We start from the raw sequence: 57,671 nt of genomic DNA, 5'->3' as shown, positions 1-57,671 counted from the left end.
CAACGGCGGCAACGGTAAGGATCCGGGCGGCAGCGGCAGCGGCAACGGGGGCGGCGGCGCGGTGTGCCGGATCGACGACCACGAGGTGCCCTGCCACCGCGACGACCTGGGCTGGTTCAACCCGTCCGACCGCTGCTACTGGAAGGCCTTCGCCCCGCAGCCGCCTGCCAGCGATCCCGGCTGGTCCATCGCGATCGGCGGCGGCGCCGGCGCCTCCCCGGACAAGGGCGCGCTGTACGACGTGGCGTGCCTGGCCAAGGGTGCGGAGTTGCAGGGCGGCACCTACTACCGGACCACTCCGCCGCCCGGCTACGGCGGCATGGTCGACCCCGCGGTCATCGCGCAGAACATGGTCAGTCGGATGGGCCTGACCGGCGCGGATATCGGCACCGCGCCCAAGCAGGGCGGGACCTCGCTGGTCGGCCTGCCCGTGTGGCTGTGGAACAACACCTCGGCCACGACCTGGGGCCCCAACAGCGCGAGCGCGTCCGCCGGCGGCGTCACCGTGACGGCAACCGCGCGCGTGGACCGGATCATCTGGTCGACCGGCGACGGCACCTCCGTCACGTGCAAGAGCCCCGGCAAGCCCTACCAGCCTTCCTACGGCACCAGCGCCCCCGACTGCGGCCACACCTACACCCGGCCCGGGCACTTCCAGATCACCGCCACGAGCAAGTGGGTCGTCGACTGGACGGCGACCACCGGGCAGGGCGGCCAGATCCTCGTCGACCGCACCTCGAACGCGGACGTGTCGATCGCCGAGGCCCAGGCCCTCAACAACCGCTGACGCTCCCTCACCGCACCGGGGCGCTCCGGCGTCCCCTTGTACCTCCTGCTGAAGGAAAGCCCTGATGGCACGCAGCATTTCCCAGCCGCGCCCGGCACCGGCCGCCGAGGGCGGCCGCCAGCAGCCCGCACCGCTGCCGGTCACCGACAGCGGTCCGCGCCGCTCGCGCCGCCCGATGGTCGTCGCGGTGGGCGTGGCCCTGGCCGCGCTCGGCGGCCTGAGCGCCGCCTACTTCGTCAACCAGGCCGGCGACCGGGTCAGCGTGATCGCGGTCGCGCACGACATTCCCGCAGGCAAGGTCATCACCTCCGACGACCTGATCGCCGCGTCCGTGGTCGCCGACCCCGCGCTGAAGCCGGTCCCGGTCACCCGCAGCCACGACATCCTCGGGAAGGCGGCCGCCGCGGACCTGCCCGCCGGCGCGCTGGTCACCGACCGGTCAGTGCGCAGCGGCAAGCCGGTCGCCGCGGGCAAGGACATCGTCGGTGTGCTGGCCAAGCAGGGCCAGCTTCCGGCCGGTGCACTGCAGGCCGGGGATGTGGTGACGGTGGTGCAGACGCCCGGGCAGGGCCAGGACGATGCCAAGTCGACCGGGCAGCCCTCAACGATCGGTGCGGTGGTGGTGCAGGTCTCCGCGCCGGACGCCAACGGCGTGCGGGTGGTGGACCTGGCCGTCTCCCCCGTCGAGGCGCCGACCGTGGCGTCGTGGGCGGCGACCGGGCGGGTCGCGGTCGTCCTGAAGGGGCGGTCCTGATGGCGATGGTGGCGCTGGCGAGCGCCAAGAGCAGCGGGGTGACGTGCTCGGCACTGGCCCTGGCGCTGGCCGCACCGAAGCGCACCCTGCTCGCCGAGTGCGACCCGGCCGGGGGCAGCATCCGTGCCGGCTACCTGCAGGGCTACGGCACGACGGCGCAGATCGGCCTGCACCGGCTGGCGACCGCGGATCGCGCCGGCACGCTGCCAGAGGTCTTCGAGCAGCACCTGGTGGCCTTCGATGCGGCGGGTGAGCGGTTGCTGCTGCCCGGGCTGACCGACCCGGCGCAGGCGGCCTCGCTGGCCGGCACGTGGGATGCGCTGCACCGGCTGCTGCGGGTGATGGAGGAGGACGGCTACGACATCGTCGTGGACGCCGGGCGGGTGTGTGTGGAGTCCTCGACCCGTCTGAGCGAGAGCGCCTCGCCGGCCGTGCTGCTGCGCCGGGCCGATGTGGTGCTGCTGGTGGTGCGCGGCACCGCGGCGTCGCTGACCGCGACCGCCCCGGTGGTGAAGGCGGTACGGGAGGACTTGGAACGGCACGGCACCGGCTCTGGGTCGCTGGGGCTGCTGCTCATCGAGGAGGGCCCACATCCTGCCGCAGAGATCGCCGCTCACCTGCGGGTGCCGGTGGTCGCCACGCTCGCGCACGACCCGGGAACGGCCGAGGTGCTGACGAACGGCGGGAAGGTCCGCGGCCGGTTCGCCATGGCGCCGCTGATGCGGGCTGCGCGCACCGCCCACGAGCCGATCACGCTGGCCGCGACGCGCCGCCGGATCCAGCTGGCCCCGCGCCGTGTGGAGGGAACCCATGTCTGACACGCTCCCGGCCTCCCCCGCAGATCAGGCGCCGGGCTCTGCCCGGGCTTCGCGTTTCCGTGACGCGCTGCTGCAGGGCCAGCGGGGCACCGGCTGGTCAATCCCCACCGCCCCGGTCCCGGTGCCGGCCGCGCCCGTGGCCGATCCTGTCGAGGCGCCGACGGCGCGACGGATCGTGCCGGGGCCGGTGAGGCCGACCGCAGCAGGGACGGACGCCGCCGGTGTGCTGCCTGTGCCGTTCGACGAGGTCATCCAGCTTCGGCAGCGGGTCGCCGAGCGCCTCGCGCAGGCCAGCGCCGACACCCCGGGCATGACGGGCGAGGACCGTCGGCAGCTCGGGCAGAGCCTGGTCAACCGCCTGGTCTCCGAGTGGGCGACCGCGTACGCCGCGACTGCACGGCCGCTGACGCAGACGGATGAGCAGGCCGTGAAGCGGGCCGTCTTCGACGAGCTTTTCCAGGCCGGCCGGCTCCAGCCCTACCTGGACGACAGTGAGACCGAGAACATCATCGTCAGCGGCTTCGACAACGTGCGTGTGGACTACCGCGACCGCCCCTCTAGGCAGGTCGGACGGGTTGCCGAGTCGGACGCGGGCCTGATCGAGCTGATCAACCAGCTGGTCCGCACCCAGGGCCAGGGCGAGCGCTCGCTCACCCCGGCCACCCCGACCCTCAACACCCGGCTGGCCGATGGCTCGCGTCTCGCGGCGACCGCGTGGGTCACCCCCAAGCCTGAGATCGTCATCCGCCGCCACCGCACCCGCGCCCAGGGCCTGAAGGCCCTTCAGGAGTGGGGCACCATCGACTCCACCCTCGCCGCCTTCCTGCAGAGCGCGGTGCTCGCGCGCAAGAACATCGTCGTCGCCGGCTCGCAGGGTGTCGGCAAGACGTCCCTGATGCGTGCGATGGCCAGGGAGATTCCCCGCTCCGAGCGGGTGGGCACCCTGGAGGGCGAGTACGAGCTGTGGCTCCACGAGGACCCCGAGGGCCCGACCGTGGTCGCCTTCGAGGCCCGCGAGGGCAACGGCGAACGCGGCCCGGACGGCCGCGCGGCTGGCGAGATCACCCTCACCGATTTGTTCCGCCAGGCCCTGCGCATGTCGCTGCGCCGCGTGATCGTTGGCGAGGTCCGCGGCAAGGAAGTCCTGCCGATGCTGCACGCCATGAACGAGGGCGAGGGCGGCTCGATGTGCACGCTGCACGCCCGCTCCGCGGAGATGGCGATCGAGCGGCTCGTCATGCTCGCCATGCAGGACGAGGACACGCAGATGACCGACTCCCTCGCCTACCGGCTGATCGCCAACGCCATCGACTTCATCGTCTACGTGCGCCTGGTCGACGAGACCGCGATCGGCGGTGTCCGGCACCGTTTCGTCTCCCAGGTCATGGAGATCACCGGCGTCGGCGAGGGCGGCCGGCCCTCGAGGCAGATGATCTTCGGGCCGCGTGAGGACGAGCGTCACCGCGAGGTGCGCGCCGTGCCGCTCATGGCCCCGCAGTGCCTGGAAGACCTGGAGCGCGCCGGCTTCGACCGCAACCTGCTGCGCCAGCCCTGGGGCTCCTGGGAGCACCCGCTGCAGGCGGTGAGCCGGCTGTGACCCTCACTCCCGAAGCGCTGATGGCGGCCCTGGGCGGCACCGCCGCCGTCGGCGGCCTCGTCCTCGCCGTGGTCGGCCTGGTCGGCACGCGCGGTCCCGCCCGGGCCCGGCCGCAGGGGCCGATCGAGCGACGCCTGCGCGCGGCCGCCAGCCAGAGCGACGGCACCGGCCCGCTGAGCGTGTGGGCCAACCAGCGTGCCCTCCTCCCGGCCGCCGCCGTGACCGGCCTGCTGGTGTGGCTGTTCAGCTCCTGGCCCATCGGCGGCCTGCTGTCCGCGGCGGCGGTCCTCGGCCTGCCGTGGATATGGCAGCCCGGCCGCGGCAGCAAGGCGCAGATCCAGCGCTTGGAGGCCTTGGAGGAGTGGGTGCGGCGCCTGTCCGACATCCACACCGCCGGCGTCTCGCTGGAGCAGGCCGTCACCAGCAGCCTGCGCACCGCGCCCAAGCCGCTCACCGGCCAGCTGACCCGCCTCGCCTCCCGGCTCGCCTCAGGCTGGCGGCCCCAGCTCGCCTACCGGTCCTTCGCCGACGAGCTCAACGACGCCTCCGCCGACTCGGTGGCCGCACTGCTGATCATGCATGCGCAGGACCGCGGTGCCGGCCTCAGCTCCGCACTCAAGGAGCTCGCCGCGCAGCTCGCCGAGGAGGTCCTGATGCGGCGCAAGGTCGAGGCCGACCGGGAGAAGCCGCGCACCAACATGCGCTGGGTGAGCATGTTCTGCCTGATCGTCTTCGCGCTCACGGTGCTGTCCGGCAGCTTCGTCGAGCCCTACAACACCCTCACCGGGCAGGTCCTCGCCGTTGCCCTCGCCGTCGCCTTCGTCGGCGTCATCGTGTGGATGCGCCGCATGTCGCTGGCCAAGCCCGCACCCCGCTTCCTCGCCCCTGCCAACACACAGCCCGACAGCCAGGAAGGAGCAGCCCGGTGATCGTGTCCGCTCCCGCGATCGTCTCCGGCGCCGCCTGCGGCATCGGAGCGGTCATCGCCGCCACCGGCCTGATGCGACCGCGCGCCGACCTCGGCGACCTGCTGCGCCGCATGGACGCCGGCCGGCTGGAGAACCTGGAGCCGCGCGCGGTGCGCGCACCCAACTCCGTCCTGGAACGGATCGGCGGCCGGCTGCTGGCCCAGGTCGGCGAGGGCCCCTTCCGCCTTCCGCAGCAGGAGCTCGACCTGCTCGGCCGCACCCCGGCGCAGCACATGGGCCGCAAGCTCGGCTACGCGCTGATCGGCCTGCTGCTTCCCTGCTTCACCGTCGCCTCGGTCGCCCTGGCCGGCTCCAGCATGCCCTTCGCGCTCCCGGCGCTGGCCGGGGTGGCGCTCGCGGTCCTGTTCTCGTTCCTGCCCGACATCCAGGTTCGTGAGGAGGCGGCCGCGGCCCGCCGCGAGTTCCGCTTCGCCATCGCGTCCTACCTGGAACTCGTGTGCCTGGAGCGGGCCGCCGACGCCGGCCCGAGCGAAGCCCTGCGCAAGGCCGCCGACATCGGCGAGGGCTGGGTGTTCTCCCGGCTGCGCGACGCCCTCACCCGGGCCGAACTCGCCGGCATCCCGCCGTGGGAAGGCCTCAAGCAGCTCTCCGAGGAACTTGGTGTCCCCGAACTCGGCGCACCGGCCGACATCATGGCCCTCGCCGGCGAGGAAGGCGCAGCCGTGTACTCCACGCTGCAGGCCCAGGCCCGCAGCCTGCGCGGCGTGCTGCTGACGGATGCTCAGGCCGAGGCGAACGCTGCCTCAGAGAAGATGATCGTCCCGGTGACGGCCCTGGTGATCATCATGTCCATCTGGATCGGCTACCCCGCCATCGCGCGGATCATGGCCGCCTGACCAGGGAGGAACGTCCCACGTGTCCGATGACCCGCCCGAGGCCGGCCCCAGGCTCCTTGCCCGCCTGCGCACCGGCGACAGCAGCGGTACGACCGTCCAGCTGATCCTCTGGAGCGCCGCCGCTGTGGTCGTCTCGTTCGCTTTCACGACCTGGCCGGGCCTTGGCGCCATCGCCCGGCTGTTCACCAACTGATTCACCGACCAAGGGGGAAAGACCCGTGCTCCACGACCCGCTGCTGACCTACCTGTCCATCCAGCTGCGCGCGCACTCCGCCCGGCTGCAGGCCGCCCACGCCGAGCGTGACCGCGGTGCGCTGTCGATCGAGGGCGCCATCCTGATCGGCATCCTGGTCGCCATGGCCATCGGCCTGGGTGTGTTCCTCAACGGCAAGCTCAACGAGAAGGAAGGCCAGATCAAGTAGCCGACTGACGTCGGTCCTTGTCACCCACCGGTTTCATCCACCACCAGGAGGACGTGTTGCAGCGCCGGCGCCGCCTGCACTCCTGGGCACGCCACCGGGTGAAGCGGTCCGGCTCCGGGGACAGCGGTGCGCTGTCCCTGGAGCTGGCCGTCGTCTTCCCCGTGGTCATGACCCTGATCTTCGGCATCATCACCGTCAGTTTCTGGTACCACGCCCGCAACGTCGCCCTGTCCGCAGCGCAGCGCGGCGTCGACACCGCGCGCGTCCAGGGCGCCACCCTCGACCAGGGCCTCACGGTCACCAACGGCTTCCTCGACCGGGCCGGCGGCGGCATCACCGGCCGCGCCGTGACCGGCAGCGACGGAAACACGGTGCGCATCGACGTCTCCGGACGCGTCGACACGTGGATCCCCGGGCTGAGCTTGGGCATCCACCAGCACGCCAGTGCCTCCCGCGAACGCCCCGCGGAGCTGCCATGAACCGCACCCGCACCCGCACTCGGCCGCGACTGCGCGATCGGGGCAGTCTGAGCCTGGAGGCGGCGATCCTCGCCCCCGTACTACTGACCGCGCTCCTGGTCGCCGTCGCCGCCGGCCGGATCCACATCGCCGAAGGCGCCGTAGACGCCGCCGCCCGCAACGCCGCCCGGGCCGCCTCCCTGGTGCGCGATCCGAACACGGCCCGCTCGGAAGGCAGCCGCATCGCCCAGCAGACCCTCCAGGACCAGGGCCACACCTGCACGTCCCTACAGGTCGACGTCCCCACTGCCGGGTTCTCCGCGCCTCTCGGCACCCCCGCCAGCGTCACCGTCACCGTCACCTGCCAGCTCAACCTCGCCGACCTGACCATCCCCGGATTCCCCGGGACCAAGACCATCACGGCTCACTTCACCTCCCCCATTGACCCTTATCGAGGACGGCAGCAATGACTGGCGCCACGGCCCGGCTGCGGGCCCGGATCACGGCCCGTCTCACGGCCCGCCCCGACGAAGGCGCCATCACGCTGTTCGTCGCGGTGGCGATCGTGTCCGTCTTCGCCGTCATCGCGCTGATCGTGGACGGCGGCGGGAAGCTCCGAGCTCTCAACCACGCCCAGGCCGCAGCCCAGGAAGCTGCCCGCAGCGGCGCCAACAGCGTCAACGTCGGCCGAGCGATCTCCGGGGATGGCATCACCGTCGACCGCGAGGCCGCCCAGCGCGCCGCCTACGCCTACCTCTCCCAGGCCAAGGCCACCGGCACCGTCAGCTGGGCTGGCGACGGCAGCATCGTCGTCGACGTCACCGAGACCTACCACCCGATCTTCTGGCCCGGCACGCCCGCCGTCACCGGCCACGCCAGCGCCACACTCCACGTCCAGGGAGGCTGACCGCCATGCCCCAACGCCCCACCTCCCGCCCCGTGGCGCTCCTGCGCGGCCTCGCCAGTCTCCTTCTCCTCACCGTCCTACTGATCGGCGTCCCGCTACTCCTGCTGCGCACCGGTGTCCTGCCCGACACCCTGCCGACCTGGCAGGACGTCACCGACGCCCTCTCCAGGCCCGACAACGGAAGCCTGTTCCTCGGCGCCCTCACCCTCATCGGCTGGGCGGCCTGGCTGTCCTTCGTCTGCTCGGTCGGTGTGGAAGCTGCTGCCCTGCTGCGCCACCGCAACGCCCCCAGGGTCCGGGCGCTCGGCGCCACCCAGCGCCTGGCCGGGTTCCTGGTCGCCGGCGTGGTCATGCTGCTGCCCACCAGCGCCGCGTTCGCCGCACCAGCCCCGGCCAGCGCGGCCCCCACCGGTGTCACGGCCCTCCAAAAGTCCGGCAGCCTCCCCCAAGCTGCGGCCGCGGCGGACACTGCGGCCGTGCAGGGATGGACCGGGCCGGTGCATCACGTGAAGGCCGGCGACACGCTGTGGGACCTCGCCGAGCACTACCTCGGCTCCGGCACCCGCTGGCACGAGATCGCCGACCTCAACACCGGCGTCCGCCAAGCCGACGGCACCGTCCTGACCGGCAACGTGCTGGAGCTGCAGATCGGCTGGACCCTGCGCCTGCCCACGAGCGCCGCCGCCCCGGCCGTGCCCGCCCAGGGCGGCGGCACCGGCGCCGACCGGGCCCAGCACACCGTGGTCGTGCACGCCGGCGACACCCTCTCGCAGATCGCCCAGGACGAGCTCGGCGACGGCGACCGCTACCCCGAGCTCCTCGACGCCACCCGCGACCTGGTGCAGCCCGACGGCAGCCACCTCACCGACCCCGACGAACTGCTGCCCGGGCAGGTCATCGTCATCCCCGGGGACACCGCCACCCCGGCCGCTCCCACGCCCGCCGAAGCGACTCCGGCGCCGCCCACCAAGACCGCCCCGAGCACCAGCACCCCTGCCCCGGCCACCCCCGGTACGGCCACCCCCAAGCCCGAGAGCACACCCGCTCCCACCGCCACGACGCCGCCGGCCGAAGCCACCCCGGCCCCTGCCACGACACCGTCGGCCGACAGCGCGCCCACCGCCGACACCCCGCCGCCCGCCGCTCCCGACGAGCAGACTGCCCGAGACTCGAGTGCCCTCTCGCAATCGATCCTCGGCGTCGGCGCGCTCCTGGGCGCCGGCTTCCTCGCCGCGCTCACCGCCCTGCGGATCATCCAGCACCGCCGCCGCAAGCCGGGCCAGACCATCGCCGTCCCCGACGAGACCACCCCGATCGAGCGGCTGCTGGACAGCACCTCCTCCCCCGCCTCCGTCGAACTGCTGGACCGCGCCCTGCGCACCCTCGCCCACTGGCACCCCGACCAGCTGCCCGCGCTACGCGGCGCGCAGGTCACCGCCACCGAGGTCCTGCTGCTGCCCGACGTCCCCGCCCCGGCCCTGGCCCCGTTCGGCGACCGCGACGACGGCTGGTGGGGCCTGGCCGCGGACGAGGCCGACCTGCTGGAGCAGGACGCCGCCGCCCAGGTCACCGCTCCCTACCCGGCGCTCGCCACCATCGGTACCGCCGCCGACGGCAGCCACCTGCTGGCCAACCTGCCCCACCACGGCGTACTGCTGCTGTCCGGCACCGCGCAGCAGGTCCGTGAAGTCGCCCGCGGCATCGCCATGGAAGCCGGCACCAGCGCCTGGGCCGACCACGTGGACGTCCTCACGTGCGACTTCGGCCAGGAACTGGCCAGCACCCTCCCGCACTGCCGCGTGCGCTACACCCCCGACCTGGCGGCCGCCGTCGTCGACCTCGCCTCCGTCCTCGCCGAGGTCATCCAGGCCCAGGAGGAGAACACCGAACCGCCGATGCCCTGGCTCCTGGTCTGCGCCGACACCGACGAGCAGGAGCTGTGGCACCTGGCCGACCTGATGGGCAAAAGCCGCGGCCACCAGATCGCCGCCGTCCTCCCGGCCACCGACACCACCCGCACCCTGTTCCCCGACGCCCTCGAACTGGACGCCTCCCGCACCGAACCGCAGCCCTACGCCGCCCTGGAGCGCGACGTCGCCCTGCAGCGCGTCACCGACCAGGCCTACCGGCAGATGACCGCCACCCTCACCATCACCGCCGACCCCGCCCGGCCCGCCCAGGGCGTATGGGCCACCCTGCCCACCCTCGACCCCGCAGGCCTCGGCCTGCGCCCCACCGACGTCGTCGACGAGCAGCCCTCCCCCACCGCCGCCCGCCCCTACCTGTCCCTGATCGCCGCCGAAGCCGCCGCCCCCGCCGACCAGCCCGCCGCCGACGCCCAGCCGAACAAGCGTGACGACGCCGTCCCCGGCACGGAGCCCGCGCCCGCCGAGGAGCTGGAGACCGTCCCGGAGCAGGAGGAACCGGCCGCTGCGGCCACCGCCCCGCTCGCCCCGCCGCCGGTGCCGAAGCTGCCGGACGGCGCCCAGGCGCCGAAGATCCTCGTCCTCGGCCCCGTCCAGGTCGTCCACGCCGGCGAAACCCTGCCGCCCAACCTCGCCCTACTCGCCGCCGCCCTGCGCTTCCGCGGCAACCGCACCAGCGCGGAAATCGCCGAGTACATGGATCCCGACCGGCCCTGGCAGCCCGAGACCGTCGACAGCAACGTCTCCCGGCTGCGCAACCGGCTCGGCTACATCCCCGGCACCTCGCCCTCGACCTTCTACCTGCCGAAGAAGGTCCGCGGCCAGGGCCACTACGTCCTCAGCCCCCTGGTCCGCACCGACTACCAGGACTTCCTCGACCTCGTCGAACACGGCCTCACCAAGGGACCCGAAGGCGTCCTGGACCTGGAGGCCGCACTCGACCTGGTCCGCGGCACCCCCTTCGGCGGCGCAGCCGAGCACAACTGGGCGATGCCCATCGCCCAGGACATCACCGGCCGCATCACCGACACCGCGTACACAGTCGCCCTGTGGCGGATGCGGCCGCCGGTGCAGGACCTGCAGGCCGCCCGCCGGGCCGTCGAGATCGGCATCGGCATCGACAACAGCTGCGAGCGCCTCTACCAGGCCTGGCTCCAGATCGAGCACCAGGCCGGCAACCGCACCCAGATGGCGAAGATCGCCAAGGAGATCTACGCCGCCGCTGCCCGCCTGCGCGTGGACGTCGAACCCGACACCCTCGCCCTCATCGCCCGCCTCTCCCCCGGCGACAGCCTGCGCCCCGCGCAGTAGCGCGCAGCGCAGGAGGAAGCGCAATCACCGAGTTCATTGCGCAGTCCCGGACTGGCCCGGCCACCTGTAGCAGGCGCATGCGCACCGGCCCTCCTGCGCATCCGGACACAGCTCGGCGGGGCATGCGCACCGTGATGCGCATGCCCCGCCGAGGAGCCGGTTCAGCTTGAGGCAGCGGTCAGGTCGAGCAGGTCCGGCTGGTTCACAGTGCCGTGTTCCTCGGTGTGCAGCTCCTGCAGCGTGGGCCAGTAGCGGCGCAGCGAGTCGGGGCTGAGCGGCTTGTCGCCGGACTTGCCAGCCACTCCGAACTGGTCGAAGAGGAGCTGTGCGAGTTCGGGCCGCTGGGGGGTGCGGCGGTGTTCCTGGACGAAGCTGCGCCAGGCTCGGTAGTACAGGTCGACGACGTCGGTGCCGGGCTGCGGGGTGAACGGGGCTCGGGGCAGGCCGGTAGCCAGCTCTTGCATCTGCGCCGCGGCGGGCTGCGGTGCCTGGAGAGGCTCGGCCTCGGTGGCGGCTGTCGTCCGGGACACGGTGTCGGCGGCCGGGAGACGGGGTTCCTGCTTCGGCAGCTGCCGGAGATCGGCAGCGGCGTCGATCCACTGCTCGGCCGGCTCAGCGGGATGGGTGTGCGCGTCCTGGTCAGCGGCGGGCGCGGACACCTGCAAGCCGGTCCGAGCAGCCTGCGCAGGCTGAGGAACCGCTATCGGCATCGGGACAGACTGCTCGGCCACCCGCGCACGCGCACTTGTCCACGCATGCGCATCGCCCTGCGCATCGACATCTGCCGACACCTGCGCATGCGCGCCTCCGTGCGCATGCGCGGCATTCCAGCAGTCCTCATGCGCATGCGCGGGCACCTCGGGCTGCGCATGCGCGGCCTGGTCGGTGGCCGGCTGCGCATGCACACCCTGAACGTGCTGCGCATCGGCGAGGGCCTGGGCAACGGCCTCGCGGACCAGCTCGGCGATGGCGATCTGCTGTCCAGCGTCGGCCTCGACAACCTGGCCGGGTTCGGCGGCGGGCGCAGCTTCGAGGGCAGGCGCGCTGACGTCCGCCGAGCCGGCCACCGCCGGTCGGGCCGGCTGCTCCTGGGTGAAGAACACGCCGTAGCGGTCGGTCGGAAGGCCGGCCGCCTCCAGTCCGGCTTCGTAGGTCAGGTGGAAGGGAACGCCGAGCGCGGCCAGCTCAAGCGGGAGGAGTGCGTCCTTCGGGGCACGGCGGCGCCAGCGCTTGCCGTACTTCCGTCGCATCTGGGCCCGGTAGATGTGGCGCCTCTGTTCGAGCTGGAGCAGTTCGGCCCGGCTGGTGATCCCCCAGAGGTGGCCGCGGCGCCAGAGGCTGAAGGTCCGGAAGAAGGCGAGTCCCCAGCGGGCCTTCCCAAGCCCTTCCATCTCCGCCTCGCCAGCCTTGATGCCCGCGAGGCGGGCGACGGCGTGCCGGCCAGCCTCAACGATGATCACAAACAGCAGCGGGATGACACTGTGCAGGACCAGACTCGTGGCGTCCTCGGCCGCCCGCGCATTGAGGTAGATGGTCGCCGCGGTGAGCAGCCAGGCGCAGCGGCGGAGGGTTGCGTAGGGGATACGGAGCCAGGAGAGGAGAAGGTCGAGAGCGAGGAGGACGACGATGCCAGCGTCCACGCCGATGGGAAGGAACGAGGCGAAGCGGCCGAAGCCGTAGCTGAGGGCGAGGTCGCGCACGGCATGGTACGAGCCGTAGAAGCCGATCGCGGCGATGGCGACTGCGCCGAGCGCGATGACGACGATCAGGGCGTAGTGCGCGCGGGTCAGCGCCGGCCTGGTCACGTGGTGGTCCTCCCCGTCCGGAAACTCCAGATGGCGAGTTTTTCACGTGCGGCTGACGAGCCGCACGGGACATCCCCACTCGCCAGCAGCAGGACAGTCACAGGCCTGTCGCTATGCCACTTTTATGAGGCTTGCAGTCGCAATTCCGGCGAGCCGGACACCTTCGACCACTCACGCAGAGCGCCGGCACATCCAGGATCCGGCTCGCGGCAGGGCCCAAACGCCTTTCATCAGGACACACCCGTCAAAGCGATGTCCCCGCAGCTCCGATCACTGCGCACCCTTCATGCAGATTGCGGCTTTTGTGGCGATGCCGATGTGTCAGCCGACAGTCTTTACGGCGTAAAGACGCGCCCGTTGCCGTTCGCCGTCCCGACCGGGAGATAGTCTCCGGTCGTACCTGCCTCAACAGCTCATCGGAGATGCCGTGTCTGCGACGCCCCCGCCTGGCCTTCAAAGCAACCTCTCGATCGCCGAACGCCGCCGGCTGCGGCAGCTGGAGCAGCAGGGGACGGGACAGCAGGCGGCGGGGCCGAAGCCCACAGCCGAGCTGTCGACGCTGGTGCGCAACCCCGCTAACCCGCGGGCAGAGCTGCCGAACCTTGAGGAGCTCGCCGAAAGCATCCGGCAGGGCGGCGTCGCTCAGGCGTTGACGGTCATCCCGTCTGCGACCTTCGCCGCGGCCTACCCCGAGCATGCCGACATCGTGGCGACTGCCCCCTACGTGGTCATCAACGGCAACCGCCGCCACGCTGCGGCAGAGCTCGCCGGCGCCAGCGATGTTCCGATCTACGTCAACACGACGGCAACATCGCGCCGGGACATCCTCGTCCTGGCAATGGTCGAGAACATCCAGCGGGAGAACCTCAGCCCGCTGGAGGAGTTGGAGACCATCGAAGAGCTGAAGGGGATTCTCGGCACCTACGGCACCGTTGCTGCCGCTCTCGGCAAGTCCGAGGGTTGGGTGTCGCAGCGCCGCCGACTCGGCAACTTGAGCAGCAACGTGCTGGCGGCATTCAAGGCTGGCGAGCTCACCATTGAGGCCGCCCGCGAACTCGGCAAGATCAAGGATCACGCCGAGCAGGAGGCCGAATGGAAGAAGCTCACCGCCCCTGTCGCCGACACAACACCGAAGCCCGTGAAGCGCGAGCGGACGCCTCGAAACAAGCCCACCGTTCCGCACCAGAGCCGACAGCCGGACCTCGACGAGAGGGCCGAGGCACGCAGGATTGCGTGCCAGGCCGCGGTCTCGGCCGTCCCTGCCGAGGACTCGGCGCTCCTGATTGCCGCACTCCGCCACTCGGCAACCGGCGGCGCAGCAGAGGAGCTGGCCAGCCAGTGGCTCTCTGAGGCGGGTGGCGGGAGCGCACCGTTCGACATCGCAGACCTGAGCAACCCGCGCCAGGCGGTTCTCGCCCTGGCCCTTGCTCGGTGCGAGCTTCGGATGGGAGATTCGGCGTCGAGCCCGGCTCTCAACCGTGCCTATGTGCAGTGGCTGGTTGACCACGCGGCCTACGAGGCGACGGCGGCAGAACTTCCCCCGTTGGATGACTCGGCCTTTACGGCGTAAAGACTGGAGATCGGAAACATGAGCACCACCCCTGACGCCTCCCTCCAGATCCCGGAGAACACCGGCCGCGAGACTCGAGTCATCGTGGCGGTCAACGAGAGCGGCGGCTCCGTGAAGACCACCACGGTGAGCGCCCTCGCGGCCATCGCCGCAGAGGCCGGCCTTCAGGTCCTCGCCATCGAGGCCGACAGCCAGCGCGACCTGTCGCACATCCTCGGGTACGACGACCCGGACGCCGACGACAACATCGCCACTCTGTACGACGTGGTGGACGGCCTGGCCGCGCTGGACGAGGCGATCATCCCGGCCCGGCGCGGCGAAGGCGGCCCGGTCATCCCCAACCTCTGGCTGGTGCCCGGCTCCCGGAAGCTGAAGAACCTCGAGGACCTGCTGGCCACCGCCACGCTGCGCGAGATGTGGCTGAACCGGCTCATGCCATCCGTGGTGGGCCGCTTCGATGTGATCTTCATCGACTGCCCCGGTGACCTCAAGCTGACCACCAAGGGCGCCCTGGTCTCCAGCAAGGAGGTCGAGGTGATGGCCTGCGTGAAGAGCCAGCTGAAGGAAGCCCGGGCTCTGACGGAGCTCGAAGCCACCCTGGACGACATCAACGGCGCCTTCGCCCCCTTCGGCGTGAAGCTCGAGGTCGACTGGGTGGTGATAGGAGAGTCCGTGAGCGACAAGAGCCAGGGCAAGGTCTACGAGGACGCCGAGGCTCAGCTCCGCGAGGCCTACGGCAACCTGGTCCTCACCCCGTCGGTTCGCCGGAGCACCAAGGTGCCGGAGGCCTACTCAGCTCAGGTCGCCCTTCCCATCTACGCTCCGCGGAGCGAGCCGGCCGTGCAGTACCGGGGCGTCGCCGAGGGTATGGGTCTGACTCAGGCCAGCTGACGCCTTTACGGCGTAAAGAGCCTCCGGCCGCAGCAAACTTGCACGACAACAGCAGTGGGTGGCCACCCAACACGGGTGGCCACCCACTGCTGTTGTCGCGACCTGCTGCCAGTCAACGTGGCGGCCGACCAGGCGTGCCGGACTGGTATGCAGAAAAGGGCGCGGTACCGGAGCTGGCCGTCAGTCGCTGACCTCGGTAGCGGTCTCGTAGGCGGATGCGTACTTGTCTGCGAGTGCGAGGAGTTCTCCGACTGCCGCGTCGCGGGCACCCGCGTACCGGTTGCCCAGATCCTCGGCGAGGGCATTGACCAGCGCGTGAAGATCCGTATGGCCGCTGTATGCGGTCTGGAGGAGGCGGACGACGGTTCGGAGCTCCCCGGCGCGGAGCGGGATGAGCCTGGTGTCGTTGTCGGCGCGGAGGTCGGCGACGGCCAGCCGTCGTTGTTGGGCGGCCTGAAACAGGAAGAACAGGCCCGCGACTTCACTGTCCTGCGGGCAGGCGAGGTCACGTTCCATGCGCGCCCGCAGCTCGTCCTCAAAGCCACCGAGCCGGTCGGCCAGGTCGGCCTCGCCGGCAGGGTAGTAGGGACGTTCGGAGCTACCGACCGAGTCGGGGGAGAGTTGGGCGGATGTCAGGAACGCCTGTACGCGGGCGGGTGGAGGGGTTAGTCCTGCACCCATCCATCGGAAGATGTCCTCGTCCGGACGCTCGATGTACAGATGCCACCCGCTCTCGCTGTCCCACTGGAGCATCGCTCCGATGGTGTCGTCACCGAACGCCCGTGTGGAGTACAGGGCGGGGAACTCGATGTCGATCAGGGCGGAGCCTGCGCCATTCTCAGGCTGCGGGTGGGTTCCGAAGTCGAACCCGTCCACCAGGACGTCCGCGTCCATCAGCTCGGCAACGACGAGCGTCCCGTAGATCTCGGCCTTCTGCAGAAGCAGGCTGAGCTGTTCGACGTCGGTCATGTGTGTGAGTCCTCCCCTTCGAAGCGGCATCGGCCTGTCGGCCGAGGTAGAGCCCGTCCGCACCGGAGGTCGGACGAGCTCTCCCACGGTCATCAAGTCTCGGGGCCCAGGTCGTCGGCTGGGGCGAAATCCCAAAGTCGGTTCGGCTTGGGCCGCCTACCCCAGGGGCTATGCCTTGGCGATGGCGTGAAACTCCAGATACCTGTCCGCGAGCAACCGGACCACGGTCTCCAAGTCCTCCCCTTCCTGCTCGCACCACTGGCGCAGCGCCGTCATGCAGACGACCCGCCAGTCAGGCCGCTTCTTCGAGTCAGTGCGCATCTGTGCGCGGATCTCCTGTTCGGCAGCGTAGAGGTGGTCACGCGGGACGATTTCGCGTTCCCGCAGGAGGTCCTCGGCGTAGGCGTACGGGTAGCGGAAGGCGTCGAAGGCGGGACCAGACATGCCCTCGACCAGTGCGGTGATGGATCCCATGGCCGCACTCTGTCCCAGCGAGGTCGGGGCGGGGACGCTCTGTCTGGAGGCAGCGCGCAGATGATCGTCTTAGAGCGGTTCATGCCCGATTGTGGGCACTGGACCGGAGAGCGCAGCGGCCGGAGTCACCCAAATTTGGGTGACTCCGGCCGCTGCGCTCTCCGGTCCAGTGCTGGTGCGTCAGGTGCCGGGCAGGTAGTCGGCGATGAGCTGGGCGAAGTTTTCCGGGGTGAGGATGTCGATGCCGAGCTCTTCGGCTTTGGTGCGCTTGGAGCCGGCCTTCTCGCCTGCGACGAGCAGGGTGGTGCGCTTGGAGACCGAGGAGGAGGCCTTGCCGCCGGCGCGCTCGATCAGCTCGTTCATCTGGTTGCGGCTAAGGTCGGCGAGCGGTCCGGTCATGCTGCCGGTGACGACGACGGCCTGTCCGTCGAGGGGGCCGGTCTGCTCTCCGACGTCGGCAACCGCGGACCTGGCCGGGGTGGTCTCCTCGGTGCCGACGCCGTACGCGGCGAGCTTGTCGAGAACCGGCGCGAGCTCGGCGAGCTCGGTGACGATGACCTGGGCCTTCTCGGTGCCGATGCCGTCGACCTCGGCGAAGGCCTCCGCGTCCGCGGCGCGAATGGCGGCCATGGAGCCGAAGTGGGCGGCGATCCGGCGGGACATGGTCCGGCCGGTGCCGCGGACGCCGAGCGCGCAGAACACCCGGTTGAGCGGCTGGGTGCGGGCGGTCTCGATCGCGGCGATGAGCTTGTCGGTGCTGGTCTCCCCCATGCGGTCGAGGGCCAGGAGCTGGTTGCGGGTGAGCGCGAAGAGGTCGGCGACGTCGGCGACCAGGCCGGCTTCGACGAGCTGGACGGCGCGGGTGCCGCCAAGACCTTCGATGTCGAGCTGGTCGCGGCCGACGGCGTAGCGGATGGAGGCAACGGCCTCGCAGCCGCGGCCGCGGACGCACCGCCAGCGCTGCTGGGAGGTGTCGATGGCGTCGCCGCAGCGTGGGCAGACCTCGGGGAAGACGATCGGCAGCTCGTCACCGGTGCGCTCGTCGACGAGGGGTGCCTCCACGCGGGGGATGACGTCGCCGGCCCGGTAGACGAAGACCTGGTCATTGAGCATGAGGCCGCGGCGGGTGATGTCGGCCGGGTTGTGGAGGGTGGCGTAGGTGACGGTGACGCCGTCGATGACGACCGGCTCCAGGACGGCGCGCGGGGCGATGACGCCGGTGCGGCCGACGTTCCACTCGACGCCGAGGAGGCGGGTGACCTTGTGGACGGCGGCGAGCTTGCGGGCGATGGCCCAGCGCGGTGCGCGCGAGCCGGAGCCGGCCTGCTCCTGGTCCGCGGCCGAGTCCGCCTTGATGACGACGCCGTCGATGCCGAACGGCAGGGCGGCGCGCAGCGCGGCGATCTCCTCGACGCGCTGCTGCACCTCGTCGATGGTCGCGCAGCGCAGCGGGTGGGCTGCGGTGGTGGCGGCGGTGTTGGCGCCGAGCTGGGCGAGGCGCTCTAGGAGGGCGGTGTGGCCGAGGTCGGTGAGGTGGCTGACGGCGCCGTAGGCGAAGAAGGTGAGCTCGATCCGGTACGGGCGGTCCTTGGCGCGCAGGGTGCCGGCGGCGCCGCTGCGCGGGTGGGCGAAGGGCACGGCGCCGTGGGCGAGGCGAATCTCGTTGGCCCGGTCGAACTGCTCCTGGGTGAGGAGGACCTCGCCGCGCAGCTCGATGTCGATCGGCTCGGCAAGCTGCTGGGGCAGGCCGAGGACGGCGTCGGTGGCGTGAGTGATGTCTTCGCCGGCGAGGCCGTCGCCGCGGGTGATCAGCTGGGCAAGCTGGCCGGCCTGGTAGCGGGCGGCAACCGCGAGCCCGTCGAGCTTCGGCTCGACGCACCAGCCGTCCACCTGGCGGCCGAGGCGGCGCTCCAGCCCGGCGGCCCAGTCGGCGAGCTCCCCGGCGGAGAAGACGTTGTCCAGGGAGAGCATCGGCACACTGTGCGGAACATCGCCCACCACGGCGCCGCCAGCGACCTTCCCGGTGGGGGAGTCCGGCAGCACCTGATCGGGATGCGCCTGCTCCCAGGCCTCGATCTCGCGCACCAGCGCGTCGTACTCGTCATCGCCCAGCGGCGTGGAGCCGTCGGTGTAGTACGCGGCGGCGGCCTGCACCGCGGCGGCGACGGCGTCGGCGTAGGAAGTGGGGGAGTCGAGTGCCATGCGCACCATCATGTCGGCCGACACCGACAGCTGCGCACATGCTCCGGGGTGTCAGCACGCGAGGCGAGGGGTCCGCGCAGCACAGCCATGCGCGCACGCCTTCGCTGCGCATGCGCAAGGTCACCGCTTGCGCGTGCGCGCCCCTGCGCGGGTGCGACACCTGGGAGCCGGTGCGCGGCTGAACGCCTGCGCAAGGCGCCTGCGCAACCGGCCTGCGCATGATCGGGCCCCCTCTCTTGCGCATGCGCAGGCTGGTGCGCGGAGGATGCCTGCGCGTGCGCAAGGAGCCGGCTTGCGCACCCTCTTCCCTGCGCAAGTGCTGCGCCGCGCATCCTGCGAGCCGTCTGGGCAGGCTCAGCGCTTTGTCAGGTGCGGTTCCGCGCTGACCCATCGAGCGTCAGCTCGGTCGGCAGTTCCGCGAAGAGGCCTTGATTCGCCGCCTGGCTGTGTTACCCCTGGCGGTCGAGTCCGTGCACAAAGGCACGGCCGGGATGAGGGGGCACTGGTGGCTACGAGGAACGGGGCAGGAGCAAGTGCGGCGCGGATGGCGCAGCGGCCCGGTGTGGCAGCGCGTCGGCGGTTACGACGTTCGTTGAAGTGGCGGCTGCCGGTCATGGCCGCGATGGGCCTGGTCATCTGGTGGAAGGCGCCTACCGACGGCTTGAGGGTGCTCGGGGTGGTCTTCGTGGCTGCGGGGATGGTCTACACAGTGGTGCTCACCTTCGTGGCGGGCCGAGGTGGGTCGTGGGCGGTGGGTGCCGCGGGGGAGCGGCAGACCGCTCGGCTGCTGGTGCCGTTGGAGAGGGCGGGCTGGACAGTGCTGCACGACCGGGCCATCCCTGGATCCAGCGCGAACCTGGATCATCTCCTGATAGCCCCGGGTGGTGAAGTGATCTACATCGACACGAAAAACTGGGTGTCCAGGAACTCCCAGCTGCAGGTGCGCAACGGACAGCTCTGGTACGGCGGTCACTGCCAGACCCGTGCTCTGCAGACCGTGGCCTGGGAGGCGCGGCAGGCCGAGCTCGCGCTCGGCGTTCCGGTGGCTGCGCATGTCGCTGTTCACGGCGCAAAGGTTCCTCGCGGTGTGCTTCACCTGGAAGGCGTGACGATCGCCAACGCCTCGCTCCTCGTCCGTCGTCTCCGGGCCGACTCTCGCACTCGCCGGGCAGGCGGCCTGCTGCCTCAACCGATCGCCCAGCGAGCGAAGGAACTCCTGCCTCCGCACACCGGGTAAAGGGGCCCAATGAGGTGTCGGCGAGGTGCCCTAGGCTCGCCGTTGATGATCACCGGAACCGACGGGGGCGCAGGACGGGGCCGGACCGGGGGAGTGGGCGGCGTGGCCGGTGAGGTGCTTATCGATGGTGGCCAGAGCGAGCGCGACATCCTTCTCCGGGGCGACGTGCTGGCCGAAGCTTCAGCGTGGCACCGGCCCACCCGACTACGGTGTTGCTCCGTGGTGAAGGGGGTGAAGTGTGCCGGTTGAGGCGTCGACCGAGTCGACCGGCGGTGTCGGCCACACGATGGAGGCGCGGTTGGGAGCGGTGCTGGCGTCACACATCCTTACCGGCACCCCATTCGCTGAACTCGGCCATGACGTCGTGCCGACTGAGCTCACGTTCCAGCCGCGGCCCAGGCGCACTCCGGTGGACGACTTCCTCCTGGCGGGGAGAGCGAGGAACGGCGACCCGGTCGAACTCGCGATCGGAGCGCGCCGCGCCCCTCGGGTGATCACTAGTCATGCCGACACAGTGAAGCTGCTGAGCACGTTCGCCAGGACGGCTGTGGAACGGTGGGAGGAGATCCGGGCGGGGAGCCTGCGCCTTTGTCTGGCCGTTGGCGACCGCACCGAGCACTTGGTCCAGCTGCGAACGCTCGCGGTCGCCGCGGGGGCCGCGAGGGACAACGCCGACTTCCGCAGTGACCCGCGCCGCCACGACCGGAACGATCGCAAGCGGCTCTCCCATCTCGACGCGATGATCGACAAGGCTCGCAGCAGCGGGCTACTTGCGACCGGGTTGGCCACGCCCGAGGTCACGTGGCGGATGCTGTACAGGCTGCGGGTGCGATTCCTGCGGGTCCTGGCGGACGACGAGCAGGACGTCGCCGAGGCCGTCGGCCGGCTCGCCCCGTGGAGCCTCGAAGGGACGGCGGCAGCCGGCGCCGAGCTGTTCAACGCATTGAACAAGGCCTGTGGGGATTGGGGCCCGCAAGGAGCGTTCATCGACGGCTTCCGGATCCGCGCGAAACTGCACGGGAGCCTGTCGCCCACAGCGCCGGGAACTGGCACCGGGCCGGCGCACCCTGGTGTGCCGCTCGCGTCCGCAGACCCGATCCAGCTTCTCGGGGTGCACCGGGCCATCACCGCCGACGGCGCCGATAATCCGCTCCCCGCCTACGTCCGCCGTGTCCACGACGATCAGCTATCGGCCCTCGTTACTCGGGTCCAGATGCGACGGCAGTCGGCGTTAGTGTGCCTGGTCGCCGATCCGTCGACCGGCAAGACCCGCGCCCTGTGGGAGGCGGTTAAGAATCTGCCCGCGCCGTGGCGGGTGTGGGTGCCCTCGGGCGTTGAGAACCTGCTTACCGTTCTGCGGGACCGGAGCCTGGCGCAGCGAACAGTGGTGTGGCTGGACGACCTCGCCATGTTCCTCGGGCCTTCTGGCCAGGATGCCCGCTCTGTCGCCGAACAGCTCCACACGGCCCTCAACGACCCGTCCGTCGGACCGTTGCTCCTGGTGTCTGCCCTTCACCGCGGCCTTGCAGCGCGTATCCTCACCGCGACTCTTTCGCACGCTGACGACACCTATGTCAGTGTGCGCCGCGTGATCGAGGACCGAACGATCGACGTCGCGGAGTGCTTCGACGGCAGGGCTCTCGCGGAACTTCGCCGCTTGGCCGCGACCGACCCCCGTCATTCCCGGGCCTTGGCGAAGGAGGAGTCGACCGGTCGGATCACCCAGTACCTCTCCGGTTCTCTTGAACAGGTCATCCGCTATGAGCACGCAGTGCCCGAGACACGCGCCGTTCTGCACGCGGTTGCCGACGCCTACCGCCTGGGCCACCGTACGGAGATCGGCCTCGACTTCGTCCGTGCCGCTGCTGTGGGCCACCTCGACCTGGCTGGCTGGCGGGTACTCGCGCCCGAACTGCGTGAGAACCATGCCTGGTTCACTCGCGCGATTACTGAGACCTCCCGGCCGAGCCTGGGGGTGCCCGGTCCGTTCGCACCGGCCGTCTCCCCGCCGGGTCACGCCCCCACCGGGCCCCCGCTGTACGAGATGGCGGACCATCTGACCGAGCATCTGCACCGCGCTCGCTTCTTGGAACCCGCTCCCCCTGAGTTCTGGGACGCCTGCCGGCACGTCACCGACCCGGAGAGTCTCCGCCGGCTCGTCCGCTCCGCTGAGCAGCGGGGCATGTTTCTACTCGCGGCCCGATTGCGGATTCGACTCGGCACCCCCGAGGCGCTGGTCGAACTCGGCCAGGCCCGATACCGGGCACGGGACCACGACGGCGCGCACGCGGCGTGGAGCGCCGCCTACGATGTGGACGACCTCCGCCTGGTATGGCGCCGCGCCGACCTGATGCTCAGACAGGGTGATCTCGAAGGCGCTCGCTCCGCATGGCGTGCCGTCATGGTCGCCGAACCTGACGACGTGCAGGCCCTCGTGTTCCTTGCCCGCAGCCTCGGCGACCAGGGTGACCACGTCGGTGCCCGCGACCTGTGGAACATTGCCGATGAGCGTGGCATCCCCTACGCCAACGCCAGGAAGGTCGTCGCCTGCGAGCAGCTCGGCGACCGCACCGGGGCTGAGGACGCCGCACGCGCCGATCTCGCGGCTGGCCGCGAGGGTGCCGTCGAGCGCCTGGTCGAGATCCTCGTCCGCAAGGGCGAGTGGACCACAGCCATCGCCCACGCCACCACGGCCCTCACCGTTGGCAAACCTCGCTCGATGACCACGCTCGCCCGCCTGCTCATGCAGGTCGGGGACCTGCCAGGCATGCTCCGGGCCGCCGATGCCTTAGCCGACCAGGGCCACCGTCATCTCGCCGCCCGCCTCCGCCCCACGCCCCTCCTCGACCACCGGGACCACGTCGGAGTTACCTCCGACTACACGGCCCGCACCGACGCGGAAGAACGCGCCTGCGAGGCCGAGCGGATCCAAGACTTGGAGACCGCCGTCGCGCTGTGGTGGCTGGCGCTCTCTTTGAACAGCAGCATCGCTCGAAGCCACCTGCTCCGTCTCCTCTACCACGCTGGCGACCATGCGAAGGTGGACCAGCTCCTTCGCCAAGCACCGCCCCGCGAAGCCGCCCAACTGCTCGCCGATCACGCCCGACGCCTCGAGGCCTTCTCCGACCTGCGCGGCGCACTGGCGGTGTGGCGCACCGCGGAGCAGGCCGGGTTCCCTGTCGACGCCGTCGGCCTCACCCGCCTCCACCACCGACTGGGCGACGTAGCCGCGGCGGAATCATCCGCCGATCTGGCCGCCCGGCACGGGGACAGTTCGGCCTGGACGTGGCTGGCGCGCGAGGCGGAAGCTGCCGCTGCCACCGCTGCCGAATCCGGCGAAGCCGCCGACCACCGGGATCGGGCGCGGCATGCCTGGGCCAGGGCGATCGAGGCCGGCAGCCACTCTGGGTGGCTGGACCTCGCAGTCCTTACGCACGGCACCGTCGACCGCGGCGAGCTGAGCCGGTGGGGCGTGGACGAGCGAGGTCACCCGACCGGGCCTTGGTCCGTTGCCGAGCTGATCGGCCCGCCCGACCTGTAGTGCTCGGTAGTGCCGACCCGGCGTCGCAGACGCTCGTGCATCCGCCGGGCAAGCAGTCCACTGCCGCACCTGGTCATCCGGCAAGCGAAAATCTCCTGCTCCCGCACGCCAGATAGCAGGTCCTGGCAGAGGCGGGGCCCTGGGGTGATCAGTCGCTCGGAAGGGCCTGATCGGGCTGCGGTGGCGAGCGGCAACGCCGCCTGTCGGCCGCGGCTCTGTCGGCATCCGCTCGCCTTTCGGAGCCACAGCCTCCGTTTCAAACTGCCGCTCGTAGCCTTGCACCAGCCGGTGTCTGGCTGGCGCAGGACGATTTGACTTGGCGTCACATCTGGGAGATCTTGGGGTGATCGCAGATAAAGAGGAGGGGCGCAATGATCCACACCACCCGCACCATCGAGATCGATGACGACGTGTTCGCCTATCTGCAGCGGCACAGCGAGCCGCTGGTGGACACGCCGAACGATGTCCTGCGCAGGTTGCTGCTCGACGGCGTCAAGCCTGCTGCGGACGAGCAGGCCGGTGATCGGCGTGGCACGGGGGCGCTGATGCCGTTCATCGAGCGCGGCTGGCTGGCACCGGAGGCGCAGCTGCACCACACCAAGAAGCGGGCCGGGGCGACGTTCTATGCGAGCGTCACCGCGGACGGCTGGATCCGCATCGCTGATGGTCGGGTCTTCGCTCTTCCCTCCCCGGCGCTGAAGGCGCAGGTGGGGACCGAGATCAACGGTTGGGGCCAGTACGTGGTCACCGCGACCGGCGAGACCCTCCAGACGCTGCGCACACGGCTGCAGCTGGAGGAGGCCACCGCCTGATCGGGGCGGTGAGTGCGGGTCGGGTCGGTCGGTGGGGAGCGCTGGGAGGCGTGGTGGGTGAGGGGGAGACGGTGGCGGAGGTGCTCTCCGAGGCCGAGAGTGCCAATGTCCTGGACCGGATGATCCTTCCGGTCTGGACGGGCGGTGCCGTTTCGCAGGAGAAGCCGGTGGTGCTGCTGGTGGCCGGTCCGCCCGGGAGCGGGAAGTCCACCCTCGGGGACCTGCTGCTGCCCGTTCTCGGTCTGCGCGGTGGCGCGGTGCGCGTCGGCGCCGACCTGTACAAGGCTGTCCACCAGGACTACGACCGGCTGCTGTCGCAGGACGTGCGCACGGCCGGGACCACGGTGCGCACCGACACCCGCCGGTGGCAGGCCGCGGTGGAGGAGCACGTCCGCTCCCGTCGTCTGGACGCGCTGGTGGAGACCGCCTTAGCGGACGCGGACGAGGCGCGGGCCCAGGTGGGGGCGTACCGGGCGGCCGGGTACCGGGTCGAGGTGGTGGCGGTGGCGTGCGCGCTGGCGTGGAGTCAGCTCGGCGTCCTGGGCCGCTACCTCGGTGAGGGCGCGGGGGCCGGGCGGTACGTGTCGTGGTCCAACCACGACGAGTGCGCCCGGCAGCTCGGCCGCACCCTGGAGGTGCTGGAGGCCGAGCGGCTGGTCGACCGCATCACCGTGGTGCGCCGCGGCACCGAGCTCCTGTACTGCAACGAGCTCGTCGACGGGGCCTGGTCGAAGGCCCCGGGCGCGGCCCGGGCGGTGGAGGCCGAGCGGGCCCGGTGGTGGAGCGCGATGGAGACCGACCGCTTCCGCCGCTCGCTGCGGCAGACGGAGCACTCGCTGGTGCGGGCCGAGACCCGCCTGCCGGCCGACCGCCTGCTGGCGGTGAGCCGGGACGCCGAGCGGGCCGCAGCGCTCGCCGAGCCGGTGCGGCGCACCGCTCAGGTGCGCCCGGGGCCGCCCGGCGTGGACTACCACCGGCTGAGTGCGGCGGAGCACCGCTGGACCTTCGAGAACCTGATCGTGCCCGGCTACCTGGATGCCATCCGCGCGCAGGAGCAGCCGGTCGCGGTGTACGTGATGGGCGAGCCGGGTGCCGGGAAGACCGGGGCGAGCCGCATGGTGCTGCGGGCGATGCAGCCTGGCACCGTGCTGCTGTCGAGCGACGTCTTCAAGGCCGCACACCCGGACTACTTCGAGCTGCTGCTCACCGAGGCGCGGCATGCCGGGGCGGCGATCCGGGCGGACTACCGGGCCTGGTTCCGGCAGGCCGAGGCCTGGGTGCGTGAGCGTCGGGGTGATGTGGTCATCGAGATCGCCCCGGGCAGTGCGGCCGAGTTCCTCGACAGTGCTGCGGCGTTCCACCGGGCCGGGTACCGGGTCGAGGTCGCGGTGCTGGCTGTCCGCGAGGCCGACAGCAGACAGGGATGCGCGCTGCGCTATGCCCTGAACCAGAGGAACGGCGTGCCGTCCAGGTTCACCTCCGTGGCTGGTCACCGCACCTGCTTCACCGGCACGGCCGCCGCGATCGTGGCCGCCCAGGGCCACGAGGCCGTCCACACGGTCCTGGTCATCGACCGCGGCGGGCACCTCCTGGCCCACCAGGAGAACACCCGGACGACCGGCGGCCCGCGGGCCGCCGCGGCGCTGGCCGCCGGTCGGCTGCGCCCCTACACCGAGCAAGAGGCGGCCGCGTTCCTGCACACCCACGCGGCGCTGCGTCGGGCGCTGCCCCAGCACCGCGACGAGCTGGAGGACATCGCCGCCTTGGCCCGTCCGCTGATGCCCGCCGCCTTCCAGCCACCACGCCTGGGGCAGCCGGTGGGCGACGCGCGTGCCCTGCCGGAGCCCGCCGCCGACTACCGGTCGGTCAGCTCGGCCAGCAGCGCGGTGTAGCGAGCGCTGATCGTCTGCTCGAGACCGCGCCTGTGGCAGCCCCGGTGGAACACCGCCGGGCCTGCCGCGGACCGTGCCGGCGCGAGTCCTCGTTGCGTGGGATCCGAAGTCACAGATCGCTCCGTCGAGTGGCCATGGAGTGTGGGAGGATCCGCGACAACGCCAGGTCGGGGAGGGTTTGTGCGGCACTTCGATCGCAGCAATCCGAAGCTGGTCCGCTATTGGGCGAAGCGTGACGGCCTGCTCGTGGAGCCGCCACCGCCTCCGCGCTCTCCACCAATTCCGCGGTGGCGGAGATGCCTGCAGTGGGTCGCACTGAGCGGGTTGGGCGCGCTTGTCGTGGCCTACATCGTCGTGTTCTTGATCGTACTTCCGCTGACCTCCCGGGACATGGAGCCCGACCCGGCCTCGTCTCCATCGCCAAGCTACGTGCCGGTCAGCTGGTCCTACCAGGGGGCGGGGTGCGCCGACGGCTCAGGGTCCGCAGCGATCGGGAAGCGAGGTGCCTGCAGCCATCACGGAGGCGTGGTGGGCATCTATATCGGGAGCAACGGCACCTGGTTGGCCTGCGGCGGCCATGATCGTCCTCCGGGCCGGCGAGCCCAGCAAGAACAGTTGCGGGACATCGGGCGCCTGGTGTGCACCAACCGTCCCTGAGCCAGGGCAGTGTCGAACGCCCTGCCCTGCCTGCCTCGTCTTCGGCTATCGCCCCCTCAGCTCGGCCAGCAGCGCGGTGTAGCGGGCCCCGATCTCCGTCTGCTCCTCGACGTCGGCCGCGACGAGGCGGATCCGGTCGGTTGTTGTGGCGTGCAGGGCCGCGGTCCAGCGGTCGATGCGTTCCGTGTCTGGGGCTGGCTTCGCGCGCTCGGCGCCGATCCGGGCCCGGTACCAGGCCGCCACCGCCTGCACGGCGTCCAGCGCCTGCGTGTCCTCGCGGCCGGACGCGGGCAGCCCGGAGTAGTCGGGGCTGTCCTGGGGCTGTGGGTTGGGCACGGGTCCACCTCGGCTCGGAAACGATCAAGCCATTGTCCGCCCCGTCCCGGGCCGGCCACAACGCGGGGCCCTGCCGACCGTGTCGCGAGGGCGTAGGTTGATGCCGGGTCAGATCGGCGGGAGGGGACGCGGTGGCGGGGGATCTGCGGGCACGGTTCGGCTCGAACGAGCGCGTGGGAACGGACGAGGCGTTCACCAACCGGCAGGGCCAGTGGCAGGCGGTCGCGGACGCGCTCACCGGGCACCTGGCCGCCGTGACCGCACCGGGCTTCGACGTCCAGGACCTGGAAGCAGCGCGGCGCAACGTGCTGGTCTTCCACGGTGTCGGCGGCATCGGCAAGAGCACCCTGTCGCGGAAGCTGGAGGCTGCGCTCGCCGACACGGCCCTGCGCCCCGCCCAGTGGGGCGAGCCCACCTGGCCCGCCTCGCCCCGGCTGCTGCCGGTGCGCATCGACCTCGCCCGCTCCGCCGGCGGCGACTTCGAGCGCCTGGTCCTCACGCTGCGCCTGGCCCTGGCCGGCCTGGACCGGGCTCTGCCCGCGTTCGACATCGCTCTGGTGCGGTACTGGGAGCACAACCATCCGGGCGAGCCTCTGGAGGAGTATCTGCGCCGCGCGGGGCTGGTGAGCCGTTTTGCCAAGGCGCTGCCCGGCCAGGTGCAGTCCGCGCTGTCGGAGGCCGCGCAGGCCCTCGCGCTGCCGGGCGCCGTCGGCTCGGCCGTCGGTCATGTCGCCGGCGCTGTCGTGCGGGCGGTGCGCGAGCGCCGCACCACGGCCCGGGCGCTGGCCGGCTGCCCGCGGCTCGCGGACCTGCTGGAGGCGGAACCGGACCTGGACGCGCTCTCCTTCTACCCGCACCTGCTCGCCTACGAGATCGACCGGCTGCCCGCCAAGGACGCCGTCGTACCGGTGGTCCTTCTCGACACCTTCGAGGACACCGGGGACCGCACCAACCGCGACCTGGAGCGCCTGATCCAGCGCGTGGTCTGGCTGATGCCGAACGCCCTGTTCGTCATCACCGGCCGCAGCCGCCTGCAGTGGGCCGACAGCGCCCTGCAGGGGCACCTCGACTACACCGGGCCCGCCGCCTGGCCGCAGCTCGCCGCCCACATCCCCGCCGCCCGCACCACCCCCGTCACCGCACTGGCAGGCACCGGGCCCGACGGCACTGCGCCCAGTGCCGTGCCTGGCCCGGTGCCGGTGGCCGACCGGCAAATCCTGATCGGCGACTTCAGCCCCGAGGACTGCGACGACTACCTCGCCCGCCGCCTCACCACGAACGGCCAGCCCCTCATCGGCAACGAGCTGCGCCAGGTCATCACTGCCCGCTCCCACGGCCTGCCGCTGTTCCTCGACCTCGCCGTCATGCGCTTCCTGGAAATCCGCCGCACCCGCACCCCCGAGCCGGCCGACTTCGACCACGACTTCCCCGCCCTCATCGCCCGCACCCTCCAAGACCTCACCCCCGATGAGCGCCACGTACTGCGCGCCGCCAGCCTCCTCGACGCCTTCGACGTCCCCCTCGCCACCACAGCCGCCGCCATGACCCACCAGGCCCCGGCGCTGCGCCTGATCGAGCGGCCCTTCGTCCGCGAGAACCCGCTCGCCCCGTGGCCCTATCACCTGCACGGCGTGGTGCGCTCCGCCGTGCGCCGGGCCGACGACCAGAGCGACGACCGCTGGTCCGACCAGGACTGGGCGAGCGCCGCGCTGCGGGCCTTCGACGCCCTCGGCCGGCAGTGGACCGGCACCCCGGGCGGCGGCCGGCGGCTGCTGGTCGCCTGCCTGCGCCAAGGCCTCGCGCTCGCCCGTAACCACCGCCTCGGCCTCGGCTGGCTCACGGACGCGGCCTGGACGTATGTGTCCGACTCCGTGTGGGAGCCCCTCGCCCCGGCTGCTGCCGCGGACCCGGGTGGCGGGCAGGCGCTGGCCACGGCCGCCGACGCGCTGGTCGAGCTGCTCAGCACGCTCGCCCGTCGGCAGCACGAGCACCGCTCCCGCACCGTCCAGCGCCTGTCGACCGTCACCGCAGCCGGTCTGCTGCCCGACGACCTGCAGCACATGGCCGTCTACTACCTCGCCAAGGCGCAGCGGGACCTCGGCCACCGCCTGGACTCCCGCCGCGGCATGCAGCTCGTCGCCGACGGCGGCGGCCGCCTCGCGCCGGCGGCCCGCCGCGGCCTGGTCCATCTCGCCCGTCTCGCCGGTGACTTCCCCGCCGCCCACCAGGCCGCGCAGGGCCTCGGGTGGAAGGGCCGGCAGCGCCGTGTCGAGGGCGACATCCTGTGGCCTCACGGCGACATGGCGGCCGCCGCCGACGCCTACCTCGCCGCCCGGACCCAGGCCGAGCAGCATGGTGTTGCCGGAGAGCGTGCGACCTCCCAGGCCCAGCGTGCCTTCGTGCTCGCCTTCACCGATCCCGAGGCCGCCGCCGACGAGATCGACCTCGCCGAGCAGCTCCTGACCGGCCTCGACCTGCGCGCAACCGCCCTGACCGTCCGCACCGCGGCTATCGTCCGCGACGCGGGCCTGGACGGCGTCGACGACCGCATCCAGGTCCTGCGCACCGAGACCGCCGCCGCCGGTATCGTCGCCGCGCAGGCCGCGCTCGAGCTTGCCGCCGCCTTCCACCACGCCGTCCGCGGCGACGATGCTGCCCACGCGGCCGCCCAGGCCCGCCTGCGCGACCTCGCCCGCGGCGGCGACTACGCCCACTACACGGACATCGCCCACTTCATGGCTGGCCAGCACCCCGACACCTCAACGGCCGTCCGTTGGCTCGACGCAGAAGAGCCCGTGCACACCAGGTGGCGGGCCCTGGTCACCACGCGGCAGGCCCACCTGAACACTGGCACCCGCTGAAAGAAGGATCCGAGAACCCATGACGTCACCGCGCAGCCGCAAGGTCACCTACGACGCACCCGTCGGCTCCGTCGATCTGCCCGCCTTCGACGAGAACGGGGCGCCCTACGAGGTGTGGCCCTGCACCGACTGCCTGCCCTGGCACTTCGAGGTCATCCGGGCCGACGACGGTGAGGTCATGGTCCGCGAGTGGCACGCCATGGAATGCGCACTGTTCCAGCAGCTCATCTCCGATCAGTGACCTCTCGGGGCCGGGCCCACGGCCCGACCCGCGAGAGAACGGTCACTGCCCGCGTAGCTTGCCATTGCTTGCTGTATCCGCGAACATATATGTGCAAGGTCCTATGCGCTCGATCGAGAACGCCCAAGGGATCTTGCACCTCGTAGGCCCCCGGTCCGTCCGGGGGTTTCTGCGTTCCCGAGCCAGTTCCTCAGGAACCGCCGGCCGGGTCCCGCCACACGATCCCCTCGCCTGCAGGGTCGCCCAGCCACCGCGAGCTCAGCCGGCGGTAGGAACGGGACATCGGGCCGATCGGCTTCAGCTTCGGCCACAGCGTGGGATCGGAGCAGGCTAGGTGGTGGTAGGCCGCGTACGCGACCATGTCGGCGGCCTGGATGAGCTGGCTGTGAGCGCTGTCCTGCATCACCGGGTCCTCCAGCACCCGGCGGGACGCCAGCGGCAGACCACGGTGCACGCCCCGGTACGGGGCGGCGTTGCGCACGGCATGCCGCCAGGCCTCGCTCGCGGCCTCCACGGTCAGGCCGTCGGTGTCCGCCGGCCCCGGGTTGCCGTCGAGGACCACCATCACGTGGGTGTCCTCGGCCGCGGCCCACTCCTCGAGGTGCTCGACGAGGCAGGTGTACACGTCCGGGAGAACGCTGGTCCGGCAGGCCACCGTCGTGACCGTCACGTTCTCGCACCGTGCCAGCCGCTTGAGCAGCATCTCGTGCGCGGCGATCCGGGCCGGCTTCTGGAACAGCTTGTCCTGCTCCTCCGTCACACAGAACCTGCCCCGGCCCTTGACCAGCTTCACAGCGTGCAGCTCGGTGCTCTTCGCCACGCCCCACTCGGCCTCGACCGCCCGCCGACCCTCCAGCCAGCAGTGCATCGCATCGCTCCAGCCTGCGGCCGGCACCAGCAGACCGGTCAGGGTGCGAATGTTGTCCGAGCCCGAATCATCGACGTAGCACAAGTACACCGTCGGACTATAAGGCCAGGCCCGGTCGCCCCATCAAATCGCTTGCTCCCCTTGCTCCCTTCGAGGCAGGTAGCCGCTCACCTGCTGGCGGTCCCACCTGGTCCTGGTTCCTCTCGGTGATGGGCTCCCTGGACTTTGGCCGCGCCTGAGTCCCCGCTGGAGGGGGGCGGAGAGCACGTCGGCAAGATCGAGGGTCGCAGTGAATGGGTGCACGCTGGCAAAGCGCGCCCACCCCTCCTCATCGCGGTCTTCTTCGGCCTGATCGTCGGGGCCTGGCCTTCCTCGGCAGCGGACCCGCGGCCGGTGCAGTGCTGGCCGCTTCCGGGGCGAGCATCCCAGTGCGGCACGCACTGATCGGCTAAGCCCCAAAACGGCGGACTAGGGGAAAGATTAATGAGCAATCTCGTTCTTTCTGCACGGCGCGCCTGGGCAAACCGGCCTGCCCCCCGGACTTGAGACTGCAGTCATCGCTTTACACGTGCCCGGATGGCTAAGAGGGCGAGCGCGAGCAGGATAGGCTCGATGATCCTCGACACCATCTCGATGTAGGTTCCGCGGCGGGTGAGGTTCTGCCCGGAGGTCCGAAAGACCACGGCGTTGACGGACACTCGGACGGCCCGGTCGGCACGCTCGAGCGACCATTGGTCGCCAGTGATGGACAGGTCTGGGTTGTTCGTGCTCAAGCTGAGAGTGTTACCCGTGATGGTGCCGGTGGCGCTGGGCAGTGGCACCGTCGTGGGCAAACCCCAGAGGATCATGGCCAGGACCGTGCTGGTCATGGTGACCCCGAGCCAGAGCAGAGCACGGGAGGCGCGCAGGCCATAACCGGACAGCAGCCAGTACACGCAAAGTAGGGCGCGCTCGGCGCGCGGGGTTCCAGTCTGATCGTGGCGGCGCATCTCCATCTCGCCGTAGTAAAAATCCGCCGCCCCGGGCTCGTTCTTGCGGTCCTCGAACGCCTTGCGCAGCTGCCTATAGGTCGCGGCCAGACTCTCGGGCCCGGCGGCTGTGGGCCGCGGCGCATAGCTGTGCCACCCATGCGGGGGGCTGGGGTTCTCGGCGCTGCGGTGCGCGCGCCAGTGGTGTTCTTCGGTAAGGGTGTATCGGCGGGTCCACCAGCAGTAGGGCCAGATCCCACGCATGTGGAAGCCAGCGGGCGTGCTGGCGAAGCTACAGCGGCCTTCCAGACGAAGTTGGTCCAGGTGGAAGGCCCCGGAGAAAACACAGGATGTTAAGTCGGTATTCGTCAGAACCAGATGGGAGGCGTCTACCCCCTGGACCGAGATCACTTGGACACTGGGGTCGAGGGGGATCAGCTCACTCTCGTCCATCGTCCTATCGAAGCCGGTGGTGAATGGCGCCGGGTGGGTGGTAACGGCAACCGGGGAAGAGAGAACTGCGTCACCGAGGTCCAGGGTCGCATAGCGCAGACGCAGGGTCACCGTTGAGTTCCATTGCGTCCGTACACAGCGCACTGTACTGGCCGCGATCTCTATCGTCACCGGCGCCTCAAACGTCGCACCAGATAGATCAACTTGTTGTACGCACACAAGTGGACCGAACGACGACAGTGCTGCAAACCTCGCCCTGTCGAACGTGGCGTCGCCGGAGAACTCTGCCTCAACAAACGATGCGTCGCCGGAGAACGAAGCCCAACGAAACACGGCCTCGCTGGAAAACGACGCTTTGTCGAACATAGGGAATCCGGAGAACTCTGCCTCAACAAACGAGGCACGGCGGGAGAATTTCGCCCTGCTGAACAGTGCGATGCCGAAGAACTTTGCCCTGTCGAATGAGGTGAAGTCGGAAAACTTCACCCTACCGAATGAGGCGTCGCCGGCGAACTTCGCCCCGTGGAATGTGACGCTGGAGAACCTTGCGAGGACGAACCCAGCACCACTGGCGAACTCCGCGTTCTCGAACGTGGCGCCGCCTAAGAACTCCGCACTGTCGAATCTCACGTTGCCGGAGAACTCCGCCCCGACGAACGAGGCATGGCGGGAGAACTTCGCCCATCGGAACCAGGCGTCGCCGGAGAACTTTGCCCATCGGAACTCTGCGTCGCCAGCGAACGACGCCCCGCCGAAACTGGCATTGCTGGAGAACGTCGCCTCGTCGAACCGGGCAGTGCCGAGATGGGGTCGTCCGGTAGTGGGGTCCCGAAGCGCCTGAAGGAGTGCGTTGAGAAGGATCTTGGTGAAGTGGGTGCCGCGATGGTCGATGTCGGCGCAGGGAGCCAGGTCGGCCAGGTAGGCGTCGCGGGCGGCATCCGCCAGGTGGGCCAGGCAGGCCGTGCGGCCGGGGACGTGGATGCCGCGGCAGCCGACTGGGTTCAGACCAGAGACAGCGCCATGTCCGCAGTGTGGCCATTCGGGTGGCTGCCAGGAGGGGGCTGTGTTCATGGCGACCCGGAGATTGTCCGGTGTGTCATGGCGTCCATCATCGGTCGGTTTGCCCGATCCCGAGGCCGCCCTGGGGTCTTTCGCTGTACGGTCCACCCGTCCGGCGGCCGCCGAAAAAGAGAAGGTCCACGGAGGTTCCGCCCCCGATCCCAGCGGTGCCCTGGTCTGACCGCCCCCCTCTGAGGCGCCACAGGGGAGCTCTCACCGCAGTTCACCGGCCCGCTGGCTCGAGCGGCTAGCCCGTGGGCGTACTGCTCGACGTGGCTTCTGCGCTGCCGGCAACGAAATCTCCCCGAGTCGGCAGCCGTGCCGACCCGGGGAGATACATATGCGCTCGCATATCCCCCGTAATACTCGGATCGGGAGGCGTATGCGTTTGTGCAGGTAGATGGCCCGCGCGCCCAGCTACATAGCCGGTCGCATATTGTCGGCAATGCCCGCGATCACACGAGCCGCAGCCTGGCACGGCTGGCCTTGGCCTTGCGCGGCTCCGCCTTCTGCTTCGCTGCTGCAGGCGATGCCGCACGGGCCGGCCGGATCGGGTTCGTGGGGATGTTCAGTGGCCAGTCCGGGCGCGACTCGTCGTTCATGGCGTTCATCGCCTGAAGCGGGCCTTCGTATGCTGCAAGGGCCCGGTGCAGGAGGATGCGCCCGCGGCGGCGGATCTCCGGCGGGTCGATGATGCCGAGTTCCTGCAGGCGTCCAAGGGCCTTGCTGATGTTCGGCTGGAGGACACCGAGCCTCTTGGAGAGGTCGGCCTGGGTGATCTCGACGACGCCGCCAGGGGCCTGGCGGGCAAGCAGGATGTCGAGGACGTCTCGCTCGGTCTGGGTGAGCCCGGCATTCGGGAGGTACTCGAAGACCAAGGAGTTGTACCAAGACGCCACGCTCGGGGTATCGGCCGGTGACGCTGTCATCATGCCGCCTTCCTCGTGCTGTCGTACGGGATCTTGATCCGCTTCATGTCCATGACGGCCTGCCCGATCCGCTGGATCGACCGGATGTGGGCTTCGCTTCCCCATCCGAACGCCCAGTCGGGGTTGACCTGGTAGAGGCACCGGATCAGCTTCCAAGCGAAGTTCGTCGACTCCAGCTTACTGATCGCCTTCGACACCGATCCCTGGGAGCAGCCGAGCCGGTTGGCGAGCTCTGACTGCTTACCGTGCCACTGGCCGTCCTCGTTGATCTCCGCGGTCATGATGTCGAGCACCGCGCGCTCGCGAGGGGTGAACTCGAACCGCCAGATGTTCGCGAGGAGCTCGCGGTCCGTGGCGACCCAGGATCCGCCGTGGGTGTTCGCGCTCTTGTTGGGCTTCGCGGCGTCGGCGATCAGGGTGAAGCCGATGCCGGGGTTCTGAGCCCGCAGCTGTTCGAGGCCGCTGCCGATCAGGTCGGCCAGGCCCTGCGCGAGGGCCTCATCTGCCCTGGCGCGCCCCGATGGCTTCTTCGCCATCGGCCCTCCCTTCTCAAGCACACGGTAGATCGAGCCGCAAACATATCAGGGCGCATATGTTCCGTGATGCATCTTCACCGTTGACCGTCCACCGGCGAGTCGCACCGCACCGGGTAGGCGGCACAGACCACAGATGCATCGCGGTACAGGCGGAATACATCTGGCTCTCCGACGGAGAGATGTATTCGCCCTAGAGCTGATACAAAATCAGCGTTTGCCCAGGTCAGACGCGGTTCGCCTTCTTCAAAGAAGCCCGTGTGCCGGGTCACTGTCACTGCACCCCGCTCAGGCAGGCCGGCAGACAACCTGCAGCTCCCCGGAGTCGGCGAGTACGGGCTGCAGCTGAACGACCGTTGCGCAGGCCAGCTGGACGGCGTGCTGGGCGCGGCGTGCTCCGCCCCCGCACCCGTGGCCAGCGCCCAGGCGGCGCTGGACCCGCCATGCTGCCGCCTGACCTGCGCCATCGACGCTCCGCGCCGACAGCGCACCGCCAGGGCCTAGGGGCCCTGGCTGGTCAGTTGCCCTTGGAGACATGGCTGGCGCCGTCACGTGATCTGGTGAATCTGCACCAGGTGCGCAGCGTGGCGCGTCATTGCTGCCGACGACGGCAGCAGTACGGTCTCGGGCATGCCGAAGAAGCCGCAGCAGCAGGTGGTCCGGTCAGAGAAGCTGTCGAAGCTGGAGTCCGTGCAGGCGCTTTTGGATCAGTGCTTGACGTTGAGACCTGGGCCCGACGACATCAACGGGGACACTGCGTCCGGCTGGCACGTCCGGGCCACCGATGGGCTGCTCAATGCCCTCGCGGATGTTGCTGTGGCGTACGACGACGATGAGGAACTGGCTGCTTGGCTGCGGACGTTGGGCCTGCCGCGGTGCGAGAAGGCCGAGTACCAGGCGACGAATGGTTCCGCCTGCGCGAGGAAGTTCGTGTTGTGCATGGAGATCCTCCGAGCACCGGCAACGGACAAGAGCACCCCTCGGTATTGCCCCCGGCACCTTGAGCAGTGGCGAAAGGACCGGGAGGCGATCTATGACCGACTGCGGCAGCGGCTGCAGGCGGAGGCGGCCGAGCGGCGACGGGTGTGGGAGTCGTTCGGGTGCAGCCAGTGCGGGCAACCGGCCGGCTCACAGTGCCGTAGCGCCAGCGGGGGCAAGACCGGGTCACACGCCCGGAGAGTGAAGGACGCAGGTGAAGGCACACTCGCCAGGCGCAGCGTCGGGTCAGAGGCACCGCACCAGGGGAGTGGTCTGGACGCCTTCGCGGGGAGCCTCAGCTGCTGAGGTTGATGCTGCCGTCCCGACGGGTGTTGATGCGCACCTCGGTGTAGCCGTTGTCGTCGAGGAACTGCCGCAGCAGGCGCCAGTCGACGACCGGCTCGCGCTGAAGAGCAGGTGTCTGTTCCGGGACCGAGTCGCCCCAGCTGGCATCGAACAAGATCGAAGCGATGACCGGCCTGGCCATGGAACCTCCTCGGGCGGGTGCCGACACAGTAGGGCACCGGCACGACTTTCCGATACGCCGACGGTCGGATCCGTGAGGGGTCCGGCCGTCCCGTGCTCGCACCGCTACCGGCGGAGCGCTGCTGGGTCGAGGTCGAGGGAGAACGGGTCGGTGAGTGCGGTGGTCTCGCCGGCCTGGACGAGGCGGTCGACATAGGTGCCGCGTTCGAGGTGGCCGAGGTACAGGCGGGGGCCGGGTTCGAGTTCGAGGCGCCAGTAGTGCGGGATGCCGGCCGCGGCATACAGCGACGGCTTCATCTTCCGGTCGGTGACGCGGGTCGAGGGCGAGGCGATCTCGATGGCGACCAGGACGTCGTGCGCACTCAGGGTGGTGCTTGCCTCGGCGGCTGCAGCTGCATCGACGACCACAAGGTCGGGGATCAGCAGCCCGTCGGGGACGACCACGTTGACGGCTTCCAGCACCTCGTACGGGGCGTGGCTGGCAGCGAGCGCGGCGTCCAGAAGTGCCCACAGTCGGGAGCTAGCGCGCTGGTGGGGGACGCCGGGATTCGGGCTCATCAGCAGCGCTCCTCCGACGAGCTCGATGCGGTGGCGGGTGTCCTCGGGCAGGGCCAGGACGTCGTCGACGGTCCAGGGCCCGCTGTGCTCGGTGACTGCAACGCTCACGATTCCCTTCACCTCCTCCGGTGCCTGCCCTCATTGTCCCCGGCGGGGAGATCGGGCGGTACCGGCTCACGGATTCGATTCGGCGGACTGACCAGGAATCCCGGCCAGACGCTGGGGTCATGCGGCGCCGGTGACGGGCGCCTGCTTCCGGGCCGGGCGCAGCGGAACGGCACCGGCCCGCTGCGCCCGGGCGGCTGCGAGGGCAGCGTGGTGGCGGGCGAGCTGCTCACGGGCATGGGTACGGGCGGCGGTCTCCGGGCGCCGGGTTTCCTGGGGGGCGGCGGTGGGCCGGGCTCCTTCGGGCTCGCGCAGCCAGCCTCGGTGCCCGCGGAACCACTGGTCGCGATCGGCGGCAGTGTGGGCGGCGGCCTGGTCGAGTGCGACCTGGCGGGCGATGGCCTGGTCGCGCATCTGCTGGCGAAGCTGCTGGTAGGCGGCGCTGTCGGCGAGCGGCGGCATGGCGGCTTGGTCGCTCTGCCGCCGGGACGGTACGGCCGGGTTGGTGTCGGGCCCCGGTGCGGAGGCCGGGCCGACGCGGATCTCCAGGGCGCGGACGGTGTCCGGGCGCGCCTGGTTGAGGCGATCGAGGATCTGGCGCTGTTCCAGGCGGAGCTTGGTGGCCCAGGCCGGGGAGTCGCAGGTGACACGCAGGGTGCGGGTGTCAGCGTTGAACCCGGCCGGGAACCAGTGCTGGGCGGCCTGGGGGCCGACGAGCTGGGTCCAGTTGTCGCGCATGGTGCCCTGGGCGGTGCCGAGCGCCCAGCCGTGGGCGGAGGCCATCGCGGGGAGGACTCCGGCCAGGGCGGAGGGCTCGCGGGCGTCCCGGCCGGCGCGGGCGATCTGCTGGCGGGTGGGGCCGGCCTTCTTCGCCGGGGCGCTCCCGTTGAGGCGAGCGGCGCGGCGGGCGGCGCGCAGCACGGTGCGGGCGAGGTCGGCGCCGCCGGGCGCCGGGTCGTTGGTGCTGGTCATGCGGGGGACCTCCGTTCGGACGACGTGGTGGGTTGCTCAGCGGGTGATGCCGAGCTGGACGTTCGGGTTGGCGGCGAGGGAGGTGTAGTGGGCGACCATGTCGGCGCCGTACAGGTCGAAGGCCAGGTCACCGGCGCTTTCCATCCGGGCGGCGGCCGCGGCGGGCAGGTAGTGCGCCTCCTGCCGGTCCTGCTCGGTCACCGGTGCGGCGCACGCGGCGGCGGCTTCGCCGAACAGACCGGCGAGGAACTCCAGCTCGCCGGTGCGCTCGCGCACCGCAGGTACGCTCATGTCGTGGACCCGGGCGGCGGCATCGGCCACTACCTGCTGGTCGTGACGGTCCTGCTCGACGTCCTGGCGTAGGGCGTGCGCGATCAGCGCATGGGGCCGCTCCGGGCGCCACAGCAGACCGGCACCCGCGTACTGACCTGCGATCTCGCTGAGCCAGGACACCGTGCGCTGCTCGTCCCAGCCTCGAGCCGCGGCGTCATTCAGGACCCACCGCAGCTGGTCGTGAGAGGCCTGACGCACCCACGGCACCCGCCGGTACGCGACCCGCGCGAGCTGGTCACCGGCGGCCATCATCGCCGCGGTGACGACCTGTCCGAGCACCGTCCGGCGCCGCGCCCCAGCCTGCCGCGAGGCCTGCTCCCTCTTGGTGATCGACTTCTCGACACGGGCGGTGCCCGTAGCTTTTGAATCACCCACGGAGGGAGAGCTCAGGCAGTCAGTGGTACCGACCTCCATTGGGGTGCAACGCGGCGTGCTGACGGCCCGTCGGACACTGGTGTGGCGAACGGTGCGGCGGGTACGGCAGGAGGCCTTCTTCCCGAGCTTCGCGATCAGGGTTCGACCCGCCTCCGAGATGCCGGTCATCCGCCGCTCTACACCCTCGCCAGCGGTGCGGATCCCGAGCGCCTGGTCGTAGGAGAGGGGGATGAGCCGCTCGTACTCTGACACAAGGCAAGTGACGCGCTTCTGACCGGGCATCATCGGCAGCCGGGTGCCGACCGAGCGCCAGGCCAGCAGACCAGTCGAACGCAGGATCTCCAGGTGGTACTGCACGGTGCGCTCGCTGCACTGCAGACTCCGCATCAGGTGCGCGACCGATGGCCGGCACGGGGTCAACTCCGAAAGCACGTCGACGAGGCGCAGCGTCGTTTCGCCGAACCTCGGCCCGTGCGTCGGCACGTAGATGCCAGCACCGTGCACCCAGTGCGCGGCCTGCCGCCAGCTGTAGCCGTCGAGGGCGATCCGGCCGCTGGCACCAGACACCAGATGGTGCTCCTCCGGAGCCCATGCCACCCGTGACACCGCAGCGGTGCCCACGGATGCGGCGCCGGCCCGCTGGCCGGGGATCCGAAGGAGAGGGGATGCGTCCGAAATTCGAGGGTTTGTGCGGCCGCCGGGCATGGCCGACTGGATCTGGGCAGCATCGTGCTGCATCATGGCCCCGTCCTCATGCGTTTGGATGAGGGCACACGAAGGCCCTCAATGGGGGTTGACGTGGTTCGTGGAGAACCGAAAGAGAGGCGACAGGCCCCGGCAAGGGCGGTCCCTCAGGTGGACGATCTGGGTACGCAGCCGGCCGGCAAGCCAGCGAGCACCCGGGCGGCGCTGCCGTGAACCCTCCCGGCTAGGAGGATCAGCGGGTGAAGGCGCCGCCCCCGGTGGCTTAGGTCATCTCCGCCCCGGCTCGATCGAGCTGACGGGGGATACCCGCGCGCCGCGCAACGACAGCAGGCACGCGGAAGAATGGTGATCAAGAAAACGCGTCCGAGCAGACAAGTGTGCCGTGGACAACCCCGGCACGCTGTTGCGCCGATAGGCACTGCTCCAGGTACGCTGATGCACAGCGCCACCTCCTCTGGGTAAAGGTGTGCAGCTATTGAGTCAGGAAGCCGACTCCTACACCGGCCCTGACTCCCGGCCCCGGGGTAACCGGTCCGGCGGACTTCCACAAATTCCCGCCGCGGCTACCGACGGGGCCCTACTTTTTGCCCGATGACCACCAGTGAGGCTTCCACCCCTCACCTGCGGCTACGGACGGCACCTGATCCTAGACCCTCTGCTGGCAGTCAGGTACGCCCGAATCACTCTCGGCAGCAGGTGTCTCATGGCAGCCGTCGAGACGTCCTGAGTTCAGGGAGGCGATGATCCGCTCCGGCCTGCCGTCGTATATCAGATGAACTTCTTCACTCAGGGGCGGAAAGAACCGGCCTGCGAAGCGACGCAGGTCCTCTTCGGAGAAGAAGATCGAATTAGGATCCCGAGCCCAGTCATCGTTGCGGACCCGGATCCGCTGCCACAGTTCATCGTGAGGGACGGGCAGGTAGACGAGGACCGGGACAGCACCGGCCCTGTGTGCGATCGCTCGCCATTCCTCACGCTCCGCTGGGGTCCACAACCCGTGGTCGAACACCACCGAAGTGCCAGAGCGCAGCGAGGCACCCACCGCGACGCCGAGCTCGTCCAGGATCGGCCGCTCCCTGACCAGGTACGAACCGCGCGGAAAGTCCAAGCCGTAGCGCCCATGCCGGCGGAACATCTCCTCATCAGGGCAAACCCGTAGATATCCCTGTGCCTCCAGGGCGCGAGCAAGCCGGGTCTTGCCGGAGCCCGGCAGGCCGACCATCAGCACGCACAGGGGTTGGCATGCCGTCATGACGAGATCTCCGAGACGTCCTTGCGGGTGCGACCGGGAGCCCCGACATCCACGCCGTACTCGATAAGGCGTCCTTGTGCATCAACGAACTTGGAGTGAAGGACAAGAACGGCTGCCGTCGTGTCGGGCGGAAGCTCCAGGAGCCGCAGATCATCTGCGGTCGCGATCCGGGCCGCCGTCTCGTCGCGACGCCTGACCGCATGCCGACCGGTGGAGCGTGCGATCAGACCCAGGGACGTCCCGCCCTTGATCCGTTCGCTGCGCACAAGCGCCGGTACCGCCTGGGCGTACTCCGCGGGAATCCACGACGTCGAGTGCGCAACGACCCCATGGCCGTCACGGTAGACGCGCGACCGGCGGATGACCTTCTCCCCGACACCAATCCCCATGGCCGCAGCGACGTCACTAGGAGCTGGAACGACCGCGCCCTCATGGGAATCGGAGCGCTCGCCAGTACCCCATGACGACCCGGTGCTCAGGCCGCGGTCGTGCCGCTGCGCGCCGGAGGAGAGCGGTATGGGTGTGCCAACGACCTCGGTGCCCACACCGTGGATACCCCGCACCAGCTGCTCTTCGCGGAGGGTGCGCAACGCCTTCTCCACAGTTGCGGTCGCGACGCCCCACTCGCTCGACAGCGTCTTGATGCTGGGCAGCAGGACGCCGGCCGGCAACTCGCCAGAGACGATCTTCTCGCGGTAGTGCGCAGCGATTCGCGCATACGGAGGCCGGTTGTCGGCTCGCTGCATCATGCCCTCCTCTCCTTGATGACAGACACACGGTATCGCACGGAACCACTTGACACCATAGGGAACCCTAGGGAACCCTAGGGAACGTGCAAGGGGGCCTGAGGAAACATCAGGTCCTCTTGCACACCAGCGAGTTGCTGTAACACAGCGACCGTCACCGCTTCGGCGGCGTGACAGGGTCGAGCTCTGCTCCCTCGGATCGAGACGGTTGTACCTCATATCGGGCACCACCTGCACGACCTTGAGCAGCGCTGCTGCGCTGCCCGTCGACCAGGAACTACCGGGTCTCCGGCCTGGCCGGCGGAGTGAGCAGCATCTCCGCTCCTCCCGCGCCCCGACTGCCTCAGAGGAGGTACCGCGATGTCGAAGTCCCGCGTCCGCACCCGGCACACCAACGGCCGTCCGGCCCTGAAGCTCAGTTCACTCTCCAACGCGGACTTCAACGTCCGCTCCGGCGAGCAGTTCACCATCATCTGCCCGGACTGCCGGAGGTGGCGGCGCGTGATGGGCTCCACCACCCTCAAGATCAAGGAGCACCCCGTACACCGCGACGAAGAGAACTCGCCGCTCTGCCCGGGCTCCCGCCAGCTCGTCGTGGTCGACATCGACGTGGCGATGTGGCAGGCCGAGCAGAACCGTCTGGTCCGGGACGCGGTGCCAGCCGAGACCCGCCGCGCGGCCCGCCAGCACTACAAGCCCCTCCCGGAGCCCGCCCCGGCGATCCACCAGATGGCCGAGCGACGCCAGAGCGTCCCCGCACCGACCACCGCCGAGCGCGCCGACCAGTGGCGCCGCAGGCTCCCGGCGGTGTTCGTCACGGACACCCTGCGCCGCATCCCGCTGCTCGACGCCGTCGGCCCGATCCGCGGCATCGAGGTCCCGACGGAGAAGCCGTCCCGAGCGGCCTGACCCGCCGCCAGCACGAACGACCACGGCCGCCGCCGACCCCGGAGGTCGGGGTCGGCGGCGGCCGTGGCTGCTCGTACAGCAGCCACCACAACGAGAAGGCCCCAGGGATTGCGCCCCCGGGGCCTTCGTCGGTCGCTCCCAGCGAAAGGACCACGACCGTGCACACCATGATGGCATCCGCCGACACCCTGGCGAGCCACCAGAGCAACGACTTCGACGACCTCTACGACCGATACGCGAGCTTGCTGCGCGCGGCCGCGGCCGAGCAGGTCGCCGCGATCAGCCCGGAGAGCACCGGCCTCGCCGAGGACCTGACCGAGGCGGTCTGGGCCGACGTCGCCGCGGGCTGCTACCCGCAGGGCGCCCGCGGCCTGGACGGCCTGCTGATCCTGCTGCGCGACCGGGCCCGCCGGGTCCGGGACCGCGCGCTGGCCGCCACCCGCGCGATCCGCGAGGTCGTCATCGACCTGGACGACCTCGCCGACGAGCCGCACACCGCGATCCCCACCGTCCGGGCGCTCCCGGCCACGGTCTCCGCCGCCGTCGCCGCCATGCGCGGCCTCCCGCTGGCCGGGTGAGCGCCGTGACGATGACGCCCGAGGGCGCAGCCGAGCTGCAGCGCCAGATCCAGGAGCAGGCGGCCCGGCTGGAGGCGCAGCGCGCCGCCGACCGGGCGGCCGCCGAGGCCGCCGCCCGCACCGCTGCGGGAGGTCGCGGATGATGCTCCGCCAGCACCTGCACGTGTGCCGGTCCTTCATCGGCGGAGGCACCCCCGTCCCGCCGCCTGCACCGCCGACCCCGCCCGCGCCCCCGGCCCCGCCGGCCGACCCGAACGGCGGTGAGCAGTGAGCAGCCCCGAGGACCAGGCCTGGACCCAGCGGCAGATGGACGAGCTGCTGCGCCGGGCCCGGGAGATGCACCAGCGGGCGCAGGCCGAGAAGGCCGGCCAGCAGAAGTAGCCGCACACCCAGCCAAGAGAGAGGAAGAGCACGCGTGATGACGACCGAGGAACGCCGGCAGGACGGACCCGACACCCACACCTTCCGCGCCTGGGCCGACACCGTCCTGGACCGGGAGACGGCCGACGGCGCGCAGCTGCAGCAGCGGCACGTCCTGGACGAGGCCGCCCACCCCGAGACGGCCGCGGCGTTCCGACGCCTGGCGGCCCGCGCCTGATTGCCGCCGGTTGCTGCCGTTCGCCGCCGCGCCCCCGCCCCCGCACCGCCGGGCGGCGGGGGCGCGGCGGTGTTCGACGGTGCCCGACGCGCCGCCCGCCGGATACCGGCGGACCGATCAGGAAGGACAGGCCGACGGCGACAACGGCCGCATCGGCTGGCTCCGCCGCTGATTTCGGCACCGCCCTACTGCTGCCCCGACCGGTTTCGGAACCGGCACCCCGCCGCTTCGGCCCCACCGCACACGACGCTGCGCGCGCCCCCGCCCCGACGGGCTGCGCGGGCCCGCTTCCCACCCCGGCCGGCCGCCGCTTCGGCACCACCCGGCCCCGTTTCGGGAGCACCTGATCCCGTTTCGGGAGCAGCCCCGACCGTTTCGCGCCCACCTGAACGATCTCTCTTTGGAGACCACCGTGACGATCACCGACATGCCGCCCACGGCGGCTCCACCCATCCCGACGCAGCACGCGCCGGGCCCCGTTTCGGCACCGGCCGGACCCGTTTCGGGAGCGGCCCGGTTCGTTTCACCTCCGGCCCCGGACGCTTCGGAGACACCCGCCGAGGGCCGCAACCCCCTGATGATCGGCCTGTCCCTCGCGGCAGCCGTCGGCGGCATCCTGGTCGGGGCGATCGGTTTCGCGATGTCCTACGACACGCTGGCCGCCGTCGCGCTGCACTGGGGATTCAGCACGGACCTGGCGCCCTGGTTCCCGATCGGCGTCGACGCCAGCATCGTGGCGTTCCTCGCCCTGGACCTCTACCTGGTCCGCAAGCTGACTCCCTGGCACGTGCTGCGCCTGGCCGCCCACCTGATGACGGCCGCGACGATCTGGTTCAACGCCTCCTCGCAGGGCCCGGTGCAGGCCGACCCGGTGCGGGCGGCTGCGCACGGCGTCATGCCGATCCTGTTCGTGATCGGGGTCGAGGCCGCACGCAGGCTGATCATCCAGAAGGCCAGGCTGGAGGCCGGTACCGCGGCCGATCGGGTGCCGCTGCACCGCTGGCTGCTGGCCCCGGTCCCCAGTGCCCGCCTGTACCGGCGGATGCGGCTGTACAACGTCGCCTCCTACCCGGAGATGGTCCGCCGCGAGCAGGAGCTCATCGCCTACGAGCTGTGGCTCAAGCGCAAGCACGGCGGCAGCTTGGACCTGGCCAGCGAGGACGAGCTGCTGCCGATGACGATGGCCCCCTACGGCTACACCGTCACGCAGGCGCTGGCGATGCCGGACGAGCAGGAACGGGAGGCCGAGCTGCGCGCGGAGGAGGCCGAGCGCCGGCGCCTGGCCGCGGAGACCCGCCGCCAGCTCGCCGAGGCCGACGCCGAGGCCGACCGGCTGCGGGCTGAGGGCCGCCTGGAGGCGGTGCGCGCCGAGGTCGCGGGCGAGACCGGTCAGGCCCGCGCCCACGCCAGGGCCCAGGTCACGGCCGCCGAGCGGGCCGCCGAGGCGGAGGAGGCGGCGCTGGAGACCGCGCTGCTGGCCGAGGCCCGCGCCCGCACCGCTACGGCGGAGCGGGAGAAGGCCGAGGAGCGGCGGGTGGCAGCGGCCACCGACGTGGAGGCGGCCCGGCTGGAGCGGGCCGCGGCCGAGGAGCGCAAGGCGGCCGCCGAGGCCGACCGGGTGGCCGCGGCGGAGGAGCGGGCGATCGAGACGCAGACCATCGCGGTGGCCCGTCGGGCTGCTGCCGAAGCGGAGGCGGCCGCGGCCGAAACGAAGAAGGCTGCCGCCGAAACGCGTCGGGCTGCTGCCGAAGCGGACCGCCTCGCGGCCGAGGAGAAGGCCCGCGAGGAGGCCGCTCTCGCCGACATCGAGCGCTCCCGGAAGGCTGCTGCCGAAATGGCGCAGGCCGCTGCCGAAACGCGGCTTGCCGCTGCCGAAATCGAGCGGCGCGCGGTCGAAGCGGAGGACATCGCCAAGCTCCGCCCGCGCGAGCGGGCGGTGCGCAAGGTCGCCCGGATGATCCTGGCGACCGCCGGCGGCATGGCCGAGCAGCTGCCGCTTGCGGACATCCAGCGCGAGCTGGAGGTGTCCTCCCCGGCCACCGCCTCGGAGTACCGCCAGGAGGCCGCCGAACTCCTCGCCTCCGGCTACCGGCCCTGACCAGCCGCACCCGTGCACGGCCTCTCCGGTGGCCACCAGGGCGCACCAATCGCCCTGGTGACCGCCGAAGGCGCCGAAGCGCCGCGCACCACCCTAGACCCGGCCGTCCGGCCGGAGCCCGGGTCGACAACCACAACCACCCACCCCAGGCCGGGACCACCGGCCGAATCCCGAAGGAGGAAACCCCCATGACGGACGAGCACGAGAACGCCCTGCGGGCCGTCGCCCAGAACCCCGAGGCCTTCGTCGCCTACCTCGCCGACCTGCAGCGCATGCTGCTGGGGATCGGGCAGAACCTGGAGACGCTGCAGCGCGAGACCCGGGTCCACCTGCGGTCCACCCACGTCGAGGGCGACCGCTGGTACCACGCCCGGCTGCGGGCCCTGCCCCTCGAGCGCCAGCTCACGGACGTCCTGCGGCACCTGAAGGCCGTCACCGCCGGCCTGGAGAAGGGCGCCTACAAGCGCCGCGCCCACGAGGACGAGGTGAACGCCCTGCCCGGAAAGCGCCGGGAGAAGGCCATCGCCAAGGACCGGAAGAAGCCCCCGGCCGCCCTGCCGAATTCGCCCACCGAAAAGGGTTCCGCCCCGGCGGATTCCCGGTACGGTGGCCCCACGACGATTTTCGACCTGGGCGACAGGCGCTCCGCGTGAACCGGCCGCTGACCGGCGTCGAACGCGGCACGGAAAAGCGCCGGGCCTGGTACGTCGACGAGGAGCGCAAAGCCCGCGAACAGCGCGGCGAGCAAGGCGCGATGGAGTTCTGGCTCCGCACCGCACGCTCCCAGATCGCCAAGGACATCAGAGCCGGCCGCACCGATGCGTGGGCCGGCTTCGCGCTGGTGTGCCGCCTGCTGATGACCGCGCTCCAGAAGCGCGCCGCGGGCGACCGGCGGATCTGGGACGACCTGATGCGCTACGCGGAGCAGGTCGTGGCACAGCACCCCCCACGTGACCCTGCGTGAGATACGAGGCCCCGCCGGACGGCCGGCGGGGCCTCGCGCGCAATACGCGTGCACACGTGCCCGTGCACGCGTGCACACGAGAGACCACTGTCTGTCAACCCCCGAAAGGAGGTATCCGTGTCCGACGACAACGACAGCGACGGCGGCGACGGCCGGGTGATTGAGTTCCCCGGCAGCGGGGACGGCTCGTACGTCCCGCCCCCGATCCCGCTCTACCGCGACGAGACCGCGGTCCCCCCGGAGAGCCCCGAGGAGACCACCCTCGAACTCCCCGCCATCCCCGCACCCGCGCACCCCGCGACATATCTGGCCTCGGAAGGAATTCCCGCCAGTTCCGCGCCCGGAAATTCCGGCGAGGATGCGGAAATAGGCGAGGAATCCGCCGAATACTGGGTGCGGCGTTCCCTCGCCGACCGGATCGGCGACTGGCTGGAATACCGGATCGACCTCGGACGCGCCCGCAAGGACGCCGAAGCCCCTCTCCGCGAGGCCGAGATCGAGGTCGCGATCGCGCGCCTGAAGGCGAAAACCGACCGCGAAACCGGGCTCATGGAGCAGCAGAACAAACTCCGCCAGGCCCAGCTGCAGGCGGCCGCGGCCCGGACGACGGCGCAGGGCAAGACGGACGCGGTCGGCAAGGGCGCCGACAAGGGCCTGACCAAGTCCCCGACCAGAGCCCCTGGCGGCGCCGGACGCAACGGCGGTCCCGGCGGCGGCAAGGGGCCCAATCCCGGCGCCGGTGCTGGCAAGGGTTCCCCCCCGGGGCCCGGTGGTGCCAAGAACGGCCCCGGCGGGCCCTCTGGCAGCCGCAAGGGGCCCGGCCGCGGCACGGAGTCGGCGAGCGACCTGAAGAGCCGTCAGAAGCGCTCTGACGGCTCTGGCGGCTCCGGCGGGGGACGGGACGGCAAAGGCCGGCAGCAGGCTGCGGCCGAGCGGTCCCGCGCCCGCCAGGAGCGGCTCGCCGCCCGGCAGAACGCCAACCTCGCGGACCGCACCAAGGACCGTGACCAGGCCCGCGACCGCCGGGCGACTGCCCGGCAGGACCGCCGCACCGACAAAGCCGAACGCCGCACGAAGAAGGCCGAACGCGCCGCCACGCGAGCGGCTCAGAAGGAGGCAGCGAAGGCCTCAGCTGCCGAAGCGGGCCGCACCACCCTCGGCGAAGCCGTGGCCCAGGAGGCACAGCGGCGCTGGGACGAGCGGCAGCAGGCCGGGAGGGAGAAGGCGGCCGCACAGGCCGACCTGTCCAAGGGCAAGGCAACGAGCGCCGATGGCCAGGACGGCGCACAGGCGGCCGGCGAACCGGAGCCGAAAGACGGCGGGCCGGACCCGAAACGCCAGGAGGCGGACCCGAAACGGCAGCAGCCGGAGCCGAAAGACGACGAACCGCAGGCCCGCGGTGAGGACCCGGACGGCGACCGGCGGTCGAAGGAGCGCCGGTACACCTGGTGGGACCCACGCGCCGGGTTCGGCTACCGGCGCACCGGCAGCGACACCACGGCCGGAGCCGGACCCGCCGAGGGCAACGGCACGGCGCGGCCGGACCCCGGCGATCCGGACCCGGAGCCGGAGACCGTGTCCCCGGGGCGTTCCTGGCAGCCGCCGCGCGGCACACCGGACGGCGACGGCGACGGTGACATCCAGGACGCGGAGATCGTCGTGCCCGAGCTGCCGGCCACCGGGCCCGCCGCACTGGGGCCCGCGCCCGAACGGCACACCCGGCGGCCCGGCACCACCCGGCCCGCCCCGACAGCAACGGAAAAGGAGGAGACGCCTATGGCGGCACCCACGGGCACGGGCGGCCGGCAGCGCACGGCCGCCCGGCAGAAGATGGCCGCGCAGCACCGCACCGAGGTCACGCTCGACGAGTACCTGGTCGAGATCGCCAACATCGCGGTATCCGCGGCCGCGGACAGGGAGGACGCCGAGGAACTCGCCGCGTCGCTGACGGCCGTGGCCGACGCGCTGCGGGAGATGGCCGGCAACCTGGTCGGCGACCACAACGTCGACACCGGCGTGGTCGACCTGATCACGAACCTCGCCGACTCCGCCGCCGCGATGGCCGCCCAGGCGCAGCGCTGCTCGGCCGAGTGCGAGGAGGCCGCCGCCGCGGCGGCCCTGGCGGCGCGAGCCGTCGCGCAGGCCTACACCGAGGACGTCACCGCGATGGACGCGAGCGGCCTGGCGCAGGCCTCCGCCGCCGCCCACCACGACTAGACCATGAAGGGAGAAGCCCCCTGATGAGCAGCGAAGTCGACCACCCGCCGACCGGTGCCGTACCTGCCCCGCTTGACTCCGTACCTGGATCGGCTGCCGCCGTACCGGTGCCGACGGTCGCCGTACCGGCGTCGTCCGCCGACGACGGCCGACCCGTCCGGCAGGTACCGGCTGCCGTGCCGGTGCGGCACGGTTCGAACCGGGTGCCCGCTCCGACCGACGGCGACAACCGCTACAAGGCGGTCCAGCACAAGCTGAAGGCCTTCTCGGGCGCGTTGGACGGTGCCACGGGGCGGCTGGAGGCGCTGCGGCGGCGGATGCGCGCCACCGCCGACCGGGCCTCCACCCTGGCCGGGCACATCGCCGACGCGGGCCTGGATCCGGTGTTCGTGGAGATGACGAACGCCGTGGCCCTCGCCCTGGACGGCGCCGCCCTGGCGACGGGGCGGCTGCACGAGAGCGCGCAGGCCGTCTCCGCGGACGCCTCGGAGACGCAGCGCACGCACGCGCGCATGTACGAGGCCCTGGACCAGATCCGCTCGGGCCGCAAGCACCGCACCCCCAAGCCGGGCTTCTTCGCCCGGAACTGAACCCGCCACAACCAACCCGCCGAGGGCGGCCCCACCAGATGGGTGGGGCCGCCCTCGGCGCTTCCGTGAAAGGAACTCCCGGGTGTCCGTCCCGCCTGCCGTCGTACTGGAACGAGCCTTCTACATGGCGGCCGCGCCCTTACTGGGTGCGGCCGCGTCCCTTCCGCAGGACCACCCGGTGCACACCGCGGTCGTCCTGGCCAGCGGCGCCGGGGTCATCGGCGCGGTCGCGGTCGCGGTCAAGAGCACCGAGGGCACCGGCCGCAAGCTCATGCGGCTGTCGCCTTTCGCGCTGGCCGCCGCGGTCGAGGTCGCCGCCGGCGCGGTGCCCGGCTGGGGCTGGGACGCGCTGTTCGCCGGGGTGTGGGCGGCGGCCGGCTGCATCGTGCTGCCGCTGTCGCGCACCTTCCGCCGCCTGCGGCCCGCCCTCGCCCCGGCCCCCGCGCCCCAGCCGCTGCCCGCCGCGGCCACCACCCCCGCGGCCCCGGCGCCCGCTCCGGCCGGCGACGGTGCGGACGGTCTCACCCGGGACGTGCGGCTGCTGTGGGAACGCGCCGGAAACCCGGGCCGCACCCACGTCGTCTCCGCCACCCGGCACCCCGGCAAGCGCCACGACCTGACGATGCTGCTGCGCGCCGGCGAGCCGGGCCGGCCGATCACCGGCCTGAGCGAGGCCGCAGTCGCGGCCGCGTTCGGCATCACCGAACCCGACGTGATCCTGCTGCCCGTGGCCCAGCAGGCCGGCCGCCAGGGCGGGCCGGGCTGGCTGGAGGTGCGGCTGGTCCCGGAGGAGAACCGGCGCCGCCGGGAGAAGCCCACCGAAGCCGAGCAGTGGGCCGACACCATCGGCCGGGACTCGATCCCCGGCTCCCGCTTCACGGGCAAGCACCGCAACGCCCAGCGGGGCGTCACCTACTGGACCGCGCAGCTGCCCGACGGTGCGGGGGAGCCGCGCGTCGACCTGAAGGCGCTGTGCAAGGCGCTCGGCGTCTCCGTTGACGACGGGCGGGTGTTCGTCACCGTGGACGGGTCGGACGTCCTGGTGTCGGTGTGGGACGTCTCCCCGCTCGCCACCGTCTACCCGGCCACCCGCGAGCTCCTCACCCCCGACGCCCAGGGCCGGTGGGTGTGCGGGTTCCTGACGAACGGGCAGCCGGCCCGCAACCGGGTCTACACCGACCGCGGCGCCGCCCACGGCCTGTACGTCGCCCCGTCCGGCGGCGGCAAGACCCAGCTGATGGCCCTGTCGATCTGCGCCTCCGCGAACTTCGGCGCGGTGGTGTGGCTGGTCACCGAGGCCCCCGACGAGAAGACACCGGTGCTGGGTCAGCACTGCGACCGCTACGGCGTCGGCCCGCTCTACATGGTCCGGGCCATGCGGGCCGCGGTCGCGCTGATGGAGATCCGCGGCACGATGCTGTGGGCGGACGGGCAGGTCCACGACTGGGACCCGAAGCGGCCCGGCTGCCCCTACCGGCCGCTCGCCCTGTTCTGGGACGAGTTCCTGTCCGCGGCCCGCAACGGCGAGTACGGCGCGGAGATCATGAACCTGGCCGAGACGATCTCGGTCAAGGGCCGCAAGTACGGCATCGGCGAGCACGTCGCCGGCCAGTCCGTTTATGTGCAGGACGGCTTCACCCAGCTCCTCAACGAGAACCTCCGCGAGAACTGCATCCCCGTCGTCCTGAAGGTCGCGCCGAAGAAGGTCGCGGAGATGTTCAAGACCCTCGGCGTCGCACCCGAGGACATCCCCGACCCGCTGCCACGCTCTTTCTCCAAGGCCGAGTCCGGCCGCATCGAGCGGATCATGAACGGCGAGCCGGAGCCACCGAGCGACTCCAACACCGGCGGCGTCGGCTGGATCATCGAGTCCCGCAAGCCCGAGGTGCAGCGGTCCCTGTTCATGGATTTCCAGCAGCCCATCGCCCCGCTGTTCCCCGACACCGTTCACGGGCTTACCGACCACGAGATCGCCGAACTCGATGACCGCGACCTGTGGTTCGACTGGACGCTGCCGCCCCGCCCCGGCGAGTTCGGCCCCGAACCCGAGGACGACGACGAGAGCGAGCTGCCGTCCGGCAGCCGATCCAAGCCCCGTGCCGCTGCGGCCGACCGGACGCTTCCCGCGCAGTCCACCGTCACCACACCCCGCCAGGCCCTGGACGCCATCAAGAAGCTCACCGGCGCCTGACCGGCCCCCATGAGGCCGCCACCACCCACTTTCCACCCGATCGGAGACTGCCATGAGCAGCACCCAGCACACCCCGCACAGCACCACCCGGGCCGCGGCCGAGCCGCAGATCAGCCTCCTGACGCCCGACTACACCCCGGCCATCCTCAACGGCCAGATCCTCGCCGTCCCGCTGCGCCCGGCGGAGTGCGACACCGAGTTCGTCCCGGCCCTCATCAACGGCGAAGTGGCCGCCGTCCCGGTGCACAACCCGCTCGCCGTCCCCGCCGCCGCGGCCCAGCTGGAGCCCGCGGCGATCGCCCCGGCGCAGCCGGTGACCGACCCGGGCCTTCCGCTCGCGGTCCGCCACTGCCTTCTCTACGGCTCCCTCGCCGCCGTCGCGGCGGGCGGCGCGGTGTGGATGGTCGGTGCGGCCGTCGCCGCCGCGGCGCCGCACGCCGACGAGCTCGGCGAGCTCCTCCAGCACGCCGCGATCCTCGTCGGCGTTGTCGTCCTCGGCTTGGCCGCGCTGCTCGGCAAGCTCCGCACCCTCACCGGCCCCACGACCGGCACCGGCACGGGGGCGTCCGTGACCGCCAGCGGCACCGGCGCCACCGCGACCGGCACCGTCCTCGCGCTCGTCCACCGCACCACCACCACGACCATCGGCCGCCAGAGCGCCTGGGGACGCGGCGGCATCACCAACCACACCGGCTGACCGGCCGCCCGGTCTCGCCCCCGGCCCGCACCCGCCCGCCCCAGCCGCCTGCCGGCCGGGGCGGGCGGGCCGCTGTCCGGGGACGGGACCGGCCGACCGGCCGCCACCGAACCCCTGCCGGAGGTACCTGCCGTGACCGCACCTGCCGCCTCCCCGCTCGCCCAGCTGCTCACCGCGCTCGGTGTCAGCGAGCGCACCACCCGCTGCACCGCCGGCCGGCTGCTGGACGTGCTGGCCGACCTGCCCGACACCGCGCCGGTGCTGATCGCCGTCCCCGACCTGGACTACCGCGCGGAGCATCCGGTGGCCGCCGCCCACTGGGACGGCGCCCTGCTCCTGACCACCCTGCGCCCCGTCCCCCAGGCCGAGGCGCTGTTCCCCGCTGCGCTGTTCCCCGCTCTCGCCGCCCCCGCGAACACCACCGACCGCACCGACCGCACCGAGCGTGCCGACCGGGCGGGTGAGTGCGGGCTGAGCGTCGGGGAGCTGCGCGAGGTGCTGGCCGCGCTGCCCGACTACACCGCCGTGCTGCTGGACGTCCACGGCTGGGACGGTCCCGCCCAGCTGCCCGTCTCCGGCGCCGACTGGGACGGCGCGCTGACCCTCAGCTCCCCCTACCTGACCTGGGCCCCCGGCAGCTTCGACTTCCTCCACCAGGCTACGGCCTGACCCGCTGGCCGGCCTGCGAGCGGCTCGCCTGGTCCTGGACCAGGCCGCGACCACCGCCTGAACCCTCGGGCTGGCCCCGGGGCGGCATCCCTGCCGTCCCGGGGCCGGACCGCCTGCACTGTCCCTGCCGAACACTGAGGAGTGCATCTCCGTGACTATCCCGTCCCAGCCCGGCACTGACGAACCCGGCACCCACGAGCCGGGTACCAACGAGCCCGGCGGCACGTCCGGTCGGCGTGGGCGCACCGCCGTCCGCGCGACCACCCGGGCCGCCGCGCGGCGGCTGCGCGAGCACACCGCCTCGCGCCCTACCCGTCCCGCCGAGGCGGCCGCTGCCGTCGCGGGTGTGGTCTTGGCCGTCGTCATCGCCGGCGGTGCGCTGTACTGGCTCGTCCGCTTCCTCGTGTGGATCATCGCCGGGGCCTTCCATGGCACCGCCGGTTTCGCCGGTGGGCTCTGGCACAGCGCCACCGCCGACCACGCCCGCACCGCGGCGAAGTCCTTCACCGCCGTGGTGACCGGCCCCGCCGCATCGTGGCTCCACCAGCACACGACCGGCCTGCCGGTGACCGCCCATCAGCTGGCCGTCGCTTGGACCCTGCTCGCCGCCATCGCGTTCGTCTCCGCGCGGGGCGGCTCCCCGGCCGGGCGTCTGGTGTGGGCCTTCGTCGGCGCGGGCACCGCCACCGCCGTCTGGCAGGCCTCCCCGGACGGCCAGCGCGCCGCCGCCACCGCCACCACCGCCGGCCTGTGGCTGCTGCTCACCCTCTCCGCCTACCGGCCCCGCCCCACCTGCACCACCACCAGCACCCGCACCGAGCTGATCGTCTCCCCGCTCCTGGAGCGGGCCCTGACCGCGGCCCTCGAGCGTGCCACCAGCACCACCGCGCCCACCGCCGCCGGGGCCTGGGCCGGCGACGAGCAGGTCGAGCCGCTCCCGCAGCCGGCCACCCCGGCCCCGCCGCCCGTCGACCTCCTCCCGGCCGCCGCAGGATTCCAGTGCCGCCACTACTCGCGGTCGCTGCGCTGGGCCACCGGCCAAGAGCCCGGCGACCGCACCCGCACCTGGCGCACCGCCGACGACTCCACCACCTGCCCCACCGCCCCCGACGGCCTGCACTACGCCCTGTGACCCTGCCGGACACCCCGCGCTGCCCACCGGCCCGCACCCCGCCCACCACAGCGGGAACGGCGGTCCGGTGCGCGGCGCGGCCGCCCGGCCGAACCCCTCGTCCCGACTACCACGCTGCGCCGCTGGGCAGCCTGCTGATCTTCCCCGCCGTACTCGAGCGGAACATCGGACCGGACACCCGGCACACCGGACAGCACCCCACCAACCACGAAAGGGCCGATCATGAACTCGGCGCTCGCCGCCCACCTCTCCGGTCTGACCCCCGACCGTCACACCGGCCGCCTCGACCGTGACGACGCCTACGAGGTCCTGATCCTGCTCCTCACCGCGTTCCGCGACCTCGGCTTCGACCGCACCACCCCGGACCAGCTCCACGCCGCCATCACCAGCATCGACACCCGCAACGCCTTCGGCGGCCGCCGCGTCCTGCACACCCTGCTCCGCGAAGCCGCCAGCCACCACCAGATCCGCATCACCGCCGCCGGACACCTCCTGCTGCGCACCGACGCCCCCAGTGACGGCGGACCCGAGCACGCCTGGATCCGGCTGGAGAACCGCGGCGGTGCCGAGGTCGAGATCGTCGGCGCCGACCCCTGGCCCGACACCCACCAGGTGGCGCCCGGCCCCGCCTGGTGGCGCTGCACCGGCTGCCGCGCCAGCAGCGGCACCGACGCACAGGACCTGAACCTCATGCGCACCCAGGCCGCCGACCACGCCCGCGACTGCCTCGCCCTGCCCGCACCTCTCGCCTCACCCGAGACGGGCTGACCCGCCGTCAGTCCCGCGCCGGACACTGACGCTGCCCACCACCGCGCCCCGCCCAGACCGCGCCCGCCAGGCGCGGCGGCGGGGCGCCGTGGTGAGCGGCGCGGCCGCCCGGCCGGACCCCGCACTCCCGCCACGGAGGACACCCCCTATGACCAATGCCCTGCGCACCCGCGCGATCCGCGCCGCCCTCGACACCACCGACTCCGCCGCTATCGTGACTGCCGCGGCCGCCACCGGCCTCACCACCTACCGCGCGCTCCACCCCCGCCCGGCCGAGACCCGCATCACCGCGGCCCTCGCCGCCGGCGCCTTGGCCGCCCTCATCGCCGACCGGACCACCTACCGAGTCCTCGCCCCGCTGCGCCGCCGCTTCGCGGCCGAGCACCACGGCCTGGTCCGCGATGCCGTGCCGGCCCCGACGCCCGAACAGCTCTCCGCGGATCTGATCGCCGACGCCGCGCAGCGCGCCGCCTCCGGCGCGGCCCGGCTCGACTACGGCCTCGGTTCCCTCACCAAGCCCGAGAACTGGGCGGGGGCCGCAGACGGCACCGCGACGTGCGAGATCACCGCCACCGCCCACCTGCTCTCCGTCCCGCGTCCCAGCGACCGCGACGGCTACAGCTCACGCAGCTACCTGCTCGTCCAGGACGGCGGGCAGCCGACACCGGTCCACAGCATCGGCGACCTGGTCGTGCTCCTCGACCACGCCAAGGAGCAGCCGGCCGACCTCGATGAAACCTGTGACCCGTGGGCGGCCATCGGCCAGGACCTCGCCATCGCCGAGCTCCTCCCCACCAAGGCCACCACCGGTGACACCGGCCAGGACGACGAGGAACACGACATCGACCAGGAGGCCGAGGCCCACGCCGCCGGCCTGCTGTAACCGACCACCCTGACGGCGCCGCCCCTCCCCGGGACTGCCCCGCTGCTCACCGCACCTGACCACTTGCCACCAACCCGACCCCGGCCCCGGCCCGCACCCCAGCGGGCCGGGGCCGACCCATCCAAGGGAGACACCCGCATGACGACCACCCCCGCCCTCGTCCCGGCCGCCCGCCGCGGCCTGTTCACCGCCGCCCCCGACCGGCAGCTGCGCCCCGGCACCCCGGAACGTCCCTGGGAGCTGTGGCTCACCGGCCCCGACACCCTGCTGCCGATGGTCGACCTCGCCACCGCGCTGATGGCCGCCGCCGAGCACAACGCCCTCGCCGCCGACCTCGACGACGGCTCCCCGCTCCAGCCCGCCGGCCACGCCCTGGTCCTGACCCACGGCTACGCCTGGCGGCGCGAGGGCACGGCCCGCCCGGGCGCCGGCGTCGCGGTCCCGTCGCTGTGCTGGACCGCGGCGTGCTCGGTGTGCGGCGAGGCACCGCAGGACGAGTTCGTCCCCCACCACACCGGCCCCGACGCGGCCGCCGCCGACGCCGTCGAGAACCACGGCTGGCACCAGCTGCCGGACGGGTGGCTGGTCTGCGGCTGCGACAACACTGCCCACAGCGAGGCCCGCGCCCGGGCGACCGTCCAGGACAACGACCACGAGCCGCACCCGGACCAGCTCGCCCTCGCCGTCGGCGCCCGGCCCATCGACCCGGACAGCTAGGCCGGCCTCCGCCCCTGAACGCCCGACCGAACCGGCTCGGCCACCTGCTGGCCGGCCCGGCACCGACCGGGAACCAACCCCACCGACCAGGGAGAACCCGTGCGCATCAATGACGGACAGCCCGTCGTCACCGTCGAGAACGTCCTCAAGGTGGCCTACATCGTCTGCCTGATCCTCATGTGGGCGCTCTCCGCCGCACACCTGGCGTCCCACCATGCGTCGAACTGCGGGCCCACAGCCGGATCGACGGCGACCAGCCACCCCAGCGTTGCGACCGACTGCCCGCACTGACGCCCCCGCGCCACCATCCACGAGCTGGTGGGAGGCCGCACAGGGCAGGGCCGGAACGCCGATTCGAGGGCACCCGGCCCGGGCCGTGAGAACACCTGCCCGACCCGCACCACCCTCCAGGGCCTGGCACCGAACCCCCACGGTGTCGGGCCCTTTGTCGTTTCCGGCGCCATGCGCCCTCCGCGCCCCACGACGACGAGCAGCCCGCGGCAGCTCGCCCCAGCCGAGTCCGGCTACTCCTGCGGCCGGAGCCGGACGAACCGCACCCCGCCGTGCTGGCCAGTGTCGACCCGGTCCACCCGCAGAGCTTGCCGTCCAGGACCAGGCCGACTGGCCGCACCGGCGGATTCCGGGCGCTGAGGACGGTGCCGCGGCGGGAGACGAGCAGCGGCGTGTGGTCCTCCTGCACGCAGGCCGAGATCCGGTAGCCGTCCCACTTGGGCGTGTACTGGACGCCGCCGGGCAGGCCGTTCTTCAGGGGTAGGTGCGGGTGAGGACGGGCTGCATGACCGGGATCAGCGGGTGCAGCACCACGGTCTGTCGTGTACGGGGCACGCCGCCGAGCGTCGGGGCCCTGTGCGGTCGGTGCTGCGGTGGCTGGGCCGGACGATCACCGGCCGGCCCAAACCAGTCTGCTATTTGGGCAGTGCGGGCTTCCCTATTGATCAGAAACTCAATTGGTTCTCGTCGAGGGTGTAGCGGACCTGCGAACCGTGGAAGTAGCCGCGGACGATGTGGGGTTGGCGCTGGCGTCGGT

53 protein-coding genes are annotated in these 57,671 nt (G+C 71.6%); 38 read left to right on the top strand and 15 right to left on the bottom strand.

Annotation, left to right across the window (positions count from 1 at the left end; all coding sequences use genetic code 11):
• Positions 1-61: 61 nt before the first annotated feature.
• The 12 genes from IE98_RS0130420 (at position 62) to IE98_RS52065 (ending at position 10,804) form a co-directional block, all read left to right on the top strand.
• Positions 62-787 (top strand): ATP/GTP-binding protein, encoded by a 726-nt coding sequence (locus tag IE98_RS0130420; protein WP_159401121.1) that lies wholly within the window; start codon positions 62-64, stop codon positions 785-787.
• Positions 788-851: 64 nt separating this feature from the next.
• Positions 852-1,541, top strand: coding sequence for an SAF domain-containing protein (locus IE98_RS0130415; RefSeq protein ID WP_030274492.1), 690 nt, complete (start codon positions 852-854; stop codon positions 1,539-1,541).
• A complete protein-coding gene (locus IE98_RS0130410; RefSeq protein WP_030274489.1) occupies positions 1,541-2,359 on the top strand; it encodes a hypothetical protein in 819 nt (272 codons plus the stop codon). The genes IE98_RS0130415 and IE98_RS0130410 overlap by 1 nt, the downstream gene beginning before the upstream one ends.
• 223 nt (positions 2,360-2,582) lie before the next feature.
• On the top strand, positions 2,583-3,956 hold the full coding sequence (locus tag IE98_RS0130405; protein WP_052391165.1) for a CpaF family protein: 1,374 nt from the start codon (positions 2,583-2,585) through the stop codon (positions 3,954-3,956).
• A complete protein-coding gene (locus tag IE98_RS0130400) occupies positions 3,953-4,885 on the top strand; it encodes a type II secretion system F family protein (protein WP_078661419.1) in 933 nt (310 codons plus the stop codon). Before IE98_RS0130405 ends, IE98_RS0130400 begins: the two co-directional genes overlap by 4 nt.
• Positions 4,882-5,781, top strand: a complete 900-nt coding sequence (locus tag IE98_RS0130395; RefSeq protein WP_052391164.1) for a type II secretion system F family protein — start codon at positions 4,882-4,884, stop codon at positions 5,779-5,781. The genes IE98_RS0130400 and IE98_RS0130395 overlap by 4 nt, the downstream gene beginning before the upstream one ends.
• Before the next feature lie 19 nt (positions 5,782-5,800).
• The gene (locus tag IE98_RS49570; protein WP_159401120.1) at positions 5,801-5,974 is read left to right on the top strand and encodes a hypothetical protein; all 174 of its coding nucleotides are present in this window, start codon (positions 5,801-5,803) and stop codon (positions 5,972-5,974) included.
• Between the two features lie 25 nt (positions 5,975-5,999).
• The gene (locus tag IE98_RS0130385) at positions 6,000-6,203 is read left to right on the top strand and encodes a hypothetical protein (protein ID WP_030274479.1); all 204 of its coding nucleotides are present in this window, start codon (positions 6,000-6,002) and stop codon (positions 6,201-6,203) included.
• A gap of 17 nt (positions 6,204-6,220) precedes the next feature.
• Positions 6,221-6,682, top strand: a complete 462-nt coding sequence (locus IE98_RS0130380; protein ID WP_106976749.1) for a TadE family protein — start codon at positions 6,221-6,223, stop codon at positions 6,680-6,682.
• The gene (locus IE98_RS0130375; protein WP_052391162.1) at positions 6,679-7,131 is read left to right on the top strand and encodes a TadE/TadG family type IV pilus assembly protein; all 453 of its coding nucleotides are present in this window, start codon (positions 6,679-6,681) and stop codon (positions 7,129-7,131) included. The genes IE98_RS0130380 and IE98_RS0130375 overlap by 4 nt, the downstream gene beginning before the upstream one ends.
• Positions 7,128-7,568, top strand: coding sequence for a pilus assembly protein TadG-related protein (locus IE98_RS0130370; protein WP_063749032.1), 441 nt, complete (start codon positions 7,128-7,130; stop codon positions 7,566-7,568). The genes IE98_RS0130375 and IE98_RS0130370 overlap by 4 nt, the downstream gene beginning before the upstream one ends.
• 5 nt (positions 7,569-7,573) lie before the next feature.
• The gene (locus IE98_RS52065) at positions 7,574-10,804 is read left to right on the top strand and encodes a LysM peptidoglycan-binding domain-containing protein (RefSeq protein ID WP_030274469.1); all 3,231 of its coding nucleotides are present in this window, start codon (positions 7,574-7,576) and stop codon (positions 10,802-10,804) included.
• A gap of 161 nt (positions 10,805-10,965) precedes the next feature.
• Here IE98_RS52065 and IE98_RS45230 read toward each other — a convergent pair whose 3' ends face one another.
• A complete protein-coding gene (locus IE98_RS45230; protein ID WP_052391161.1) occupies positions 10,966-12,609 on the bottom strand; it encodes a DUF2637 domain-containing protein in 1,644 nt (547 codons plus the stop codon).
• Between the two features lie 427 nt (positions 12,610-13,036).
• On the opposite strand from IE98_RS45230, the gene IE98_RS45225 reads away from it, so the two are divergent.
• Together IE98_RS45225 and IE98_RS0130350 are read left to right on the top strand one after the other, a co-directional pair.
• Positions 13,037-14,179, top strand: coding sequence for a ParB/RepB/Spo0J family partition protein (locus IE98_RS45225; protein ID WP_052391160.1), 1,143 nt, complete (start codon positions 13,037-13,039; stop codon positions 14,177-14,179).
• Positions 14,180-14,197: 18 nt separating this feature from the next.
• Complete coding sequence (locus IE98_RS0130350) at positions 14,198-15,070, top strand: ParA family protein (RefSeq protein ID WP_030274462.1); 873 nt, start codon at positions 14,198-14,200, stop codon at positions 15,068-15,070.
• 180 nt (positions 15,071-15,250) lie between these two features.
• Here IE98_RS0130350 and IE98_RS0130345 read toward each other — a convergent pair whose 3' ends face one another.
• From IE98_RS0130345 to ligA, 3 genes are all read right to left on the bottom strand, one after another.
• Positions 15,251-16,039 (bottom strand): DUF6292 family protein, encoded by a 789-nt coding sequence (locus IE98_RS0130345; RefSeq protein WP_030274459.1) that lies wholly within the window; start codon positions 16,037-16,039, stop codon positions 15,251-15,253.
• A 168-nt stretch (positions 16,040-16,207) separates the two neighbouring features.
• Positions 16,208-16,513: a hypothetical protein gene (locus tag IE98_RS0130340; protein WP_030274457.1), complete on the bottom strand. Its 306-nt coding sequence runs from the start codon at positions 16,511-16,513 to the stop codon at positions 16,208-16,210.
• A 180-nt stretch (positions 16,514-16,693) separates the two neighbouring features.
• The gene (gene ligA, locus IE98_RS0130335; protein ID WP_234443736.1) at positions 16,694-18,715 is read right to left on the bottom strand and encodes an NAD-dependent DNA ligase LigA; all 2,022 of its coding nucleotides are present in this window, start codon (positions 18,713-18,715) and stop codon (positions 16,694-16,696) included.
• 613 nt (positions 18,716-19,328) lie between these two features.
• On the opposite strand from ligA, the gene IE98_RS49555 reads away from it, so the two are divergent.
• From IE98_RS49555 to IE98_RS0130315, 4 genes are all read left to right on the top strand, one after another.
• Entirely contained in the window at positions 19,329-19,952 is a 624-nt protein-coding gene (locus IE98_RS49555; protein WP_159401119.1) for a nuclease-related domain-containing protein, read from the top strand.
• A 238-nt stretch (positions 19,953-20,190) separates the two neighbouring features.
• The gene (locus IE98_RS0130325; protein ID WP_030274449.1) at positions 20,191-23,493 is read left to right on the top strand and encodes a hypothetical protein; all 3,303 of its coding nucleotides are present in this window, start codon (positions 20,191-20,193) and stop codon (positions 23,491-23,493) included.
• Between the two features lie 371 nt (positions 23,494-23,864).
• The gene (locus tag IE98_RS0130320; protein ID WP_030274447.1) at positions 23,865-24,305 is read left to right on the top strand and encodes a hypothetical protein; all 441 of its coding nucleotides are present in this window, start codon (positions 23,865-23,867) and stop codon (positions 24,303-24,305) included.
• A 53-nt stretch (positions 24,306-24,358) separates the two neighbouring features.
• A complete protein-coding gene (locus IE98_RS0130315) occupies positions 24,359-26,197 on the top strand; it encodes a zeta toxin family protein (RefSeq protein WP_052391177.1) in 1,839 nt (612 codons plus the stop codon).
• 702 nt (positions 26,198-26,899) lie between these two features.
• Here IE98_RS0130315 and IE98_RS0130310 read toward each other — a convergent pair.
• The gene (locus tag IE98_RS0130310) at positions 26,900-27,190 is read right to left on the bottom strand and encodes a hypothetical protein (protein WP_030274443.1); all 291 of its coding nucleotides are present in this window, start codon (positions 27,188-27,190) and stop codon (positions 26,900-26,902) included.
• 173 nt (positions 27,191-27,363) lie between these two features.
• Here IE98_RS0130310 and IE98_RS0130305 point away from each other — a divergent pair, with 173 nt between their 5' ends.
• Positions 27,364-30,051: an ATP/GTP-binding protein gene (locus tag IE98_RS0130305; RefSeq protein WP_078661416.1), complete on the top strand. Its 2,688-nt coding sequence runs from the start codon at positions 27,364-27,366 to the stop codon at positions 30,049-30,051.
• Between the two features lie 19 nt (positions 30,052-30,070).
• Positions 30,071-30,292, top strand: a complete 222-nt coding sequence (locus tag IE98_RS0130300) for a hypothetical protein (RefSeq protein ID WP_030274440.1) — start codon at positions 30,071-30,073, stop codon at positions 30,290-30,292.
• Positions 30,293-30,482: 190 nt separating this feature from the next.
• Here IE98_RS0130300 and IE98_RS0130295 read toward each other — a convergent pair whose 3' ends face one another.
• The 4 genes from IE98_RS0130295 to IE98_RS0130280 all read right to left on the bottom strand — a co-directional run bounded on the left by IE98_RS0130295 (position 30,483) and on the right by IE98_RS0130280 (position 35,105).
• Entirely contained in the window at positions 30,483-31,250 is a 768-nt protein-coding gene (locus IE98_RS0130295) for a DUF3800 domain-containing protein (RefSeq protein WP_030274437.1), read from the bottom strand.
• A gap of 464 nt (positions 31,251-31,714) precedes the next feature.
• Entirely contained in the window at positions 31,715-33,652 is a 1,938-nt protein-coding gene (locus IE98_RS0130290) for a pentapeptide repeat-containing protein (RefSeq protein ID WP_030274434.1), read from the bottom strand.
• Between the two features lie 443 nt (positions 33,653-34,095).
• A complete protein-coding gene (locus tag IE98_RS0130285) occupies positions 34,096-34,572 on the bottom strand; it encodes a helix-turn-helix transcriptional regulator (RefSeq protein WP_052391158.1) in 477 nt (158 codons plus the stop codon).
• Positions 34,569-35,105 (bottom strand): hypothetical protein, encoded by a 537-nt coding sequence (locus IE98_RS0130280; protein ID WP_030274430.1) that lies wholly within the window; start codon positions 35,103-35,105, stop codon positions 34,569-34,571. The genes IE98_RS0130285 and IE98_RS0130280 overlap by 4 nt, the downstream gene beginning before the upstream one ends.
• 627 nt (positions 35,106-35,732) lie before the next feature.
• On the opposite strand from IE98_RS0130280, the gene IE98_RS0130275 reads away from it, so the two are divergent.
• Positions 35,733-36,386: a hypothetical protein gene (locus IE98_RS0130275; protein ID WP_030274428.1), complete on the top strand. Its 654-nt coding sequence runs from the start codon at positions 35,733-35,735 to the stop codon at positions 36,384-36,386.
• Here IE98_RS0130275 and IE98_RS0130270 read toward each other — a convergent pair.
• The 6 genes from IE98_RS0130270 to IE98_RS0130245 form a co-directional block, all read right to left on the bottom strand.
• Positions 36,376-36,567: a hypothetical protein gene (locus IE98_RS0130270; RefSeq protein WP_030274427.1), complete on the bottom strand. Its 192-nt coding sequence runs from the start codon at positions 36,565-36,567 to the stop codon at positions 36,376-36,378. The two genes, IE98_RS0130275 and IE98_RS0130270, sit on opposite strands and share 11 nt — an antisense overlap.
• A gap of 104 nt (positions 36,568-36,671) precedes the next feature.
• Positions 36,672-37,232, bottom strand: a complete 561-nt coding sequence (locus IE98_RS0130265; RefSeq protein WP_030274425.1) for a Uma2 family endonuclease — start codon at positions 37,230-37,232, stop codon at positions 36,672-36,674.
• A gap of 117 nt (positions 37,233-37,349) precedes the next feature.
• A complete protein-coding gene (locus tag IE98_RS45220) occupies positions 37,350-38,201 on the bottom strand; it encodes a DciA family protein (RefSeq protein ID WP_052391157.1) in 852 nt (283 codons plus the stop codon).
• 36 nt (positions 38,202-38,237) lie between these two features.
• The gene (locus tag IE98_RS45215) at positions 38,238-39,650 is read right to left on the bottom strand and encodes a hypothetical protein (RefSeq protein ID WP_052391156.1); all 1,413 of its coding nucleotides are present in this window, start codon (positions 39,648-39,650) and stop codon (positions 38,238-38,240) included.
• A 610-nt stretch (positions 39,651-40,260) separates the two neighbouring features.
• The gene (locus IE98_RS0130250) at positions 40,261-40,866 is read right to left on the bottom strand and encodes an ATP-binding protein (protein ID WP_063749031.1); all 606 of its coding nucleotides are present in this window, start codon (positions 40,864-40,866) and stop codon (positions 40,261-40,263) included.
• Positions 40,863-41,615: a GntR family transcriptional regulator gene (locus IE98_RS0130245; RefSeq protein WP_030274417.1), complete on the bottom strand. Its 753-nt coding sequence runs from the start codon at positions 41,613-41,615 to the stop codon at positions 40,863-40,865. Before IE98_RS0130245 ends, IE98_RS0130250 begins: the two co-directional genes overlap by 4 nt.
• Positions 41,616-41,972: 357 nt before the next feature.
• Here IE98_RS0130245 and IE98_RS0130240 point away from each other — a divergent pair, with 357 nt between their 5' ends.
• From IE98_RS0130240 to IE98_RS0130145, 17 genes are all read left to right on the top strand, one after another.
• Positions 41,973-42,521 (top strand): hypothetical protein, encoded by a 549-nt coding sequence (locus IE98_RS0130240; RefSeq protein WP_052391155.1) that lies wholly within the window; start codon positions 41,973-41,975, stop codon positions 42,519-42,521.
• Positions 42,522-42,679: 158 nt separating this feature from the next.
• Positions 42,680-43,099, top strand: coding sequence for a hypothetical protein (locus IE98_RS0130235; protein WP_030274413.1), 420 nt, complete (start codon positions 42,680-42,682; stop codon positions 43,097-43,099).
• 5 nt (positions 43,100-43,104) lie between these two features.
• Positions 43,105-43,242 carry a hypothetical protein gene (locus IE98_RS49550; RefSeq protein ID WP_159401117.1) on the top strand — a complete coding sequence of 46 codons (138 nt, stop codon included), beginning with the start codon at positions 43,105-43,107 and terminating at the stop codon, positions 43,240-43,242.
• Between the two features lie 275 nt (positions 43,243-43,517).
• Positions 43,518-43,697: a hypothetical protein gene (locus IE98_RS48430; RefSeq protein WP_030274412.1), complete on the top strand. Its 180-nt coding sequence runs from the start codon at positions 43,518-43,520 to the stop codon at positions 43,695-43,697.
• A gap of 577 nt (positions 43,698-44,274) precedes the next feature.
• Positions 44,275-45,795 (top strand): DUF2637 domain-containing protein, encoded by a 1,521-nt coding sequence (locus IE98_RS0130205; RefSeq protein ID WP_043175478.1) that lies wholly within the window; start codon positions 44,275-44,277, stop codon positions 45,793-45,795.
• A 188-nt stretch (positions 45,796-45,983) separates the two neighbouring features.
• Positions 45,984-46,448: a hypothetical protein gene (locus tag IE98_RS0130200; RefSeq protein WP_030274407.1), complete on the top strand. Its 465-nt coding sequence runs from the start codon at positions 45,984-45,986 to the stop codon at positions 46,446-46,448.
• Complete coding sequence (locus IE98_RS0130195; protein WP_030274406.1) at positions 46,445-46,759, top strand: hypothetical protein; 315 nt, start codon at positions 46,445-46,447, stop codon at positions 46,757-46,759. Before IE98_RS0130200 ends, IE98_RS0130195 begins: the two co-directional genes overlap by 4 nt.
• Positions 46,760-46,876: 117 nt before the next feature.
• Positions 46,877-48,976 (top strand): hypothetical protein, encoded by a 2,100-nt coding sequence (locus IE98_RS0130190; protein WP_030274404.1) that lies wholly within the window; start codon positions 46,877-46,879, stop codon positions 48,974-48,976.
• 23 nt (positions 48,977-48,999) lie between these two features.
• Positions 49,000-49,566, top strand: a complete 567-nt coding sequence (locus IE98_RS0130185) for a conjugal transfer protein TraB (protein ID WP_324605816.1) — start codon at positions 49,000-49,002, stop codon at positions 49,564-49,566.
• 82 nt (positions 49,567-49,648) lie between these two features.
• Entirely contained in the window at positions 49,649-51,757 is a 2,109-nt protein-coding gene (locus IE98_RS0130180; RefSeq protein WP_030274400.1) for a hypothetical protein, read from the top strand.
• Positions 51,758-51,809: 52 nt separating this feature from the next.
• A complete protein-coding gene (locus IE98_RS0130175; RefSeq protein ID WP_030274398.1) occupies positions 51,810-52,454 on the top strand; it encodes a hypothetical protein in 645 nt (214 codons plus the stop codon).
• Positions 52,455-52,586: 132 nt separating this feature from the next.
• Positions 52,587-53,123, top strand: coding sequence for a hypothetical protein (locus IE98_RS0130170; protein ID WP_030274396.1), 537 nt, complete (start codon positions 52,587-52,589; stop codon positions 53,121-53,123).
• A 151-nt stretch (positions 53,124-53,274) separates the two neighbouring features.
• Positions 53,275-54,255: a hypothetical protein gene (locus IE98_RS45210; RefSeq protein WP_030274395.1), complete on the top strand. Its 981-nt coding sequence runs from the start codon at positions 53,275-53,277 to the stop codon at positions 54,253-54,255.
• Positions 54,256-54,477: 222 nt separating this feature from the next.
• Positions 54,478-55,023, top strand: a complete 546-nt coding sequence (locus tag IE98_RS0130160) for a hypothetical protein (protein ID WP_030274393.1) — start codon at positions 54,478-54,480, stop codon at positions 55,021-55,023.
• 148 nt (positions 55,024-55,171) lie between these two features.
• Complete coding sequence (locus IE98_RS0130155; RefSeq protein ID WP_030274391.1) at positions 55,172-55,906, top strand: hypothetical protein; 735 nt, start codon at positions 55,172-55,174, stop codon at positions 55,904-55,906.
• A 138-nt stretch (positions 55,907-56,044) separates the two neighbouring features.
• Positions 56,045-56,623, top strand: a complete 579-nt coding sequence (locus IE98_RS0130150; protein ID WP_030274389.1) for a hypothetical protein — start codon at positions 56,045-56,047, stop codon at positions 56,621-56,623.
• 99 nt (positions 56,624-56,722) lie between these two features.
• Complete coding sequence (locus tag IE98_RS0130145) at positions 56,723-56,914, top strand: hypothetical protein (protein ID WP_030274388.1); 192 nt, start codon at positions 56,723-56,725, stop codon at positions 56,912-56,914.
• Positions 56,915-57,671 lie beyond the last annotated feature (757 nt).

Origin of the sequence: Streptomyces sp. NRRL B-24484, assembly GCF_000717715.1 — a bacterium.
GTDB lineage: Bacteria > Actinomycetota > Actinomycetes > Streptomycetales > Streptomycetaceae > Kitasatospora.
Note: the sequence above shows the minus strand (reverse complement) of the source record. Positions and strands in the feature narration are given on the sequence as shown.

Excerpts from the sequence above, each read along its gene's own strand:
- IE98_RS0130415 (WP_030274492.1), top strand. The coding sequence starts at position 852 with ATGGCACGCAGCATTTCCCAGCCGCGCCCGGCACCGGCCGCCGAGGGC.
- IE98_RS0130410 (WP_030274489.1), top strand. The coding sequence starts at position 1,541 with ATGGCGATGGTGGCGCTGGCGAGCGCCAAGAGCAGCGGGGTGACGTGC.
- IE98_RS0130375 (WP_052391162.1), top strand. The coding sequence starts at position 6,679 with ATGAACCGCACCCGCACCCGCACTCGGCCGCGACTGCGCGATCGGGGC.
- IE98_RS0130370 (WP_063749032.1), top strand. The coding sequence starts at position 7,128 with ATGACTGGCGCCACGGCCCGGCTGCGGGCCCGGATCACGGCCCGTCTC.
- IE98_RS52065 (WP_030274469.1), top strand. The coding sequence starts at position 7,574 with ATGCCCCAACGCCCCACCTCCCGCCCCGTGGCGCTCCTGCGCGGCCTC.
- IE98_RS0130350 (WP_030274462.1), top strand. The coding sequence starts at position 14,198 with ATGAGCACCACCCCTGACGCCTCCCTCCAGATCCCGGAGAACACCGGC.
- IE98_RS0130345 (WP_030274459.1), bottom strand. The coding sequence starts at position 16,039 with ATGACCGACGTCGAACAGCTCAGCCTGCTTCTGCAGAAGGCCGAGATC.
- IE98_RS0130340 (WP_030274457.1), bottom strand. The coding sequence starts at position 16,513 with ATGGGATCCATCACCGCACTGGTCGAGGGCATGTCTGGTCCCGCCTTC.
- ligA (WP_234443736.1), bottom strand. The coding sequence starts at position 18,715 with ATGGCACTCGACTCCCCCACTTCCTACGCCGACGCCGTCGCCGCCGCG.
- IE98_RS49555 (WP_159401119.1), top strand. The coding sequence starts at position 19,329 with ATGGCCGCGATGGGCCTGGTCATCTGGTGGAAGGCGCCTACCGACGGC.
- IE98_RS0130320 (WP_030274447.1), top strand. The coding sequence starts at position 23,865 with ATGATCCACACCACCCGCACCATCGAGATCGATGACGACGTGTTCGCC.
- IE98_RS0130300 (WP_030274440.1), top strand. The coding sequence starts at position 30,071 with ATGACGTCACCGCGCAGCCGCAAGGTCACCTACGACGCACCCGTCGGC.
- IE98_RS0130290 (WP_030274434.1), bottom strand. The coding sequence starts at position 33,652 with ATGAACACAGCCCCCTCCTGGCAGCCACCCGAATGGCCACACTGCGGA.
- IE98_RS0130285 (WP_052391158.1), bottom strand. The coding sequence starts at position 34,572 with ATGATGACAGCGTCACCGGCCGATACCCCGAGCGTGGCGTCTTGGTAC.
- IE98_RS0130280 (WP_030274430.1), bottom strand. The coding sequence starts at position 35,105 with ATGGCGAAGAAGCCATCGGGGCGCGCCAGGGCAGATGAGGCCCTCGCG.
- IE98_RS0130275 (WP_030274428.1), top strand. The coding sequence starts at position 35,733 with ATGCCGAAGAAGCCGCAGCAGCAGGTGGTCCGGTCAGAGAAGCTGTCG.
- IE98_RS0130270 (WP_030274427.1), bottom strand. The coding sequence starts at position 36,567 with ATGGCCAGGCCGGTCATCGCTTCGATCTTGTTCGATGCCAGCTGGGGC.
- IE98_RS45220 (WP_052391157.1), bottom strand. The coding sequence starts at position 38,201 with ATGACCAGCACCAACGACCCGGCGCCCGGCGGCGCCGACCTCGCCCGC.
- IE98_RS45215 (WP_052391156.1), bottom strand. The coding sequence starts at position 39,650 with ATGATGCAGCACGATGCTGCCCAGATCCAGTCGGCCATGCCCGGCGGC.
- IE98_RS0130250 (WP_063749031.1), bottom strand. The coding sequence starts at position 40,866 with ATGACGGCATGCCAACCCCTGTGCGTGCTGATGGTCGGCCTGCCGGGC.
- IE98_RS0130245 (WP_030274417.1), bottom strand. The coding sequence starts at position 41,615 with ATGATGCAGCGAGCCGACAACCGGCCTCCGTATGCGCGAATCGCTGCG.
- IE98_RS0130240 (WP_052391155.1), top strand. The coding sequence starts at position 41,973 with ATGTCGAAGTCCCGCGTCCGCACCCGGCACACCAACGGCCGTCCGGCC.
- IE98_RS48430 (WP_030274412.1), top strand. The coding sequence starts at position 43,518 with ATGACGACCGAGGAACGCCGGCAGGACGGACCCGACACCCACACCTTC.
- IE98_RS0130205 (WP_043175478.1), top strand. The coding sequence starts at position 44,275 with ATGATCGGCCTGTCCCTCGCGGCAGCCGTCGGCGGCATCCTGGTCGGG.
- IE98_RS0130200 (WP_030274407.1), top strand. The coding sequence starts at position 45,984 with ATGACGGACGAGCACGAGAACGCCCTGCGGGCCGTCGCCCAGAACCCC.
- IE98_RS0130185 (WP_324605816.1), top strand. The coding sequence starts at position 49,000 with ATGAGCAGCGAAGTCGACCACCCGCCGACCGGTGCCGTACCTGCCCCG.
- IE98_RS0130175 (WP_030274398.1), top strand. The coding sequence starts at position 51,810 with ATGAGCAGCACCCAGCACACCCCGCACAGCACCACCCGGGCCGCGGCC.
- IE98_RS0130160 (WP_030274393.1), top strand. The coding sequence starts at position 54,478 with ATGAACTCGGCGCTCGCCGCCCACCTCTCCGGTCTGACCCCCGACCGT.
- IE98_RS0130155 (WP_030274391.1), top strand. The coding sequence starts at position 55,172 with ATGACCAATGCCCTGCGCACCCGCGCGATCCGCGCCGCCCTCGACACC.
- IE98_RS0130150 (WP_030274389.1), top strand. The coding sequence starts at position 56,045 with ATGACGACCACCCCCGCCCTCGTCCCGGCCGCCCGCCGCGGCCTGTTC.